Below are 45,040 nucleotides of genomic sequence, written 5' to 3' on the forward strand. Positions count from 1 at the left end.
TGCCGCGGTTGTTGATGCCCAGCACCACGTAGCCGTGGTTGGCCAGGTACTGGATGAGCGGCGAGTGCGCGCGCGTGGTCTGGCCACCCGGACCACCGTGCACCCAGACCAGCGCCGGCGCCGGTTCACCGGCGGTGGCCTGGTGCGGTTTCCACAGGATGTTGGGGATCGGCATGCCGTCGAAGCTGTCGAAGCGCACCACGCTCGAGTCCACCAGGTCGGCCGGGTCGATCGCCGGGTTCAGCGAAGTCGTCAGCTGGACCGGCTGGCCGCCGGCTGCAAGGTCGAGCACGTAGAGGTCATTGGGCTGGCGATCGCCGTTGAGGTAGAAGGCCAGCTTGTCCTCCGAGCGCGAGACGCGCAGGTTGCGCACTTCACCCGCGGGGAACTCGGGCAGCGCCACTTCTTCGCCGCTGGCGGTGTTGAACAGCTGCACGCCGGTGCTGCCGTCGACGTTGGTGGCCACGGCGAGGTAGGTGCCGTCGTGCGACAGCGTGGCGTCGACGATGTCCCAGTCGGCCGAACGCACCGGCTCGTGCTCCCAGGTCTGCAGGCTCACCCGGCGCAGCGCGGCGAATTCGCCCTGGTCGTTGGCGGTGTAGTACAGCCATTCGCCGTCCGGCGTGAAGGCCTCGGGCGTGAAGAGCGCCTGCCCCTCGTGTTCCGAGACCTTCGTGGCCTGGTCCGACGCCAGTTCGACGACGTGCAGGTCACTGTCGTTGGTGGTGTGGTTCTCGACCAGGGCCAACCAGCGGCCGTCGGGGGAGATCTCGTAAGGGTCGTATCCGGCCTCGTTCCGGTAGACCAGTTCACGTTCGTAGCCGTCGGCAAGGTAGCGATAGACGTCGAAGTAGCGTTCGTCACGCTCGTTGGTCATCACGAAGAACGACTGGCCGTCATGGCTGAACCCCATGAAGCCGGCCTTGAGGTTTTCGCCCGGGGTCAGGTCGCGCTCGCTGCCGTCGGCTTCGATCACGTACAGGTGGTCGAGTTCGTTGCCACCCTGGTCGCGGCTGACCAGCACGCGGTCGTCGCCCGGGAAAAACGCTTCGGCGTAGACGTTGTCGGTGTCGGACATCGTCACCGCCGTCCATTCCCCGCCGCCCACCGGCATCGTGTAGGCGTTCCAGACGCCCGACTTGTTGGAGGAAAACAGGATCCGCGACTCGTCGGGACTGAAGGAGCCGCCCATCACGCCCGTGGATTCGATGAATTCCTCGATGGCGTACTGGCGGGACGGGCGCTGCTCGACCGGCGCCTGGCTGGCTGCGTCGGCTGCTGCTTCCGGGGCCGGATCGGGCGAAGGCTGGCAGGCCGCCAGGGACAGGGACAGGGAGCAGGCGATCGCGAGGGTCAGGCCGGTGCGGCGAACGGAGGGCATGGAAGGCTCCTGGGACGTGAAGGCCACAATCTACGCCGCCCTTGCCCGCTCCGCGAGCCGGGGGCGGGGCTGCCTCCCCACAGGCGCAACCTGAACGGACAACCGGACAATCGATGAACCGTTCAGCTTCGACGGGTCAGCATCGTAGTCATTCAGCCGCCCCGTCGGCACCACCGGAGACCCCCGATGTCCGAGGCAAGCCGCCTGGCCGCGATCAGCGCCTTCCTGCTCAAGCACCGCAGCTCCCCCGTGTTCCGCTCGCGCCGCGAGCCAACCCCGGGCGTCGAGCCGCCGGACGCCACCGAAAGCGCGGAAACCTTCACCCGCGACCTCGAGGCGCTGGGCCCGACCTTCGTGAAGATCGGCCAGATGCTGTCCACCCGTCCCGACATGGTGCCGCCCGACTATCTGGTCGCCCTGTCGCGGCTGCAGGATGACGTCAAGCCCGCCTCCGCCGAGGAGATCACCCAGCTCATCGAAGAGGAGCTGGGCGCACCGATGGACAAGCTGTTCCGCGAATTCGAGCCGGTGCCGGTGGGCACTGCCTCTTTCGCGCAGGTGCACCGTGCGGTTCTGCCGAGCGGCCGCCAGGTGGCGGTGAAGGTGCAGCGGCCCGCCGTGGCGGCCCAGGTCGATACCGACCTTGCCGCCGTCGAGCGGCTGATCCGCTCGCTGGGACTGGTCAGCGGCGCCGACGAGCGTTATGGCTTCAGCGAATGGCTCGAGGAGTTCCGCGCCACCGTCCGGGCGGAACTCGACTACCGCCAGGAAGCCGACAACCTCGACACCTTCCACGACCGGCTTCGCGAATACGAAAACATCGGCGTGCCCACGCCAGTCTGGGACTACACGCGCCGCCGCGTACTGGTGATGGACTACGTCGACGGCATCCAGGTCACCACGATCCCCGGCGTGCTGCGCACGGAAGTCGACCTGAAGCCGCTGGCCCACGACCTGGGCAAGGCCTACCTGGACCAGGTGTTCGTGCACGGCCTGATCCACGCCGACCCGCACCCGGGCAACGTCAAGCTGACGGCGGACCATCGCCTGGTGCTGCTGGACCTGGGCATGGTCGGCTACGTGCCGCCACGCCTGCGCGACCAGCTGCTGAAGCTGGTGGTGGCCACCATCGACGGCCGCGGCGAACAGGCCGCCGAAACCTTCGTGCACATGGGCACGCGGCTCGAGGATTTCGACGAGGCCCGCTTCTCGCGCGAGACTGCGCGCCTGGTCGCGCGCTTCTCGAGCGCAACCACCTGGACCGAGTCCGAGGGCGGCTTCCTGCTCAAGCTGGTGGAGCTGGGCGGCCAGTGCGGCCTGAAGCCACCGGCCGAACTGACCCTGCTGGGCAAGACCCTGCTCAACCTCGAGTCGGTGATCCTGGCGCTGGACCCGGACGCGTCGCTGCGCGAAGTGCTGCGCCTGCACATGCACGGCATGCTGCGCGACCGGACCCTCGGCAAGCTGGACATGGGCCGGCTGGCCACCGAAGTGCTGGAAGTGCAGGAACTGGTGCGCGAAGCGCCGCAGCGCCTGTCGGTGCTGCTGCGCACGCTGGCCGACAACCGTTTCCGCGTGCACGTGGCCGGGCTGGAGGAAGCCCACCTGATAGAGAGCATGCAGAAGATCGCCAACCGCATCACCGCCGGCGTCATCGCCGCGGCGATGGTGGTGGGCGCGGCGCTGATCATGGACATCCCGACGCCGCACACCCTGCTGGGTTATCCGGCGCTGGCGCTGGTGCTGTTCCTGGGCGCGGTGGTGCTGGGTGCGGCGCTGGTGGTCAGCTCGCTGCTCGGCGACCGCCGCGCGCGCCCCAAGGCGGAGAAGGACCCGCTCTGAGGCGCGCGGCCGGGCTCAGTCGCCGGACTGGGCCGCGGCTTCCTTCTTGAAGATCTCCTGCATCTGCGCCTGCATGCGCGGCATGATCTCCTGCGCACGGCGCTGGCCGATCTGCATGGTGGCCTGCATCAGCGCGGGCTGCTTGGCCAGCAGCGACGCACCCTCGGGCGAGCGGTAGTAGGCCACCGCGGCGTCGACCTCGGCGTTGGTTAGCTCCTTTTCGAACAGCGCGGTGATCTCGGGCTTGATCGCCGTCCACGACATCGCCTCGAGCATGCCCTGCTTGGACACCGCATGCGCGGCGCGGGCGCGCTCGAGCGACTCGCCTTCCAGCGGATTCTGCTGCAGGGCCTGCTCGAAGGCCTGGTCGGCCATCTGCGAAAGCATGCCCTCCATCTGCGCGAAGTTCTGTTCGACCTGCATCACGTCCAGGTATTCGGCGACCTTGGCCTTGTCCGCGGCCAGGGCCAGGCCCGGCAGCGCCAGCAGCGTGGACAGCGCGAGCGCGGCAAAACGATGGCGATGGTTCATTCAGTACTCCGTTGCGTGGGGGGATGGAGGCAGGAATCTACCCGAAGGCCGTGTCTAACGCGAGATTCAGGCAGGGGCTTTTAGGCTGGTTCCCGCTGCAGGAAAAAAACATTCGCCGAGACAAGAGATCACCCTGCAGCGTGATCACCGGCCGCATCAAAGGAGAAATCCAATGACGACCAACAACGCCGAACTCCGCCAGGAAAAGGTGGAAACCCTCAACGAACTGATCCAGGCCACCCGCGACAGCGCCGCGTTCTACGCCGACGCCGCCAAGGCCGTGACCAATCCGCAGCTGCGCACGCTTTTCGTCGACATCGCCGAGTCCAAGCAGGGCCTGGTGGGCAGCATGGCGCGCGAAGTCCGCGCCGAGGCGGGCGAGCCCGCCACCGACGGCAGCCTGCGTGGCAGCCTGCAGCAGTTCTACTCGACGCTGCGCGCCGAGATGGCGAAGGACCACGGCGACTACGCCTACGTCCGCGAACTCGAGAAGAGCGAGGACCGCCTGATGGCGGCCTTCCACGACGTCATCAAGCGCGACGACGCGCCCAAGGCGGTCAAGGAGTCGCTGCTGAGCTACCTGCCCAAGGTGCAGCAGCACCACGACACCATGCGCGAGCGCAAGTGGGCCATGGAGGCCCGCCACTGACCGTCGCAGCAAGCAAAGGCAGGGAAGCCCGCGCGGGCCCGGTTCAGCCGGGCCCGTTTTGTTTCGAGGCCAGCCGGGCATAGGCGGCGCGCACCTCGTGCACGCCGTATTCCCGTTCGAGCCGGCGCACCACGAAATGCCCGCGCGCCACGGCCTGGAAATGGCCGATGAAGATCAGGTTGAGCGTGGCGCCGGTGGCGGCCCCGATCAGCGGCGCCGCCTGCGCCAGCGCCTTCTGCGTCACCGGGATCGAGAAGCGGCTGGCGATGCCGTTCACCAGCTGCACCAGCGCCGGCGCGCTGCCGGTGCCCATGCCGCTGGCGACGTAGCGCGTAGCGGCGGTGACCTGCTGGGCCAGCGCCGCACGCGTAGCGAAATAACCCGACTCGGCGCCGTCATCGTCGTCGCTGCGGCCGCCCAGCGCCAGCACTTCCAGGCAGGCCATGCGCGTGGCCGGGTCGTCGGGGGACTCCCCTTCGCTGCGGGCGATGTCGGTGATCGATCGCAGCATCGCGGCGGTGGTGAGGGGCAGTTCGACCAGCAGGCCGGGCAGTCCGAAAAAGCCGCCGACGGCGCCGGTGCCGGCGACCGCGAACTTGTGCAGGCGCGTGCTGGCGATCTGCCCCGGGGCTGGCTCGCGCAGGGTTCGCCGCGCCGCATCGAAGGCCGTTTCCACTGCCTTGCGCGCAGCGCGGTCGACCAGGCGCGCGGCCGGACCCGGCAGGCGCGCCATCAGGCCCTCGATCGGTGCGCCGATGACGTTGGCCAGCTGCATCGCCAGGCCGGGCGACTCGAGCAGCCGGCGCGCTTCGGCCAGTTCCACCTGGGCTTCGGGCGGCAGCGGGCGCAGCACCTGGCTCACAGCAGGACTTCGGAGCCGTCGTCCGGATGCTGCGCCGCCAGGCGTTCGAGCTCTTCCTCGTCCGGGATGTCGCCGGCATCCCAGTCCGCGACGACTGCGCGGCCGCGCTCAAGGTCTTCCCCGGGCACCCGAACCTGCAGCACGCCAATGGCAGGCAGCTCACCGGCGGCTCCCAGCAGTCCGGCACCGGAGACCTGTGCGGGGATGCCGGCGCTCCTGAGCAGGTCGCAGACCAGCTGGGCGTCGATCATGTTCTGTGCTTCGTAGACCGATTCCATGGCCCCGACTCTAGGTCAATCCGCGCGGCTTGCCCATGCCCCGGGCGGACCGGCCGCGTGAAAACGCATCGTTTCGCGCCTGCCCTCGCCCCGGCGCGGCGCATCGGCGATGCTGGCCGGACAGGAGAACCCCATGTCCGAACGCATCCGCTTCCCGGCCTTCCGTGATCGCCTCCGCACCGCTGAACAGGCCGCCGCCCTGATCCATCCGGGCGACACGGTGGCCATGAGCGGCTTCACCGGCGCTGGTTACCCCAAGGCCGTGCCCGGCGCGCTGGCCGAACGCATCGAGCGTGCGCATGCGCAGGGCCTGCCCTTCCAGATCCGCGTGCTGACCGGCGCCTCGACCGCCCCGGAGCTGGACGGCGTGCTGGCGCGTGCCAACGGCATCGAGATGCGCCTGCCCTACCAGTCCGACCCGACCGTGCGCGACCAGATCAACCGCGGCGAGATGGACTACCTCGACATCCACCTGAGCCATGTCGCCCAGCACGCCTGGTTCGGCTATTTCGGCCAGATCACCCTGGCCGTGGTCGAAGTCGCCGGCATCCTCGAGGATGGCCGGCTGGTGCCCTCCTCCTCGGTCGGCAACAACATGACCTGGCTCAACCAGGCCGACCGGGTGATCCTCGAAGTGAACCGCTGGCAGCCCGCCGCGCTCGAGGGCATGCACGACATCTACTACGGCACGGCGCTGCCGCCGGACCGTAAACCCATCCCGCTGCTGCACGTCGACGACCGCATCGGCGAACCCTACCTGCACGTGGATCCGGCCAAGGTGGTCGCCGTGGTCGAGACCGACGCGCCCGACCGCAATTCGCCGTTCGCGCCGCCGGACGAGGCCTCGAGGCGCATCGCCGGGCACCTGCTTGAATTCCTCGACCACGAAGTCAAGCGCGGCCGGCTGACGCCGTCGCTGCTGCCGCTTCAGTCGGGCGTGGGCAACATCGCCAATGCCGTGCTGGCCGGCCTGGCCGACGGCGGTTATCGCGGCCTGAGCGCCTTCACCGAGGTGATCCAGGACGGGATGCTGGACCTGCTGCGCACGGGCGTGCTGCGCGTCGCCTCGGCGACTTCGTTCTCGCTCAGCCCCGAAGGCATCGCCGAGTTCAAGCGCAACGTCGATTTCTATCGCGAGCGCATCGTGCTGCGACCCCAGGAAATGTCCAACCACCCTGAACTGATCCGGCGCCTGGGCTGCATCGCGATGAACGGCATGATCGAAGCCGACCTCTACGGCCACGTCAATTCCACCCACGTCGCCGGCAGCAGGATCATGAACGGCATCGGCGGCAGCGGCGACTTCGCGCGCAATGCCTACCTGTCGGTATTCATGTCGCCGAGCACGGCCAAGGGCGGCGCGATTTCCTCGATCGTGCCGATGGCCAGCCACGTCGACCACACCGAACACGACGTCATGGTTCTGGTGACCGAACAGGGCCTGGCCGACCTGCGCGGCCTGTCGCCGCGCCAGCGCGCACGCCTGGTCATCGAACGCTGCGCGCACCCGAACTTCAAGCCCCTGCTGCAGGACTATTTCGACCGCGCCTGCCGCGACAGCTTCGGCAAGCACACGCCCCACCTGCTCGGCGAGGCGCTGTCCTGGCACGACCGGTTCGTGCGGACGGGCAGCATGCGGCCCTGAGGGCCGTCGGGGTGCGGCTCAGGCCTCTTTGCCAGCCGCGTCGAAGAGGTTGAAGACCGGGACCCTGGCTTCGAGCTCGTGCGGGTCGTCGTCGAGGGCGACGCTGAAGCCGTCGTCGTCGTTGTCCTCGGGCACGGCCTGCCATTCGTGGACCAGCTGGCGGGCCTCCTCGGCCTCGTCATCCTCGACGACCACGCGGACCTGGCGGGTCGCGGGCACGCTGCCGTCCGGGCCGGCGACGTTCGGGCCGAAGAGGTGGGCGGCGATGCCCGCGCTGACCAGCAGGTCCTGCACCAGCTGGGCGTCGAGCTCGTTTTCGGCGACGTAGACGGGCGTCATGCCGATCCCTCCGGGAGTGGGTCCGGGGTAGCATTCAGGGGTGAAAACGCCCTCTAAACTGTGAACTGGTTCACGTTTTCCCGGGATTTCAGGCGGGTGGTCGCCTGGGCCTGACCAACGGGACGTTCAGGCCTCCGCCAGCCTGGCGGGTGCGGGTCTTCACACATCCCCGTATCCTGAGGGGCAACTGCTCCCGACCGGGGGGCGACGAGGAAACCGACCAGGATGTCGACGCTCAAGGCCATCAACGCGCAGGTCACCGGCTCTCAGGAAGGCCCGGATGCCATCCCGCTGACCCTCAAGCCCGGCGACGTGGTGCACGTGCAGCACGCCCACCCGGACCGGCCCGGTTACGTCTGGGCCGAGGACGGCCAGCTCAGCGCCGGCTGGATGCCGCTGGACCTGGTCGACATGAATTCGGGCACGCCCAGGGCCAGGGCCGAATACTGCAGCGCCGAACTGACCGTCGAACCCGGCGACACCGTGCGCCTGATCTGGGAAGACCCGGCCCACGGTGCCTGCTGGTGCGAAGACCGGCACAGCGAGCGTGGCTGGATCCGCAACGAGCACCTGAAGTTCGAGCCGGAGAGCTGAAGCGCCGGAAAAGCAGCCGGCCCCGGCAACGTCCCGTCGAAGAGGAGAAGGTCATGCTGGAAGAAACCACCCGGAAAATCGCAGGCTCGGGAATTCTGCTGTCGGCCGCCCTTGCTGGAACTTCACTTCTCGGGTTGAGTCTTGCCCAGGCCCAGGAAACGCCTTCGTCAGGCAAGACCGGCGCTGCAGCCCAGAGCGAAGCCTCCGCGAGAGGCATCGAGAAATCCGACATCCGGCGCGGAACAACCCGCGATACCGATGCTGATGGCGACGGATACGCAGACCCCAATCCGGTGGCAAGGCAAGCCGATCTGAAGAAGCTGGCCGATGAACTGGTGAATGTCCAGGGGTCGCCGGCAGACACCAACGGTACGGTTGATGCGACGGCTGCCACGAAGGTGGATGCCGGAAACGCCCTGAATGCCAAGCCGGCGAACGCACGAGCCGGTGATCCGATCCCGGATATAGACATCACGGAGAATCAATCGCCCGGCATACCGCCGAAGCGGAAGAGCGATGGTTCCGATGAAACGCAAGAAGCGGTTCCAGCCCTGGAGTCCAATCCAATCCTCTGACCAAGGGTCGGATTGAGCAGGGCTGGGCGCTTCCGCGCAGCCCTGCGTTACGACACAGCGGACAGATCCCCGCCCGGTGAACTGACCGCCGACCGCGGCCGGCTCGGAAAGGCATGCCGCAGGATCCGCCACACCACCTGCCCGAACTGCCGGGGCAGCGAACCGGTGTTGTAGTGCTGGCCGTAGCGCGCGCAGATTTCGCGCACCTCTACCGCCATCGCCGCGTAGCGGTTGGCCGGCACGTCGGGGAAGAAGTGGTGCTCGATCTGGTGGCTCAGGTTGCCCGACATCAGGTTCAGCAGCCGGCCGCCGGCGATGTTCGATGAGCCCCGCAGCTGCCGGAGGTACCAGCCGCCCCGGCCTTCGTCACGCACCGAATCGCGGGGAAAGGTTTCCGCATCGGCGGTGAAGTGGCCGCAGAAGATGATCACCCAGGTCCACAGGTTGCGCAGCACGTTGGCGATGGCGTTGCCAACGAGCACCGTCAGGAAGAACGGCCCCGCCAGCAGCGGGAAGAACACATAGTCCTTGAGCACCTGGCGCGCCATCTTGCGGCCCACCGGGCGGAACTCTTCGCGCAGTTCGCGCGTGGTCTTCTTGCCCGCGAACCAGCGGCCCAGCCGCAGGTCCTGTATCGCGATGCCCCACTCGAACAGGATCGCGAACACCACCGCCACCACCGGCTGGAAGAGGTAGAACGGGCGCCAGCGCTGCTCCGGGAAGATGCGCAGCAGGCCATAGCCGATGTCGTCGTCCAAGCCGCGCACGTTGGTGAAGGTGTGGTGGCGGAAGTTGTGGGTCTTGCGCCAGTTGTCGCTGGTGCCGGCGATGTCCCATTCGTAGGTCCGGCCGTTGAGCGCCGGGTCGTTCATCCAGTCGAACTGGCCGTGGATGACGTTGTGGCCCAGCTCCATGTTTTCCAGGATCTTCGACAGCGCCAGCGACAGCACGCCCAGGGTGCCGGCGATCCACAGCACCGGCGGGTGGAAGGCGCCGGCGATTGCGGCCAGCATCAGCAGCGCGCGGCCGGCGAAGCCGAACCAGCGCACGGCCGCGTACACAGCACGGATGTAGTCGGCATCGGCCTGGCCGATCGTGGCCACGGTGCGCGCGCGCAGGGCATCGAGTTCGGCGGCGAAGGCGTCGCGTTCTTCCGGCGAAAGCGCGCGGTTGCGGGGTTTGGCGGTCATCGGTTCACAGGTCCAGGACAAGGTCGCTGCGGGCGCTGGAAACGCACAGGCGCAGGGCGGACACGGGCTCGTGTTCGACCTCGCCGGTCAGCAGGTGGCGGGTGCTGCCGGAGGATTTCGCGCAGGCGCAGGTGTTGCACAGGCCGCGGCGGCAGCCTGATTCCGGCGACAGGCCGGCGGCTTCCAGGGCCTCGAGCAGCGACTGGCCGCGGGGAACCTGCAGGGTTCGTCCGCTGCGCATCAGCGTGAGTCCGACGCTTCCGGTGTCGGTGGCGTCGGCGACAGGCGGCGAGAAGGATTCGGCGGCGAAACTCGCGGCCTGCCCTGCGATCAGCTCGCGTGCGTTTGCGACGAAACCGTCCGGGCCGCAGGCCAGGACATGCGTCGGCACTTGGAGCCAGCTCGCCAGGTGGCTGGCGTCGAGCCGGCCTTCGGCTTCGTCATCGGCTTCGGCGCCATCGCGCGTGAGCACGAAGCGCACCTCAAGCGACGGATGCCGCGCGGCGATGGCGCGCAGTTCGTCCACGAAGCAGCGCTGGTCGCGGCTGCGGGTGAAGTACAGCAGCGTCGTCGGTGGCGGCTCAGCTTGCGCGGCAAGCCCGGCGAAGATCGCCATCATCGGCGTGATGCCGCTGCCGGCGGCGAGCAAGAGCCGGGGTGCGCCATCAGCGGGCGGCAGCGCCAGTTCGCCGAAGGCCTCGCCAAGGCTCAGCACGTCACCCACCCTGGCGTGTTCGCACAGGTGGGCGCTGACCTTGCCACCCTCGATCCTTTTCACGGTGATGCGGAAGCTGCCGTCTTCCCGCCGCAGGGCGCTGGGGCTGTAGCTGCGGACCAGCCGGCGGCCGTCGACCTCGACCCCGATGTTCAGGTGCTGCCCGGGTGCGAAGCCGCGGAAGTGGCGGTTGGGCCTGATCTGCAGGCTCACCGCGTCCGAGGCCGCCGGTTCGCGGGCCAGAATCCGGCCCAGCGGGCGGTTCCAGCTCCAGGTCGGCGAAATACGGCCCGCCCAGAAGTCGAACAGGGCCGGCGACACCAGCGGTACGCGGCGGGACCGCCCGGGGGGCGGGGAATGGGGCGGGCTGGCAGGCAGAGCGGGGCGCATGGCGGGCAGTATACAGGCCCACATACACTTGTCTATACATCTGTATATGCAGAGACGCTTATGATGGCGCCCTACCCCGACCCGGCCCACCCGTGACGCCCACCCCCCCTGACGCCGCCGCCGACGACCTGCACCCGAGCCGCCGTACGGCGATCACCCAGGCCGACCTGCTTGAAGCCGCGCTTCGCCTGATCGGCCCGCATCGCAGCGTGTCCAGCCTGGGCCTGCGGGAAGTCGCCCGCGAAGCCGGCATCGCCCCGAACAGCTTCTACCGCCAGTTCCGCGACATGGACGAACTGGCCGTGGCCCTGATCGACGTCGCCGGCCAGTCGCTGCGCAAGATCGTCGGCGCTGCCCGCCACCGCGCCGAGGCGGAGCGCGGCGTGGTGCGCGGTTCGGTCGAGGCCTTCATGGAACAGGTGCGCGCCGACGACAAACTGCTGCACGTGCTGCTGCGCGAGGGCACCGTCGGCTCGGACGCCTTCAAACGCGCCGTTGACCGCGAGCTGAGCTTCTTCGAAGACGAACTGCACGCCGACCTCGTGCGCTTCGGCGAACTGCGCAAGCAGCCGCTGGCCGAACCCGCCCTGGCCGCCAAGGCCATCACCCGCCTGGCCTTCGCCATGGGCGCCACCGCCCTGGACCTGCCGCCCGAGCGCGACGCCGAGCTTGTCGACCAGCTCACGACGATGGTGCGCATGATCCTGGTGGGCGCGCGCAGCCTGACGAAACCGGCCGGCGCATGAAAAAGGGAGCCTTTCGGCTCCCTTCCTCTCCCCGAAGGCCTCAAGCGCTCAGCCGCACTTGCTGTACCCGCAGTTCAGGCACGTCGCGCAGCCGTCCATGATGACCGTGGCCTTGGTGTTGCACTTGTTGCACATCGTCGCGCTGGGCGGGAAGGAAGTGCCCTCGCCGGTGACCTGCACCGCCTCGTCGGCGCGCGATGCGCCTTCGGTGCCGGTGCCGGCGGGGGCAGCACCCGACTTCTTCTTTGCCTTGGCTTCGTAGGCGGCGCGCTTTTCGGCGATCAGGCGCTTCTGCTCCTCGCCGAGCTCCGGGTCGAGGATCATGCCGATGGACTTGAGGTGTTCTTCGACCACGCTGCCGATTTCGGCAACGATCGACGGCATGTACACGCCGCCGGCCTTGAAGTAGCCGCCGCGCGGGTCGAACACGGCCTTCATCTCGTCCACCAGGAAGGTGACGTCGCCGCCCTTGCGGAACACGGCGCTCATGATGCGGGTCAACGCCACGATCCACTGGAAGTGGTCCATGTTCTTGGAGTTGATGAACACCTCGAACGGACGACGCAGCTCGTGTTCGGTACCCGGGTTGAGCACGATGTCGTTGATCGTCACGTACATGGCGTGTTCGACCAACGGCGACTTGATCTTGTAGGTCGAACCGATGAGCACGTCGGGGCGCTCGACCTTTTCGTGCATCTGGATGATGTTCGATTCCGGCTCCGGCACGGCCACGGGAGCGGCGACGGGGGCAACGACGGGCTTGGCCTTGTCTTCCGGCTTCTGGACCGCGTATCCCTTGATTTTCTTGCTGATCTTGATGGCCATGCTGGTTTCTTTCCGCTTATGCAGTTCTGGGGGTTACTTGCCCGGAGCCCCCCGCCGCCGGGCGGCGGGGGGACGGGGTACGACAATCGGGACAGCCGCTAGGCTTTAGCGCTTCCTGGCAACCTTTCGGGCCGTCTTCTTGCGGGCCGCCTTCTTCGCGGCGACCTTGCGCTTGGCGGTGGTCTTCTTGGCCACTGCCTTCTTCTTCACGGCGACCTTCTTCGCCGCGACCTTGCGCTTGGCCGTCGTCTTCTTCGCGGCGGCCTTCTTCTTCACGGCCACCTTCTTGCCGGCGACCTTGCGCTTGGTGGTCGTCTTCTTCGCGACGGCCTTCTTCTTCGCGGCCACCTTCTTGCCGGCGACCTTGCGCTTGGCCGTGGTCTTCTTCGCGGCGGCCTTCTTCTTCGGCGCAGCCTTCCTGGCCGCAGCCTTCTTCTTCGGGGCCGCCTTCTTTTTGGGCGCCGCCTTCTTGCCTCCAACCTTGGCCTCGACCGCCTTCACCGCGGCGTCGACCTTCTTCTTCGCGCCCTTGACGGCCTTCTTGACCGCCTTGCCGGCGTCGGACTTCTCGGCCTTCTTCACCTGCGCCTTGGCCTTCTTGATGACCGGCGCGGCCTTCTTCTTCGCCGCCTTCATCGCAGCCTCGGCCTTGTGGGCGATGGCGTCGCCGATTTCGTGCGCTTTGTCGCTGACGCTTCCAGCGGCACTGGACAGGGCCGCCGTGACACCGTTGCCATTACTCATACCGCTCTCCTCGTCTACGAAAACCACGGCGGGGCGCCGCGGGGTTTGCCTCAGAACTTGCCGTAATACCCTTCTTTGAGGGCATCGAACAAGTTGGCCGCGGTATGCAGCTCGCCGTCGTATTCGATTTCCTCGTTGCCCCTGGCCTCGACGACGGTGCCGTCCTCGAGTTCGAAGCGGTAGGTGGTGTTCTCCAGGTCGGCTTCCTTCACCAGCACGCCCTGGAAGGCGGCCGGGTTGAACCGGAAGGTGGTGCAGCCCTTCAGGCCCTGCTTGTGGGCGTAAAGGTAGATGTCCTTGAAGTCTTCGTACGGGTAGTCGGTCGGGACGTTGGCGGTCTTGGAAATGGAGGAGTCGATCCACTTCTGCGACGCCGCCTGGATGTCCACGTGCGCCTTGGGCGTGATGTCGTCGGCCGAGACGAAGTAGTCCGGCAGGCGGGTCTTTTCGTCGTCGCTGAACGGCATCGCCTCGGCATTGACCAGGGTGCGGTAGGCCAGCAGCTCGAAGCTGAAGACCTCGACCTTCTCCTTGGACTTCTTGCCTTCGCGGATCACGTTGCGGCTGTAGTGGTGGGCAAAGCTGGGCTCGATGCCGTTGGAGGCGTTGTTGGCCAGCGACAGCGAGATCGTGCCGGTCGGCGCGATCGAGCTGTGGTGGGTGAAGCGCGCGCCGGTTTCGGCGAGGTCCTTCACCAGTTCGGGCGCCACCTCGGACACGCGCTGCATGTAGCGCGAATAAAGCGCGTGCAGCTGGCGACCCTTGATGGCCTGGCCGATCTTCCAGCCGTCCTTCTTCATTTCCGGGCGCTTGCGCAGCATCTCGGCGGTGACGGTGAAGTCCTCGTCCATGATCGGCGCCGGGCCCTTTTCCTTCGCCAGCGAAAGCGCGACTTCCCAGCCGGCCAACGCCATTTCACGGCTCACTTCCTCGGTGAACTTCACCGAATCGGGCTCGCCGTACTTCATGCGCAGCATGGTGACGGTGCTGCCCAGGCCCAGGAAGCCCATGCCGTGGCGGCGCTTGCGCATGATTTCCTTGCGCTGCTGTTCCAGCGGCAGGCCGTTGACCTCGACCACGTTGTCGAGCATCCGGGTGAACACGCGCACGACTTCCCGGTACTCGTCCCAGTCGAAGCTGGCCTTGTCGGTGAACGGGTCGCGCACGAACTTGGTGAGGTTCACCGAACCCAGCAGGCAGGCGCCGTAGGGCGGCAGCGGCTGTTCGCCGCAGGGGTTGGTGGCGCGGATGGTCTCGCACCACCAGTTGTTGTTCATCTCGTTGACGCGGTCGATCAGGATGAAACCCGGCTCGGCGAAGTCATACGTGGACGCCATGATGCGGTTCCACAGCTGCTGGGCGCGGATGTGGCCGTAGATCTTGCAGGCCACCATGCCGTCTTCGCGGGTCACGTAATTCTCGGAGTGCGGCCAGTCGCGCCAGACCACCTGCTTCGGGTCGTTGACGTCGACGTCGCCGGCTTCCTTGACGTTCACCGGGAACACCAGCGGCCAGTCGGAGTCGGCCTCGACGGCCTGGATGAACTCGTCGGTGACCAGCAGCGAGAGGTTGAACTGGCGCAGGCGGCCGTCCTCGCGCTTGGCGCCGATGAATTCCTTCACGTCCGGGTGGGCCACGTCGAAGGTGCCCATCTGGGCGCCGCGGCGGCCACCGGCCGACGAGACGGTGAAACACATCTTGTCGTAGATATCCATGAACGACAGCGGGCCCGAGGTATAGGCGCCGGCGCCGGACACGTAGGCGCCGCGCGGGCGCAGCGTCGAGAACTCGTAGCCGATGCCGCAGCCGGCCTTGAGCGTCAGGCCGGCCTCGTGGACCTTGCCCAGGATGTCGTCCATCGAGTCGGTGATGGTGCCCGACACGGTGCAGTTGATCGTGCTGGTGGCCGGCTTGTGCTCGAGCGCGCCGGCATTGGACGTGATGCGGCCGGCCGGGATCGCCCCGCGGCGCAGCGCCCAGAGGAAGCGTTCGTACCAGTATTTGCGCTTTTCGGCCGTCGGCTCGGCTTCGGACAGGGCCCGGGCCACGCGCTGGTAGGTGTGGTCGATGGTGGCGTCCACCGGTTCGCCACGCTTGGTCTTGAGGCGGTACTTCTTGTCCCAGATGTCCTGGGACGCCGGCTGCATCTCGATGTCCTGCGCCGCTTTGCTCTTTACCGCCTCCAGGCGAACCGTGCTCATAAGTCCTTTCTTCCTCCCGGGGCGCCCCTCGGGGAGGGCGCCTTTTGTCTGCGTTCTTATCGGGTCCAGCCGGCCCGGAATCCCGGGGAAGACCCACCCGCCCGCGGGGACTGGCCCCGTGGCTTGCGTGATGTCCGTTCCGGTTTCCGCATGCCGTCTCGCCTTCGCGTCGTGCTTGCTCGCTGACCCCTGCCTTGAACCCAAGGCCTTGGGGCCGCCCCCCGCTGCCCACCACAAGATGTAGTGGCAACGGTAGGCAAAACTACCCCTGCTCGGAGGGGCTGTCAACCGCCCGCGCGCATCCGGAACCGGGCGGGAAATTCCTGTTCCATCAACCATTTCCACCTTGCACCTGCGGCTGTCCTGATATTTTCCCGGTCCACGTTGATGCGCCCCGCCCGGGCCGGTCGCGGGGCCCGGCCAGGGCCCGGCCGGGCTCCGCGAAAGCCCGGCGACACCCCTTGTCCAGCCGCCGTTCGGACGCATTCTGGTATCAATCGCGGGCTGCCGACCCCGCCCCGGAGACCCCCCTGATGCGTTTGCCCACCGTCGCCGCCCTGCTCATCGCCGCCCTTGCCGGGGCCGGGGCCGCCCACTGGCTGGCCCAGCCGGCCGCGCCCGACCCGGCCACCGCCCCTGCCCCGCCCAGCCGCGGCGACAAGGCCCTGGCGCGGGCCGCCGAACTGGCCCTGCCGCGCGCGGCCCACGCCGCCCTGCCGGTGGAAGTGGACGGCGTGGCCCTGCCCTCGCTGGCGCCGATGCTCGAGCAGGTGACGCCGGCGGTGGTGAACATCTACAGCCGCCAGGTCGTGCGCGTGCGCAACCCGCTGGCCGAACTGTTCGGCATGCCGGGCATGCCCCAGCAGCGCCGCCAGCAGTCGCTGGGCTCGGGCGTGATCGTCGACGCCGAACGCGGCCTGGTGCTGACCAACCACCACGTGATCGAAAACGCCGACGAAGTGTCGGTCACGCTGGCCGACGGCCGCACCTTCGAAGCCGAGTTCATCGGCTCGGACCCGGACACCGACGTCGCGGTCATCCGCATCCCCGCCGAAGAGCTGGTGGCCATCGCGCTGGCCGACTCCAGCGGCCTGCGGGTCGGCGACTTCGTGGTGGCAGTCGGCAATCCCTTCGGCCTGGGCCAGACCGTCACCAGCGGCATCGTCTCGGCGGTGGGCCGCAGCGGCCTGCAGGGCCTGGGCTACCAGAACTTCATCCAGACCGATGCCTCGATCAACCCCGGCAACTCCGGCGGCGCGCTGGTCAACCTGCGCGGCGAACTGGTCGGCATCAACACCGCCAGCTTCAACCCGCGCGGCAGCGCCGCCGGCAACATCGGCCTGGGTTTCGCCATCCCCGCCAACCTCGCCGACGAGGTCAAGCGCCAGCTGCTGGCCTATGGCGAAGTGCGCCGCGGCAGCCTCGGCCTGGACAGCGAAGACCTCAACCCGCGCCTGGCCGAACAGCTTGGCTTGCCGGCCAACCAGCGCGGCGCCGTGGTCACGCGCGTCTACCGCGGCAGCCCCGCCGAAGCCGCCGGCGTGCGCCCGGGCGACCTGGTGGTGGCCGCCAACGGCACCCGCGTCGACAGCGCTCAGGCCCTGCGCAACCTCGAAGGCCTGCTGCCGGTCGACGAGCAGGTGCGGCTGGACCTGCTGCGCGAGGACCGCCGCATGAACGTGCAGGCCGTGCTCAAGGCCCGCACCACCGAGATCGACGGCGCCGACATCGATCCGCGACTCGCCGGCGCCACCCTGGCCGAACTGCCCGAACGTTTCCGCCAGCGCGGCTGGTACGGCGTGGTCGCCAGCGAGGTCGAGGCCGGCAGCCGCGCCGCCCGCAGCGGCCTGCGCCCCGGCGACTACATCCTCGGCGTGAACCAGCGCCGCGTGGACGACCTGCAGGCCTTCCGCGACCGCATGCAGGACCCGCCGCGGGCGCTGCAGCTGGACGTGCGCCGCGGCGGCCGCACCGGCTTCCTGCGCATGGAATGAAACCGCGCCGCCACCGGCAACCGGTGTAAGGTGAACACATCGCCCAAGAGGAGTCCCCCATGAGTCCTTCGCAGCAAACCAGCGCCCGCCACATCGACCAGGCCAAGGAGAATCTTGGCGAAGCGCGCGACGCGCTCAAGTCCGGCGTGGACGAAGCCCTCGAGGCCGGCGCAGCCGCGGCCGCGGAAGCCCGCGCCGAACTCAACGAGCAGCTCGAGGGCCTGATGGAACAGGGCCGCGGCATGCTCAACCAGGCCGAAGACCTGATCCGCAGCAAGCCGCTGGCGTCCTTCGGCGTGGCCTTCGCCGCCGGTTACCTGATCGCCGCGCTGACGCGCCGCAGGTAACGCCCCGCCATGACCGACGCGGATCCGCGCGCCGGCGAAGGCGCAGGCAGGCTCGGCGACGACGCCCAGGCGGTGCTCACCGCCGCGCGCGACACGGCCGGCGCCTACTTCGGCACGCTGCATTCGCTGCAGCGTCTGTTCCTGGCGGAGTTCGGGCTGGCCCGCGACGCCCTGGTGCAGGCCATGGTGCTGCTGATGCTGGCCACGGTGATGGTGACCACCACCTGGGGGCTGCTGACGGCCCTGATCGTGGCCGCCATCCGCAACGCCGGTGCGTCGTGGAGCGTGGCGATCGCCGTGCCGCTGGTGATCAGCGTCCTGATCGGCGCGATCGCCGCTTTCCGGGCGCGCCGGCTCATCCGCCACCTCGACTTCGAAGCGACCCGCCGGCAGTTCAAGCTGGGCCTCAAGGGCCTGCCGTCGGAGCCGCCGCCGGCCCGCGACGAGGCCGCACCATGAAGCTGCGCGACCGCCTGGTCGCGGTGCACGAGGCCGAAACGCACTGCGTCGAGCGGCGCATGCAGATCAGCGACTCGCGCGAACACCTGCGCCAGGAACTGCACCGCAGCGCCACGCCCACGCGCATCCTGGTGTCCGGCGCGGCCCTGGGCTTCGCGGTCGGCCTGAAGGAGCCCAAGGGCGCGCACCAGTCGCTGGCCGGCAAGGTGCTGGGCGGTCCGGTGTTTTCGATGGTGCTCGAGGCGGTGCTGCCGGGGCTGCTGGCGGGCATCACCGCCGCCGCGGGCCTGCATGCGGCCGAGGAAGAGGACGTCGCCGAGGACCTCGACGAGGACGACGTGGCCGCCGAAGCCGCGGCGGACGCCGACGAAGAGGCCGACGCCGCGGTGGAAGCCGCCGACGCCGCCGCGCGGGAAGCCGCTGCCGCCGCCGCCGCGGCGAAAGTTGCGAGGGTGCATCGTGGCAAGGCGTAGGCGCGGCACCACCAGGGCCGCCGCGACCGACGCGCCGGTCGACGCGGCGCCCGCGCCCGTAACCGAACCGGTCCGCCGCCGCGCCCAGGCCCGGCCGCTGTGGCTGCTGGTCACCGCGGCGCTGCTCTACACCTGCTACCTGGCCAGCAGCCTGATCCTGCCGATCGTTCTGGCGGGTTTCTTCGCCCTGCTGCTGGCACCGCTGATGCGCCGGGCACCGCTGCGCTGGCTGCCGCGCGCGGTGTCGGCGGTGCTGCTGGTGGCGGCACTGCTGGGCGGCATCGGCGCCGTGGGCACCTTCCTGGCGACACCCGCCGCCGACTGGGTGCGCAAGGTGCCCTTCGTGATGCGCGACGCGGCGCCCAAGCTGCGGCAGATGGTCGAACCCTTCAACCAGGCCAGCCGCGCCCGCGAATCCCTGGGCAGCCTGACCAAGGAGCCGGGCGCGCCCAGCGAGGCCGTGGTGGTGCAGCCGCCGCAGCCCGACCTGATCGAGGCCATTCCGGGCGTGGTTGGTCCGGTGCTGGCGGTGATCCTGCTGACCTTCAGCTTCCTGGTGTTCGGCGACGACGTGCTGCGCAAGCTGCTCGCCCTGCGACCGACCCGCGCCCAGAAGAAACTCACCGCCGGCATCGTCCAGAAGATCCAGTCCGACCTCTCGCGCTACATGCTCACGATCAGCGGCACCAGCTCGGTGCTGGGCCTGGCCACCATGGCCTGGCTGTGGTGGCTGGGCGTGCCCGACCCCTTGCTCTGGGGCGTGCTGGCCGCCGGCCTGAACCTGACGCCGATCGTCGGCCCGCTGGTGATGGTCCTGCTGCTGTCGCTCGTGGGCCTGTCGCAGTTCGACACCCTGGGCGCGGCGATGCTGCCGGCCGTCGGCTTCATGGCCTTCAATGCCCTGGAAAGCCAGCTGCTGACGCCGATGGTGCTGGGCCGCACGATGCGCATCAATCCGCTGGCGATCATCCTGTGGCTGATGCTCTGGGGCTGGCTGTGGGGCGTACCCGGCCTGCTGGTGGCGGTGCCGATGCTGGTGTGCCTGAAGATCGTCGCCGACCATGTCGAGGACTGGAAGGCCTGGTCGCAGCTGCTCGAATAAGCCCCGGGTTCACGGGGCGCTGTCGCGGCCCCGCGCTATCATCACCCGGTGGAAACGCTGCCCCGGGCGCTCAGCCTCGACCTCGACGACACCCTCTGGCCGATCTGGCCCTCGATCGAACGCGCCGAACGCGCGCTCGACGACTACCTGCGCGAGCACTGCCCGCGCACGGCCAACCGCTTCCCGGTGCACCGCATGCGCCGGCTGCGCGAGGAGGTGGCTGCCGAACACCCGCACCTGGTGCACGATTTCACGCAGCAGCGGATGATTTCGCTGCAGCGGGCGCTGGAACGCTCGGGCGACGACGTGGCGCGCGCCGACGAGGCCTTCGAGGCCTTCTTCGCCAGCCGCAACCAGGTCGAGTTCTATCCCGACGCCCTGGCCGCGCTGGCCCGGCTTGCGGCGCGCTGGCCGGTGGCCGCGCTGACCAACGGCAATGCCGACCTGGCGCGCATCGGCATCGAGGCGCACTTCCATTGCTACATCAGCGCCCGCGACCAGGGCCACGCCAAACCCGACACCCCGATCTTCCTGGCCACCTGCGAACGGCTGGGCGAAGAACCGGGCCAGGTCCTGCACATCGGCGACGACCCGCTGCTGGACGTGGTGGGTGCCCGCCGGGCCGGGATGCGCAGCTGCTGGATCAACCGCAAGAAAGATTCTTGGCCCCAGGGGCTGGCCCGGCCCGACCTTGAATTCGCTACGCTAGCCGGTCTCGCCGACTGGCTTGAATCCCACCCCGACGCCCCGGAGCCACGATGAACCTGCCCGCCTGCTTCGACCGCCCCGAGACCGCCGACGGCGCCCTGTCGCTGCTGCTGGTGCGGCGCGACGGCCTGGCGGCGTGGCGCGACGCCCAGCCGGCACCGGTGCAGGCCTGGCTGAAGGCGAACGACTTCAGTGGCCAGCCCGGCGCGCCGCTGCTGGTGCCCGGCGCCGACGGCCAGCCCGCGTTCGCCCTGGCCTGCGTGGCCGATGCCGCCGATCCGCTGGCGCTGGCGCACCTGCCGCAGATGCTGCCGCCGGGCGCCTACCGGCTGGCCGACGAAGCCCCGCAGGCGATCGACCCGGCGCTGGCCGTGCTGGGCTGGGGCCTGGGCAGCTACCAGTTCGGCCGCTACCTCAAGCCCACCCGCGAACCCGCCCGCCTGGTGCTGCCCGCCGACGGCGAGGCCGTGGCCGAGGCGCTGGCCCAGGTCGAGGCCGCTGGCCTGGTGCGCGACCTGGTGAACACGCCGACCGAGCACATGGGCCCGGCCGAACTAGAAGCCGCGGCGGCCGACCTGGCCCGCGCCCACGGCGGCGAACTGCGCAGCGTCGTCGGCGACGCGCTCACCGACCAGAACTTCCCGGCCATCCACGCCGTTGGCCGCGCCAGCCACCGCGCGCCGCGCCTGGTCGAACTGACCTGGGGCGACCCGGCCCACCCGCGCTTGGCCATCGTCGGCAAGGGCGTGTGCTTCGACACCGGCGGCCTGGACATCAAGGGCGCCGACGGCATGCGCAACATGAAGAAGGACATGGGCGGCGCCGCCCACGCCCTGGGCCTGGCCAAGCTGGTGATGGCGCGCAAGCTGCCGGTGTTCCTGCAGCTGCTGGTGCCTGCGGTCGAGAACGCCATCGGCCCCAACGCCTTCCGCCCCGGCGAAGTGCTGGCCACGCGCCAGGGCCTGAGCGTGGAAGTGGACAACACCGACGCCGAAGGCCGGCTGGTGCTGTGCGACGCGCTCACCTACGCCGCCGAAGGCAAACCGGCGCTGCTGATGGATTTCGCCACGCTCACCGGCGCCGCGCGCATCGCGCTGGGCCCGGACCTGCCGGCGCTGTACGCCAACGACGACGCGATCGCCGCCGATTACCTGGCCGCCGGCGAAGCCGCGCGCGATCCGCTTTGGCGCATGCCGCTGTGGCGGCCCTACCTGCATTACCTCAAGTCCAACATCGCCGACCTGGCCAACTCCGGCGCCACGCGCATGGCCGGCAGCATCACCGCGGCGCTGTACCTCGAACGCTTCGTGCCCGAAGGCCAGGCCTGGACGCACGTCGACGTCTACGCCTGGAACGACAACAACCGCCCCGGCAAACCCGCGGGCGGTGAAGCCCAGGGCCTGCGCGCGGCGTGGGGGCTGCTGCGCCGGCGTTTCGGCGGCTGATCCGGCCGCGGATGACAAGCGTCACCCGCAAAACCTAACTTCCGGCACCTTGGTCGCCACGGGGCGGCGGGTACACTGCCCGCCAGTCTCCGGAAACGACCTGCCATGCCCGCTTCGTCCGACCTGATCAACGAACTGCGCATCGAGCGCGGCAAACCCGCGTCCCGTCCGACGCGCGGGCGCAATCCCTGGCCCTGGGTGGGCGGCGCGGTGGTGCTGGTCGGCTGCGTCGTGGCCTTCGGGCTGCTGCGCGAGGAGCCGGTGCCGGTGCGTGTTGCCATCGCCGAGGCGCAAACGACCCAGGCCGCCGCGGCCGGCGCGTCGGTGCTCGACGCCAGCGGCTACGTCACCGCCCGCCGCATCGCCACGGTGTCCTCGAAAATCACCGGCAAGGTCGACGAGGTGCTGATCGAAGAAGGCCAGGTGGTCGAAGCCGGCGAAATCATGGCGCGGCTCGAGGCCACCGACGCCCAGGCCCAGCAGGACCTGGCGCAGGCGCGCCTGGCCGCGGCCCGCAACGATGCCAGCCGCGCCGATGCGCAGCTGAAGCTGGCAAGGCAGACGCTGGCGCGCACCCGCGACCTGGCCGCGCAGAAGCTGGTCGCCGCCGCCGCGCTCGACCAGGCCCAGGGCGAACACGATGCCCTGGCCGCCCAGGTCGAGTCCGCGCGCAGCAACATCCGCGTCGCCGAGCAATCGCTGGCACTGGCACGCATCGGCGTCGACAACACCGTCGTGCGCGCGCCCTTCGCCGGCGTCGTCACCGTCAAGGCGGCGCAGCCGGGCGAAATGATCTCGCCGATCTCCGCCGGCGGCGGCTTCACCCGCACCGGCATCGGCACCGTGGTGGACATGGACTCGCTGGAAATCCAGGTGGACGTCAACGAAGCCACCATCGGCCGGGTCAAGCCCGGGCAGAAGGTCGAGGCCGTGCTCAACGCGTACCCCGACTGGCGCATCCCGGCCGAAGTGATCGCGATCGTGCCCACCGCCGATCGCAGCAAGGCCACGATCAAGGTGCGCATCGCGCTGCTCGAACGCGATCAGCGCGTGGTGCCCGACATGGGCGTGCGCGTGTCCTTCCTGGAAGACGCGCCGCCGGCGGGCGCCGATGCGCCGGTGGTGAGCGGCGTCACCGTGCCGACGGAGGCGGTGGTGCAGCGCGAGGGCCGCACGGTCGCCTTCGTCGTGCGCGAGGAGCGCGCCAGCCTGCGCGAGGTGCAGGTGGCCGACGCCCTCGACGGCCGGAGCCGCGTCAGCCGCGGGCTGGCGGTGGGTGAAACGGTCGTGCTTTCGCCGCCGGCGGAGCTGGCGGACGGTTCCAAGGTCTTGGTGCAGGAATAAGCGCCCCGAAAGCTTCGGGGCTGAAGCCCCTCCTACAGAAATCGAGAGGTCGTCATGTCTGATTCCCTGGTGCAGATCCGCCAGCTGACCAAGCACTACACCCGCGGCAAGCAGACCGTCGAGGTGCTCCATGGCATCGACCTGGACATCCCGCGCGGCGCCTTCGTGGCCCTGATGGGGCCGTCGGGTTCGGGCAAGACCACCCTGCTCAACCTGATCGGCGGCCTGGACACGCCCACAGCCGGCAGCGTCAGCGTCGACGGCAAGCGCATCGACCAGTTCAGCGGCGGCGAACTGGCCAAGTGGCGCGCCGAACACGTCGGCTTCGTTTTCCAGTTCTACAACCTGCTTCCGGTGCTGAGCGCCCAGAAAAACGTCGAACTGCCGCTTCTGCTGACGAAGATGGGCAGCGCCGAGCGCGCCAGGCGCGCGCAGGTGGCCCTGACCCTGGTCGGCCTGTCCGACCGCGCCGGCCACAAGCCCAACGAACTCTCCGGCGGCCAGGAACAGCGCGTGGCCATCGCCCGCGCGCTGGTCACCGACCCGACCCTGCTGGTCTGCGACGAACCCACGGGCGACCTCGACCGCAAGACCGCCGACGAGATCCTGGGCCTGCTGCAGGTGCTCAACCGCGAGCACGGCAAGACCATCATCATGGTCACCCACGACCCGAAGGCCGCCGAGTTCGCCGGCCACACGGTGCACCTGGACAAGGGCCTGCTGGCGGAAGACGCCGCGGCCCACTGAGGACAGCGCCATGACCAAGACCGGTTTCGTGCTCGCCAACCTGTTCCACCGCAAGACCCGCACCTGGCTGACGCTGCTGTCGGTGGTGATGGCCTTCATGCTGTTCGGCCTGCTGCAGTCGCTCAACCTGGTGTTCAGCGCCGGCGCCGATTTCGTCGGCGCAACCCGCCTGGTGACCCAGTCGCGGGTGTCGTTCACGCAGTCGCTGCCGATGCGCATGGTGCCCGAGATGGACGCCATCCCCGGCGTGCAGCGGGTGATGTACCAGCAGTGGTTCGGCGGCGTGTACCAGGACAACCCGCAGATCTTCGCCTTCGCGGTGGACCCCGAGCGCCTGCACGATGTCTACCCGGAATGGGTGATGCCCGAGGAGCACTGGAACGCCTTCCGCGACACCCGCACCGGCATGATCGCCGGCAAGCTGCTGGCCGAGCAGTACGGCTGGAAGGTCGGCGACCGCATCCCGCTCAAGTCCAACATCTTCCCGCAGAAGAACAACTCCAAGGACTGGGAGTTCGAACTGGTCGGCATCTTCGACGGCAAGGACGAGGAGTGGCGCCGGCAGACCTCGGGCAGCCTCTACATCAACCACGCCTACTTCGCCGAAGCGGCGATGTTCGGCGGCGGCATGGCCGGCATCTTCGTGCTGCGGCTCGAGGACCCGGACATGGCCGAATCGATCGCCACGCTGGTGGACCAGCGCTACGAGAACTCCTCGGACGAAACCAAGACCCAGACCGAGAAGGACTTCAACGTCGGCTTCGTCAAGCAGCTCGGCGACATCGGCATGATCGTGCGCTGGATCCTGTTCGCGGTGTTCTTCACCCTGCTGCTGGTGGTCGGCAACACCATGGCCCAGAGCGTGCGCGAACGGGTGCCGCAGTTCGCGGTGCTCAAGACCCTGGGCTTTTCCGACAACAGCGTGCTGGGCTTCGTGCTCGCCGAGACGCTGGCGCTGTGCGCGATCGGCGGACTGGTCGGGCTGGGCCTGGCGACGGCGCTGGGCGCCGTGGTCGCCCGGGCCGCGGGTCCGATGCTGCCGATCGCGGTGGACGGGCGCGTCTGGCTGGCCGGCATCGTCGCCATCGTCGTGCTTTCGCTGGTGGTGGGACTGTTGCCGGCGCTGCGTGCGCGCCGCCTGAAGATCGTCGATGCCCTGGCCGGGCGCTGAGGAGGCTTGACCATGCTTAGCCAGATCATCGCCATCACCGGCCTGAACCTGCGGTCGATCCCGCAGCGCTGGGGCCCCTCGCTGGTCATCGTCATCGGCCTGGCCGGCGTCGTCGCCGTGTTCACCGCGCTGCTGGCGATGGCCCAGGGTTTCCAGGCCACGCTCAAGGACGCCGGCCGCACCGACAACGCCATCATCCTGCGCGGCGGCTCCGGCGCCGAGCTCAACTCCGGCTTCGGCGGCGACAGCGCCGAGCTGATCAAGCTCGGCCCCGGCATCCGCAAGGGCAAGGACGGCCGGCCGCTGGCGGCCGGCGAGATCATCGTCATCACCGAGCTGTTCAAGAAGGGCGAGACGATCAACGGCTCGAACGTGACCCTGCGCGGCGTCGAGCCGGCCTCGTTCGAACTGCGGCCGCAGCTGCAGATCACCGAGGGCCGGATGTTCGAACCCGGCCTGCGCGAGATCCTGGTCGGCGCCGGCGTCGCCCGGCAGTTCGCCGGCGTGGCCGTGGGCGACGTGCTGCGCATGCGCGGTTCGGACTGGACGGTGGTCGGCATCTTCGAGGCCGGCGACGCCAACGACAGCGAGATGTGGGCGGACCTCGGCACCGCGCAGTCGTCCTTCAACCGCGGCAACAGCGTCAGCGGCGTGCGCGTCGGCCTGGAGTCCCCCGAATCGCTGGCGGTGCTGGACCAGGCCCTGTCGGCGGACAAGCGCCTGACCGTCGAAGTGCTGCAGGAACAGGCCTACTACAGCGCCCAGACCGGCCAGTTCCGCGCCATGGTCAGCGTGCTGGCCGGCGTGGTGACGCTGATCATGGGCCTGGGCGCGATCTTCGCCGCGCTCAACACCATGTACGCAGCGGTGGCCACGCGCAGCCGCGAGATCGCCACGCTGCGCGCGATCGGCTTCGGCGGTTTCCCGGTGCTGGTGTCGGTGATGATCGAGGCCGTGGTGCTGGCCTTCCTGGGCGGCCTGGCCGGCGCCTTCATCGCCTGGGCGCTGTTCGACAACCTGTCGGTGTCGACGCTGGGCCAGAGCTTCACCCAGGTGGTGTTCGCGTTCCAGGTCAGCCTGGAGCTCGTGCTGGCCGGCCTGCTGGTGGCGGTGCTGATCGGCTTCATCGGCGGCCTGCTGCCGGCCGTGCGGGCCGCCCGCCTGCCGGTGACCACGGCGCTGCGCACGCAATAGTCACCACACCGTTGCAGCCACGGACCGGCGCTTGGGCGGATAATCCCCGCCCCAGCCCGGAGCCGCCGTGACCCCCACTCCCGCCATCGACCGCAAGGGCCTGTCGGCCGCCATCGCCTCCTACGTGCTGTGGGGCGTGTTCCCGCTGTACTGGATCCTGCTCAAGCACGTGCCCTCGATGCAGATCATTGCCCACCGGATCATCTGGTGCGCGGTGTTCGTGGTCGGCTACCTGGTGCTGCGCGAGGGCCGGCGCTGGCTGGGCGAGGCGCTTGCGCGCCCGGGCGTGGGCCGGCTGCTGGTGCTGTCGAGCCTGCTGATCAGCTTCAACTGGGGCGTCTACATCTGGGCGGTGACGCACGGCCGCGTGGTCGAGGCCAGCCTGGGTTATTTCATCAACCCGCTGGTGAACGTGCTGATCGGCGTGCTGGTGCTGCGCGAACGGCTGAATCCGGCGCAGTGGACGGCCGTGTCGGTCGCCGCGGTCGGCGTGCTGTGGCTGGCCTTCCAGCACGGCGATCCGCCCTGGGTGGCGCTGGCGCTGGCCTTCAGCTTCGCCTTCTACGGCCTGATCCGCAAAGTGGCCCAGGTCGATGCGATCCCGGGCCTGGCGATCGAGAGCCTGATCCTGCTGCTGCCGGCGCTGGCCTGGCTGGGGTTTGCGCAGTGGCGGGGCACGGCCGCCTTCCTCGACGGCAACGTGGGCAGCGACGTGCTGCTGGTCATCGGCGGCGCGCTTACCGCGCTGCCGCTGATCGGCTTCGCCTACGGCGCGCGGCGCATCCCGTATTCGCTGGTGGGCATCCTGCAGTACATCGCGCCGACCCTGCAGCTGCTGGCGGGCGTGCTGCTGCTGGGCGAGGCCTTCACCGGCAACCAGGCAATCGGCTTCGGCTGCATCTGGATCGCCCTGGCCATCTACGCCGCCGACGGCTGGCGCCGCGCCCGCCGCCAGCCCGCCCGTGCCGCGCAGGAACACTGCGCCGAAGAGGTGCCGGTCGCGGATGGCGCTGCGCCACCAAAATAGTTTTTTGCACTATCTGCGTAAATCCGGGGCGAAATGAATCACCCTACCCGCGCTTTCGAGAAGGTGATCAGGATGACGCCGGCGAGGATGACGGCCATGGCGCCGATCGCGTGCACGCTGAAACGTTCGCCCAGCAGCAGCGCCCCCAGCAGCACCGCGATCGGCGGATTGACGTAGGCGTAGCTGGTCGCCAGCGCCGGCCGCACGTTGTGCAGCAGCCAGACGTAGGCGCTGAAGCCGATGATCGAACCGAACGCGGCCAGGTAGCCCACGGCCAGCGTCGCGCGCAGCGGCGGCACCCCCGTCAGGCGCTCGCCCAGCACCAGGCCCAGCAGGCCCATCGCGACGCCGCCGCAGAGCATCTGCGCGGCCGTGCTCATGAACGGCGCCGGCAAATCGCGGCCGCGGCTCCAGACCGAACCCCAGGCCCAGGCGATCGGCGCCAGGATCAGCGCCACCATGCCCGGCACGCTGCCGCGCAGCTGGCTGCCGGCGTTGAGCCAGACGACGCCCACGAAGCCGATCGCCAGCCCCAGCCATTCGCCGCGACTGGGGTGCTGCTTGCGCAGCACGCCGAACAGCGCCGCCCACAGCGGCATCGAGGCCACCGCGATCGCCGCCAGGCCCGAGGACACCGACTGTTCGGCGAAATTCACCATGCCGTTGCCCAGCAGCATCATGAAAAGACCCATCACCGCCGCATTGCGCCATTGCGCCCGGGTCGGTGCGGCGTGGCCGCGCCAGCGCAGGAAGGCGTAGAACACCAGGCTGGCGACGATGAAGCGGATGCTGCCCATCAGGAACGGCGGATACCCTTCCAGGCCGACCCGGATCGCCAGGTAGGTCGAGCCCCAGACCAGGTAGACCGAGGCGAGCGCCAGCGCGACCGCGATCGCGGACGGGGGCGCGGCAGGCGGGTGGTTCATGCCTGTCTGGATCCTGCGCAAGGGCCTGGGCCGGTTTCGGAATCGAGCAGCGCCTGCTTGCGCGGCAGGCCCCAGCGGTAGCCGCCGAGGCTGCCGTCGCCGCGGATGACGCGGTGGCAGGGCACCAGCACCGCCACCCGGTTGCCGGCGCAGGCGCGCGCCACGGCGCGGGCGCCGCGCGGCATGCCCAGCGACGCGGCCAGTTCGGCGTAGCTGCGGGTCTGGCCGGCGGGGATGCGCATCAGCGCTTCCCACACCCGCTGCTGGAAGGCGGTGCCGACCAGTTCCACCGGCACGCTGCCGTGGCCGCGGGCCAGCGCATCGGCGACGGCGCGTACGCGCGGGGCGAGGAAATCATCGCGGCCCGCATCCACGCGCTGCAGCGTGGCGCGCGGGAACTCCGCCTGGAGGTCGGCGGCCAGCGCCCGGGCATCGTCGCCCAGCAGCACGGCGCAGACGCCGCGTTCGGTCACCGCCACCAGGGCCTGGCCCAGGGCCGTGTGAACCAGCGACCAGCGGATTTCCAGGCCGTCGCCGCCGCGCCGGTAGGCCTGCGGCGCCATGCCCAGGCGGGCTGCGCCGTTTTCGTACACGCGGCTGGGCGAGCCGTAGCCGGCGTCGTAAAGCGCCCGGGTGACGTCGTGGCCGGCGCGCAGGCCCTGCTTTAGCCCGGCCAGCCGGCGCTGGGCCCGGTACTGCGCGGGGCTGAGGCCGAACTGCTGGCGGAAGCGACGCTGCAGGTAGCTGGCGCTGAGGCCGACGGTGCCGGCCAGTTCGGCCAGGCCCAGGTCGGCATCGTCGAGCAGGCGGCGGGCCTGGTCGAGGCGGGGGTCGGGGGCGGGGGCGGGCTTGTCCATGCAGGCAAGGCTAGCCGGCACCCGGGGGGCCGGCTATCCGGTTCTTGCGCCGCGCCTTATTCGGCCCAGATGGTCGGCTGGCGGGTGACCGGCAGCACCTGGGCGGTGAGCTGGCCGTCGGCCGACAGCAGGTCGAGCGCATCGGCCAAGATCGCCGCCGATTCGCGCAGCAGCGGGTCGGGGCCGTTCTTCGCGGCCTCTTCCTCGGCCGCCTGCTCGACCACGCTGCGCTCGTTGTAGGCCAGGCCGTCGTCCACCAGGGCGGCGTTCTCGTCCACCTCCAGGCCGGCGGCGACGCGCTCGGCGCGGCGCTGCTTGCGCTCGGCCTCGAGGCGGTCGCGTTCGGCGCGGCGCACGTCCTCGTTCAGCGACACCTGCTTCTTCTCGCGCTCGGTGCGGAAGCGCGCCACGTCTTCCGACCACCACAGGAACTCGCGGTCCTTGGCCACGCGGGCCTCGTGGTTGGCCAGCAGCTGCGGGGTCAGCGCCGACAGGTTGCCGAGGTTGCCGTGCGGCGCCCGCGCGATGCGCGTCGCCGGCAGGGCGTTGTCATAGGTGCTTTCGCCGTATTCGGAGGCGTCCAGGCTGACCGGGAACTGCAGGTCCGGCACCACGCCGGCGTGCTGGGTGGTGCCGCCGTCGACGCGGAAGAACTGCGCGACGGTCAGCTTCACCTGGCCGAACTTGACGTCGTCCTTGCGCGGGAAACGATCGAGGTCGATCAGGCTCTGCACCGTGCCCTTGCCGAAGGTCGGCTCGCCGATGATCAGGCCGCGGCCGTAGTCCTGGATCGCCGCGGCGAAGATTTCCGAGGCCGAAGCCGAGGCGCGGTTCACCAGCACCGCGAGCGGGCCGTCCCAGGCCACGCCGTTGTCGTCGTCGGCTTCGACGCTGACGCGACCGCCGGTTTCGCGCACCTGCACGACCGGGCCGGTGTCGATGAACAGGCCGGTCAGTTCGACCGCCTCGAGCAGCGAGCCGCCGCCGTTGTCGCGCAGGTCGATGACCACGCCGTCGACCTGCTCGGCGCGCAGCTCGCGCAGCAGGCGCGCGACGTCGGCGGTGGCCGAACGGGCGTCCTTGTCGCCGCGGCGGCGGGCGTCGAAGTCGAGATAGAAGGTGGGCAGCTCGACCACGCCGATGCGGCGGTCGTCGATCTCGATGATGCGCTTCTGCGCCGCCTGCTGTTCGAGCTTGACCTTGTCGCGCTCGATCACCACCAGCACCGGCTTGGCATCCACGCCGGCGTCGGCCGGCAGGATGTCCAGGCGCACCTTGGTGCCCTTCTTGCCGCGGATCAGCGCGACGGTGTCGTCGATGCGCCAGCCGACCACGTCGGTCATCGGACCGGTGTCGCCCTGGCCCACCGCGATCACGCGGTCGCCGACCTTCACCTTGCCCGAGTTGGCCGCCGGGCCACCCGGCACCACCGTGCGCACGACCACGAACTCGTCCTGGCGCTGCAGCACCGCGCCGATGCCCTCGAGCGAAAGGCGCATCTGCATGTTGAAGTTCTCGGCGCTGCGCGGCGACATGTAGCTGGTATGCGGGTCGATCGAACCGGCATAGGCGTTCATGAAGGTTTCGAAGGCATCGTCCGCGCGCAGTTCGCCGACGCGTTCGGCCATGCCGGCGTAGCGCTTGTCGAGGGTCTTGCGGATCTCGGCCTGGCTGCGGCCGGCCAGCTTCAGGCGCAGCGCATCGTTCTTGACGTACTTGCGCCAGGCGTCGTCGAGCTCGCTGCCGCTGGCGGCCCATTCGGCGTGCTCGCGGTCGTAGAGCCAGCTTTCGTCCTTGGAAAAATCGAAGGGCTTCTTGAGCAAGGACCGGGCATAAACCACCCGGTCCGCCACGCGACGCTGGTAGGTCGCGAAGATGTCGAACGCCGGCGCCAGCTGCTGCGACTTGATGGCGTCGTCGTGGCGCAGTCGCTGGGCTTCGAAACGCTGGATGTCGGCGCGGGTGAAGAACAGCTTCTGGGCGTCGAGCGCCTCGAGGTAGCGGCGGTGGATGTCGGCCGACAGCGCGTCGTTGAGCGGCTTGGACCGGTAGACGTAGCGGCTGTCGGACAGGATGCCGTAGACCATGCGCGCCGCCGCGGCCTGTTCGGCGGTCGGCGCCAGGGCCGGCGGGCCGGCCACGGGGGTCGCCGTGTCCGCCGCGGGACTGCCGCTGGCGGAAAGGGCCAGCGCCAGGGGCAGCGCGGCGGAAAGGGCGATCAACTTGTACTTGAGCATGATTCGGATCCAGTGCGTCAGGGGCCCACTGTGCGCTCCGGCCGGGGCCGCGGCGTGTGCCAGTAGTGCTGGGGCATCGTGCTGGCAGGGGGCACGATTCCGAGCATACCCCGCCCGGTGTTCAGGGGGCGTCGGCGACGAATCCGGCTTCAGCGGCCATTCGGTCCGCGTGGTAGGACGAGCGCACCATCGGCCCGGAGGCCACGTGCGTGAAGCCCAGCGCCTGGCCCGCGGCCTCGAGCGCCTTGAACTCCTCGGGCGTCCAGTAGCGCATCACCGGGTGGTGGTGCGGGGTCGGCTGCAGGTACTGGCCGATCGTGATCATGTCGACGTCATGGGCGCGCAGGTCGCGCAGGGTCGCCATCACCTGTTCGAAGGTCTCGCCCAGGCCCAGCATGATGCCGGACTTGGTCGGCACGTCCGGGTGCTGAGCCTTGAAGCGCTTGAGCAGCTCCAGCGACCAGGCGTAGTCGGCGCCGGGCCGCACGTTCGGATACAGGTCCGGCACCGTCTCGAGGTTGTGATTGAACACGTCGGGCGGCGACTGCGCCAGGATTTCCAGCGCCCGGTCCATGCGGCCCTTGCCGCGGAAATCGGGCGTGAGGATCTCGATCTTCAGCGACGGCGACAGCGCCCGCGCCTCGCGGATGCAGTCGACGAAATGCTGGGCGCCGCCGTCACGCAGGTCGTCGCGGTCCACGGACGTGATGACCACGTAGCGCAGGCCCATGTCGGCAATCGTGCGGGCCAGGTTGGCCGGCTCGCTGGCGTCGGGCGGCTTGGGCCGGCCGTGGGCGACGTCGCAGAAGCTGCAGCGACGGGTGCAGACCTCGCCTAGGATCATGAACGTGGCGGTGCCGTGGCTGAAACATTCGTGGATGTTCGGGCAGCTGGCTTCCTCGCAGACCGTCACCAGCCGGTTCTCGCGCAGCTTGCTCTTGAGCTTCTGCACGGCGTTGCCGGAAGGGATGCGGACGCGGATCCAGCTGGGTTTGCGCAGCACGGGCGCGGATTCGTCGAACTTCACCGGGCTTTTGCCGATCTTGTCCCCGCCCAGCTGCTTCTGGCCTTCCACCAGCGGCGAACCCAGGACCTGCAGCGGGATGGACTTGTTCGCGGACTCGGACATGACGCCTCAGGCGGGAGTGAGATCGGGGAGGCCGGCCACCGGCCGGGCCTGCAGGCCGAGCCGCCGGGACAGGGCCCCGACCAGCAGCGGCCTGACCGCGGCAAGCTCGCCGGGACCGCCCAATTCTAGCACCGAGGTCACTTCCAGCCCCTGGTAACCGCAGGGATTGATGCGCCTGAACGGCTCCAGGTCCATCGCGATATTGAAGGCCAGGCCATGGAAGCTGCAGCCCCGGCGCACGCGCAGGCCCAGGGCCATCACCTTGCGGCCGCCGACGTAGATGCCCGGCGCGCCGTCCCGGCGCTCGCCGTGCACGCCGAAGCCGGCCAGAACGTCGATCACCGCCGCTTCGATGCGGCAGACCAGCTCGCGCACGCCGATGCCCAGCCGGCGCAGGTCCACCAGCGGGTAGGCGACCAGCTGGCCGGGGCCGTGGTAGGTCACCTGGCCACCGCGGTCGACCTGCAGCACCGGGATGTCGCCGGGCGCCAGCACGTGCTCGGGTTTGCCGGCCTGGCCGAGGGTGAACACCGGCTCGTGCTCGACCAGCCACAGTTCGTCGGGCGTATCGGGACCGCGGGCATCGGTGAACTTCTGCATCGCCCGCCAGACCGGTTCGTAGGCCTGGCGGCCCAGGTCACGCACCAGCCAGGGCCGGTCGGCGGGCGTGCCGGCCGGCGCGGCGTCGCAGGCAGGGGCTACAGCGTCCACTTCACCGCCGGGTGCTCGCGCAGCGCCCCGTGGGCGGCGTCGTAGTCCTCGCGACTGTGGGCCTCGAAGACCAGGGTGACCGAGACGTAGTTGCCCTTGCTTGAGGGCTTGATGGCCATGCGGTCGCGGTAGACGGTGAGGCCCAGGGCCTCGAGCACCATCGGCATCACCAGGTGCAGGTCGGCCTCGGCCGAGCCCATGGCGCTGATCTCGAAGATGCCCGGGAACTGGAAGCCGTGTTCGGGGTTGTCGGAATGGATGGACATCCCGGCATTATGGGGGCGCCAGGCCGGTCACCCAAGGGTCAGGCGCCTTCCACCCGCACGAGGTTGCGGCCCTCGGCCTTGGCCCGGTACATGGCGTGGTCGGCCGCGCGGTAGAGCTCGTCGCCGCCTTCGCCGGCCTCCGGGTGCAGCACCGCCACGCCGATGCTGACCGTGAGCGCGAGCGGGCCTTCGCGCAGCTGCAGCGGCCGCTGCACCAGGCTGGCCCGCATCGCCTCGGCCAGCGCCGCGGCGGCCTGGGCATCGTGGCCGGGCAGCAGCACGCCGAACTCCTCGCCGCCCAGCCGCGCCAGGTGCGACCCGGGCACGCCCAGCATCTCGCGCATGCGGTCGGCGAAGCGCACCAGGCAGGCGTCGCCGGCGTCGTGGCCGAGTTCGTCGTTGACGCGCTTGAAGTGGTCCAGGTCCAGCACCAGCATCGCCAGCGGCCGGCCGCTGCGGCGGGCTTCGCCGACGTGGTGTTCCAGTGCGCCGCTGAAGGAGCGGCGGTTGGCGACGCCGGTCAGCGGGTCGATGCGGCTAAGGCGCTCGTACTGGTCGCGCTGCATGCGCAGGGCGTCGTAGAGGTCCAGCTGGTGCTGGTATTCGCGGTAGCTGCGCAGCAGCACCACCGCCAGGTAGATCGAATACACCGCCACGGTGATCCCGACCGACAGGCGTTCGTCGGTATGCGGCAGGAGCAGCGCCGCGGGCAGGTAGATCATCGCCACGCCCAGCAGGGCGCGGTTACGGCGCAGCGCGTAGTTGTGGGCGAAGGCGGTGGCGAAGGCGATCGTGCACAGCAACGCCGCGCTGCGGCCACCGGCCAGGTGCGGATCAAGCAGCACCCAGCTGAGCACCCCGCCCCACAGCGCAGCCGTCGCCAGCACCACGCCCCACTGCCGGTCCAGCCAGGCCTGCAGCCGGGCCATGCCCTCGCCGTCCGCGGGCACCGCCGGCCGGAAGCGGGCGATCGCGAGGCCGAGGAAGGCCAGGCTGATCAGGCTCCAGGCAAGCGGGTGTTCGACCAGCACCTGGCCCGGCGCCGACACCACGAACCAGCCCAGCACATAGAACAGGCCACCGGCGACCAGGCGCTGGCGGGTATCGGCGGCTTCACGGGCCAGCCGCTGGAGCGCAACCTCGTCGTCGCCGGTCCCGCGCATGCCGTCCCCCTGCCTGCCCCGCGAACCCGGGGCGCGTCACGCCTGTCTTATTCGCTTTCCCACCACAGCCAGAAATCGTCGCTCATGCGCTTGAAGAAGCCGCCCTCGGCGACCTCGGCCAGCGCCACCAGCGGCCGTTCGGCCACCACCTCGCCGTCCAGGCTCAGGCGCAGCGTGCCGATCGCCTGGCCCTTGGCCACCGGCGCGGTGAGCTGCTTCGGCACATCCATGCTGGGCTTGAGTTCAGCGTAGCGGCCGCGCGGCACCGTCACCAGCAGCGGCTCGGTGACGCCCAGGGAAACGGTGTCGGCGGCGCCGCGCCAGATCGGATGCTCGGCCACCTGCTCGCCGGCGCCGTAGACGCTGTGCGTTTCGAAGTGGCGGAAGCCCCAGTTCAGCAGCGCCAGGTTGCCCTGCTCGCGCAGGCGGAAGCCTTCGTTGCGGCTGGTGGTGTCGATGCCCAGCACCACCGACACCAGGCGCTGGTCGCCGCGCTTGGCCGAGGCGGCCAGGCAATAACCGGCGGCCGAGGTGTGGCCGGTCTTGAGGCCATCGACGCTGTCGTCCTTCCACAGCAGGCCGTTGCGGTTGTACTGCTGGATGCCGTTGTAGGTGAATTCCTTGATCTTGTAGAGCGCGTAATGGTCGGGGAAATGGCTGATCAGCGCGCGCGAGAGGATGGCGATGTCGCGCGCGGTCATCACGTGGCCGTCGGCGGTCAGGCCGTGCGCGTTCTCGAAGTGCGAAGCGCTCATGCCCAGCTTGGTCGCGTAGGCATTCATCATGTCGACGAAGGCCGCTTCGGTGCCGGCCAGGTGCTCGGCCAGCGCGATCGCGGCGTCGTTGCCCGACTGGATGACCAGGCCGTGCAGCACGTCGTCGAGCTTGACCTCGGTGTTGACCTCGAGCGCGCTGTAGCTGCCGTCGGTGCCGGCGCCGCCCTGGCGCCAGGCGTTTTCGCTGATCTTGACCATGTCGTCGAGCGACGCGCGGCCGGCGGCCACTTCGGCGGCAACGACATAGGACGTCATCACCTTGGTGATCGAAGCTGGGTTCAGCGGTTCGTCGATGTTTTCACCGGCGAGCACCTGGCCACTGGTGTGGTCCATCAGGATCCAGGCTTTCGCGCCTTCGGGCACGGGCGCCTCGGGCGTCGGGGGCGGCGCGACCTCGGGCTTGTCGGGCACCGGCGTCGGGGCGGGGGCCTGGGCGAACGCGCCGCCGGCGAGCATCGCCGCCAGCAGGAAGGACAGGAAACGGGAAACGGACATCCGGCAAGAACTCCAGTTATTCAGGGGCCTGCGCTGCACGCAGGCCGATGGCAAGGCAATGATGCTAGCCCCTATTCGATGAACACGCGCGGGCTGGGCAGGCCGAGGGCGCGCAGGCTTTCGAGGGCCTGGTTCGCCGCGCCGGCCGCCAGCGGGCCGATGCGGACCCGCCAGAGCTTGTCGCCGTTGACCTTCACCGGGACCACGTCGACGCCGCGGATGCCGGCGTCTTCGATCTGGCGGGCGATCCGCCGGGCGTTGTCGCGATCGCGGTAGGCGCCCACCTGCAGGATGCGGCGGCGGCCGTCGTCGGCCGGCATCGCGACCGCGGCGGGCACCGGCGCCATCGCCGGCAGGCGGGGCGACGCGTCGCTGGCCGCCAGGCGCGGGGCGTCGCCGGCCGGCACCAGGGCTTCGACCTCGACCCGGGCCGTGCCGCTGCGGTCCAGGCCCAGCTTCACCGCCGCCGCGTAGCTGAGGTCGATGATGCGGCCTTCGTGGAAGGGGCCGCGGTCGTTGACCCGCACGACCACGCTTTCGCCGGTGTCGAGCCGGGTGACCCGGGCGAAACTCGGCAGCGGCAGCGTCTTGTGCGCGGCGCTGAAGCTGCACATGTCGTAGATCTCACGGCTGGAGGTATGCCGGCCGTGGAACTTCTGGCCATACCAGGAGGCGATGCCGCGCTCGCGGTAACCCTCGGCCCGGTCCAGCACGCGGTAGCTCTTGCCCAGCACGGTATACGGCGACCGGTTGCCGTAGCGCGCCAGCGGTTCGTGGCCCGGCACGGGTTCGACCAGGCCGCTGATGTCCAGCGGATCGGTGGGCGCGGAATCGGAAACGCCGGGGGCGTACAGGCCGCCGGCGGTGTAGTCCTCGTCCCGGTGCTCGCGCACCTGCACGCAGGCCGCCTGCAGCGCCTGCGCGGACGCCGCGGCCGGCGTGGAAGGGGCGGCGGAACGCGGACTGCCGGCCGGTTCGGTGGCGGGCACGACGGGGCGGGTGGGCTTGCCGGCGCAGGCGGCCAGCAGCACCACCAGACAGGCCAGGGCGAGCCTCATGGCGCGGTGGCGGCCCCGGTTCCGGCGGCGATTTCACGCGAGAGCTGGTACACCGCCATCGCGTACATCGGCGAGCGGTTGTAGCGGGTGATCACGTAGAAGTTCTGGAAGCCGAACCAGTGTTCGGTGCCGTCCACGCCTTCCAGGGTGACCAGGGTCGCCTTGTGGTCATGGCCCAGCGCCTCGGCCGGGCGGTAGCCCTTCTCGCCGAGCTCGGCCAGGCTGTAGCGCGCTTCCAGGCCTTCGGGCTTGAAGGCTTCGACGCCTTCGTCGGCGCGGGCCAGGGCCACCACCGGTTCGCCGGCCTGCCAGCCGTGGGCGACGAAATAATTGGCGACCGAAGCAAAGACGTCGTCGAGCGAGCCGAACAGGTCGCGGCGCCCGTCGCCGTCGCCGTCGCGGGCGTAGGCGCGGTAGCTCGAAGGCATGAACTGGCCGTAGCCCATCGCGCCGGCGTAGCTGCCCTTGAGCGCGGCGAGGTCGAGGTTTTCTTCCCTGGCCAGCAGCATCACCTGCGCCAGTTCGTCGCGGAAGAACTGGCCGCGGGCGGTTTCGCGCTCGACCTGCGCGGGGTCGCCGCTGACCGGGTAGAAAAACCCCAGCGTGTAGAGCGCATCGAGCACCTGGTAGCTGCCGGTGTTGCCGCCGTAGCTGGTTTCGACGCCGATGATGGCGACGATCATTTCGGCCGGCACGCCGGTGTCGGCCTCGACCTTTTCCAGCGCGTCGCGGTGCCGGGCCAGGAAGGCCTGGCCGTCGCGGATGCGCTTGTCGGAAATGAAGATCGGCCGGTAGTCGCGCCAGGGCTTCACCCTTTCGGCCGGGCGAGACATCGCGTTCACGATGCTCTGGCGGTATTCCGACTTTGCCAGCCAGGCCTCGACGTCGCTGGCGGGCAGCCCGTACTTGGCTTCGGCGTGTTCCAGGAAGGCCTGGCGCAGGGCCGGGTCCGGGGTCGGATTGGCAGCGGCCGCGGCGGAGGCGGCGAGCAGGAGGGCGGACAGGCGAAGCAGGAAGGTGCGCATGGAAACCAGCCTAACGGAGTGCCGGCAATTTAACACGGCGGCCGCGCGGCTTCGGTTCAGTTAGCCATGAATTTGCGGTGCGCGTGCACCGACATCACCATGCCGAAACCCACCAGCAGCGACACCGCCGAGGTGCCGCCGAAGCTGACCAGCGGCATCGGCACGCCCACCACCGGCAGCAGGCCGGCGACCATGCCGCCGTTGACGACGACGTAGACCGAGAAGGTCATCGCCAGCGTGCCGGCCAGCAGGCGGGCGTAGCCGTCGCGGGCCTGGGTCGCGATCCACAGGCAGCGGCCGATCACGAACAGGTAGATCGCGAGCACGGTGACCACGCCGGCCCAGCCGAACTCTTCGCTGAGCACCGAGAACACGAAGTCGGTGGTGTGTTCGGGCAGGAAGTCCAGGTGCGACTGGCTGCCCTGCCCCCAGCCCTTGCCGGTGAGCCCGCCCGAGCCGATCGCGATCTTGGACTGGATGATGTTCCAGCCGGCGCCCAGCGGGTCGTTTTCCGGATTTATGAAGGTGAGGATGCGCTCGCGCTGGTGCGGCAGCAGGAAGGGCCAGGCCGCCGGCAGCGCCGCCAGGCCCAGGCCGGCGGCCAGGCCGATGCGCCACCAGGCGATGCCGGCCAGGAAGATCGCGAACACGCCCGACGCCGCCACCAGCATGCCGGTGCCCAGGTCCGGCTGCTTGACGATCATCGCGACCGGCACGCCGATGATGGCCGCGCACACGCCCAGCACGCGCCAGCGCGGCGGCAGCGGCACCGAGTGCAGGTACCAGGCCAGCATCATCGGCACGGTGAGCTTGAGCAGTTCGCCCGGCTGCAGGTAGAACACGCCCAGGTTCAGCCACAGGTTGGCGCTGCGCCCGGTGCCGAACACGAACACGGCCGCCAGCAGCACCAGGCTGCCGGCGTAGGCCAGGGGCGTCCACAGGCGGAACTTCGCCGGCGTCACCCGCGACAACAGCAGCAGCGCGACCAGGCCCACGCCGAAGCGCGCACCCTGGGAGACCACCATGCGCGTGTTCTCGCCCGAAGCGCTGGCCAGCACGACCAGGCTGACCACCATCAGCGCCATCAGCGCGAGCAGCAGCGGCAGGTCCACCTTCTCGAACAGGCGGTCGAACAGCTCCCGGCCCCAGCGCAGCACGGCGATCATGGCGCGACCTCGTCGGCGACCGGCAGCAGCCAGGCGTCCATGATGCGGCGGGCCACGGGCGCCGCGGCGGTGCTGCCCGATCCGCCGTGTTCGACCAGCACGACCACGGCGATGGCCGGCGCCTCTGCCGGTGCGAAGCCGATGAACCAGGCCTGGTGACGCAGGTGGTAAGGCAGGTCCTTGGGGTTCATGCGCTCGGTACCGCGGCGGCTGACGCGCTGGGCGGTGCCGGTCTTGCCGGCCATGCGGTAGGTGGCGCCGGCGGCGGCGGCGCGGGCCGAGCCGGTGGGTCCGTGCATCACTGCCACCATGCCTTCGTTCACCGCCGCCAGGTCCTCTGCGCTTCTGATCACCCGCCGGCCGGGCAGCTGCGGCTCGGGCTGCAGCGGCTGGTTGAAACCGGCCTGGCTGGCCTGCAGCAGGTGGGGCCGGTAGAGCACGCCGCCGTTGGCAAGCACCGCCGTGGCCCGGGCCAGCTGCAGCGGCGTGGTCACCCAGAAGCCCTGGCCGATGGCGGCGTTGACGGTGTCGCCCGGGAACCAGTTCTGGTTGTACTGCATGCGCTTCCAGTGCCGCGACGGGCGCACGCCGGGAAGTTCGCCGGCGAGGTCGATGCCGGTCGGCTGGCCGAAACCCAGGCGTTCGAAGAAGGGGTCGATGCGGTCGATGCCCAGTTCGACCGCGAGCTCGAAGTAGTAGGTGTTCACCGACTGCGCCAGCGATTCGCTGAGGTTGACCCGGCCGTGGCCGCCGGGGCGCCAGTCGCGGTAACCACGCGCCTGGCCCGGCAGGAAGAATTCACCGGTGGACAGGGTTTCGTATTCGGGCGTGCGGATGCCCGCTTCCAGCGCCGCCAGCGCCATGAAGGGTTTGATGGTCGAACCCGGCGGCGCGCCGCCGAGCACGTTGCGGTTGAACAGCGGCCGCGACGGCGCCTGCAGCGCCTGCCAGTCCGGATGGCTGATGCCGTTGATGAACAGGTTCGGGTCGTAGCTGGGCAGGCTGACCATGGCGAGGATCTCGCCGTTGCGCGGGTCGATGGCGATCGCGGCGCCGTGCTGGCCTTCGAAGGCGTCCACCATCGCCTGCTGCAGGCGGGCGTCGACCGTCAGGCGCAGGTCGGTGCCGGGCGTGGCCGGCTGCCGGCGCACCACGCCCAGGGCGCGGCCCTCGACGTTGGTTTCGACTTCCTCGTAGCCGATTTCGCCGCGCAGGCGGTCTTCGTAATAACGCTCGATGCCGGCCTTGCCGATGTGGGTGAGCGCGGCGTTGCGGCTGTCGCCCATCGCCGCGAGGTCGTCGGCGTCGACGCGGCCGACGTAGCCGATCACATGCGCGAAAAGCTCGCCATAGGGATAACGCCGGGTCAGGTAGGGCACGACCTCGACGCCGGGGAAGCGGTGCCGGTTGACGGCCAGCCGCGCGAGTTCGCCTTCGCTGAGCCGGAGTTTGAGCGGAACCGGGCGGAAGCTGCGGGTGGCGCGACGCGTCTGGCGGAAACGTTCGATGTCCTCGGGATCCAGCTCGACCAGCCCGGCCAGGCCTTCGAGCGTGGCGTCGAGGTCCTGCACCTGCTCGGCGACGATTTCGAGCCGGTAGGCGGGCACGTTGTCGGCCAGCAAGCGGCCGTTGCGGTCGTAGATCAGGCCACGCGCGGGCACGATCGGCCGGGGCTTGATGCGGTTGGCATCCGAACGCAGCTGGTACTCCTCGTGTTGCAGCACCTGTAGCCGGAAATAGCCCGCCGCCAGCCCGAGCAGTGCCAGCGCGATGCCGATGAAACCGACGATGGCGCGGCGGTCGAACTGCGCCGCCTCGGCGTGCAGGTTCTTGAGCTTGCGGCGCGGGATGCTGCGCATGGCGTCAGCTGGCGCGGTCGCGCGTGCGCAGGCGCAGCCCGTCGAGCAGCAGGAACAGCCAGGGCCAGAGCGCGAAGCCCAGCACCGGCGACAGCCAGGTGGTCCAGTGCATCCAGCCGTTGCCGGCCATTGCGTGGATGGCCTGGTCGACCAGGCGATCGTTGAGCAGCAGCGCGAACACCGCCGAGGCCTGCTGCCACAGCGGGAAGAAGCGCAGGCGGGCGCGGAAGCGCTGGACCAGGAAGGCCATCACCACCAGGCGCAGCGCCTGCTCGCCCAGCAGGGTGCCGGCGACCAGGTCGGCGGCCAGGCCGGCGATGAAAGCGGTGCCCAGGCCCACCCGGTCCGGGGTCTCGAGCAGCCAGTAACACAGCAGCATGGCCAGGATGTAGGGGCGCGCCAGGTCCATGCCTTCGGGCAGCGGCACCACCATCAGCAGCAGCGCCAGGAAAAGGCCGCCGTAGAGCAGCCAACCGGAAGGACCCCGGTTCATTCGGTCGGCTCCGGCGGGTCGGTGGCGTCGGCCTGGCCGGCGTCGCCGCCCGGCGCCGACGCGGCGGGGGCTTCTTCCGGCACCGGCGGATCCGGCAAGGCCGGGCCGGCGTCGAGGCCGTCGATGCGGTTGCTCACCAGCAGCACTTCCACGCCACGGTCCAGGCGTGCGGCGGGACGGGCCTCGGCAACGACGAACAGCTGGGTTTCATCCGGCTGCACGCTCTCGACCGTGCCGACCGGGAAACCCGCGGGGAAACGCCCGCCGATGCCCGAGGTGACCAGCCGGTCGCCGACGCGGATGTCGCCGCTCTGCGGGATGCTTGGCAGGCGCAGCATGTCGGTGCGACCGGTGCCGTAGGCAATCGCCCGCAGCCCGGTGCGCGCCACCTGCACCGGCACGGCGTGTTCGGGGTCGGTGAGCAGCAGGGCGGTCGAGTGCCGCGGGGTGACTTCGATGACCTGGCCGAGCACGCCGCCGGCGTCGATCATGGCCTGCCCCAGCTGCACGCCGTCGTTGCTGCCGGCATCGAGCACGATGCGCTGGCGGGAAGGGTCGAGGTCGACGTCGATGATGCCGGCCAGCTGGGCATCCAGGCGAAAGCCGCGGGTGCCGCCGAGCAGTTCACGCAGACGCTGGTTTTCCTCGGCGACCGCAAGCAGCCGGTGCAGGCGGCTGGCGTTGACCTGCAGTTCGCGATGCAGGCGTTCGTTTTCCTGCTGCAGGCCCGAGCGGCTGCTGAAGAACTCGCCGGTGCCGTCAGCCAGGCGGCCGGGTGCGGCCGCCAGCCACCAGACCGGTTCGGCCAGCATCGACAGGTGCACGCGCGCCTTCGCGGCGAAGCCGCCGCGCAGGTCGGCCACCATCAGCACGATGGCGACGGCGAGGTAAGCCAGCAGCGGTAGGGTGCTGCCGGCGCCGTCGGTCAGGCGCGGCGCCGGGTTTCCAGGGTAGGCCACGGCGTCATCCGGGTCAGGATTGCGCCTGCAAGCAGGCTCACTCGGCCGAGAAGAACTCGTTGCCGTGCATGTCGATCAGTTCCAGCGCCCGGCCGCCACCGCGGGCGACGCAGGTGAGCGGATCGTCCGCCACGTGCACGTGCAGGCCGGTTTCCTCGGAGATCAGCTTGTCGAGGTCGCGCAGCAGCGCACCACCGCCGCTGAGCACGATGCCGCGTTCGGCGACGTCGGCGCACAGCTCCGGCGGGGTCTGTTCCAGCGCCTGCTTGACGGCGCTGACGATGCCGCTGAGCGGTTCGTGCAGGGCTTCGAGCACCTCGTTGGAATTGATGACGATCATGCGCGGCACGCCCTCGGCGAGGTTGCGGCCCGACACTTCGAACTCCTTGACCTGGGCCTGCGGGAACGCGCAGCCGATCTCGAGCTTGATGCGTTCCGCGGTGGTCTCGCCGATCAGGGTGCCGTGGTTGCGGCGCACGTAGTTGATGATGGCTTCGTCGAAACGGTCGCCGCCGATGCGCACCGACTGCGAGTAGACGATGCCGTTGAGCGAGATGACCGCGACTTCCGAGGTGCCGCCGCCGATGTCGATGACCATCGAACCGCGGGCTTCGTCGACCGGGATGCCGGCGCCGATCGCGGCGGCCATCGGCTCTTCGATCAGGTAGACCTCGCGGGCGCCGGCCTCTTCGGCCGACTCCTTGATGGCGCGACGCTCGACCTGGGTCGAACCGCAGGGCACGCAGATCAGGACGCGGGGGCTGGGCCGCAGGAAACGCGACTTGTGCACCTTCTTGATGAACTGCTTGAGCATTTCCTCGGTGTGGGTGAAGTCGGCGATGACGCCGTCCTTCATCGGGCGATGCGTGGTGATGTTGCCGGGGGTGCGACCCAGCATCTTCTTGGCCTCGGCGCCGACCGCGGCGACCTCGCGGCCACCCGCGCCATGGCGCACGGCAACCACCGACGGCTCGTTCAGGACGATGCCCTGGCCACGGACGAAAATAAGGGTGTTGGCGGTTCCGAGGTCGATCGAAAGATCGTTCGAGAACAGCCCGCGGAGCTTCTTGAACATGCGGGAGCGCCCGTTAAATGTAGGGTTTCGGGGGGTGGGCTAGCGTAGCAACCACCCTCGCACGCGGCAAGGTAAAAACCCGTTATCCCGTGCCTTGCGGCGGGGGCCGCGCTAACATGTGCGCCTTTGCGGGCGGCTGTCCCGCCCCTGCCCCGAGAGGTCCCGAACGATGGCATCCGCCCTGATCTGCGGCTCCCTGGCCTACGACACCATCATGGTGTTCCAGGACCAGTTCAAGAACCACATCCTGCCGGACAAGGTGCACATCCTGAATGTGTCCTTCCTGGTGCCGCGGATGCGCCGCGAATTCGGCGGCTGCGCCGGCAACATCGCCTACAACCTCAAGCTGCTGGGCGGCAATCCGATCCCGATGGCGACCGTCGGCCAGGACTTCGAGCCCTACCGGGAGCACTTCGAGGCCTGCGAGATCCGGCTCGACCACGTGAAGACGCTTCCCGACCTCTACACCGCCCAGGCCTTCATCACCACCGACCTGGACGACAACCAGATCACCGCCTTCCACCCGGGCGCGATGATGCGTTCCTACGAAAACCACGTCCGCGACGTGAAGGACGTGGGCTTCGGCATCGTCGGGCCGGACGGTTACGAGGCAATGCTGCAAAACTCCAGCGAATTCGCGGAGTTGGAGATCCCGTTCATCTTCGACCCGGGCCAGGCCATGCCGCTGTTCAACGGCAAGGAACTGACCCAGATGATCGAGCAGTCCACCTACGTCACGGTGAACGACTACGAGTCGAACCTGCTGCAGGAAAAGACCGGCCTGTCGGAGAAGGACATCGCCGAGCGGGTGCAGGCCTACATCATCACCCGCGGCCCGAAGGGTTCAGAGGTGCATACGAAGGGCGGCGGTGAACTGCACATTCCGGCCGCCACGGCGATGCGCGTAGTCGATCCCACCGGCTGCGGCGACGCCTATCGCGCCGGCTTGATCTTCGGCCTGATGAACGGCATGGACATGGCCACCACTGGCCGCATTGCCTCGCTGATGGGCGCCCTGAAGATCGAACACCTGGGGCCGCAGAACCAGCGCTTCGATTACGAGGAGTTCGCCGAGCAGTTCCGGCAGCAGTTTGGTTACGCGCTGCGCTGAGCAGCCCGCCAGGGTTTACGGAAAAGCCGCCTTCGGGCGGCTTTTTTGTTGCCCGGGGTTTCCCGGCGCAAAGAAAAACCCCGCCTTTCGGGCGGGGTTTTAGGGGTAAAGCCCCTGGCGATGACCTACTCTTGCATGGCTTAGGCCACACTACCATTGGCGCAGCTGCGTTTCACTTCCGAGTTCGGGATGGGATCGGGTGGTTCCACAGCGCTA

44 protein-coding genes and 1 rRNA gene (1 of these 45 cut by a window edge) are annotated in these 45,040 nt (G+C 69.4%); 19 read left to right on the forward strand and 26 right to left on the reverse strand.

Translation table 11 applies throughout. The features are described 5' to 3' along the window. On the reverse strand, positions 1–1,381 hold the 5' portion of the coding sequence (locus tag ACE3TE_RS01060) for an alpha/beta fold hydrolase (protein ID WP_374601379.1). 602 nt of this gene lie to the left of the window's left edge; only the first 1,381 of its 1,983 coding nucleotides appear in the window; its start codon is at positions 1,379–1,381; its stop codon lies beyond the left edge, outside the window. A 186-nt stretch (positions 1,382–1,567) separates the two neighbouring features. Here ACE3TE_RS01060 and ACE3TE_RS01065 point away from each other — a divergent pair, with 186 nt between their 5' ends. Then, entirely contained in the window at positions 1,568–3,223 is a 1,656-nt protein-coding gene (locus ACE3TE_RS01065) for an ABC1 kinase family protein (protein ID WP_374601381.1), read from the forward strand. Positions 3,224–3,238: 15 nt separating this feature from the next. On the opposite strand, the gene ACE3TE_RS01070 is transcribed toward ACE3TE_RS01065, so the two are convergent. Then, positions 3,239–3,754, reverse strand: a complete 516-nt coding sequence (locus ACE3TE_RS01070; RefSeq protein ID WP_374601383.1) for a DUF2059 domain-containing protein — start codon at positions 3,752–3,754, stop codon at positions 3,239–3,241. 172 nt (positions 3,755–3,926) lie between these two features. On the opposite strand from ACE3TE_RS01070, the gene ACE3TE_RS01075 reads away from it, so the two are divergent. Continuing rightward, entirely contained in the window at positions 3,927–4,403 is a 477-nt protein-coding gene (locus ACE3TE_RS01075) for a PA2169 family four-helix-bundle protein (protein WP_374601385.1), read from the forward strand. A gap of 43 nt (positions 4,404–4,446) precedes the next feature. Here the strand turns inward: ACE3TE_RS01075 and ACE3TE_RS01080 are convergent, their stop codons facing one another. Then, positions 4,447–5,244: an EcsC family protein gene (locus ACE3TE_RS01080; protein ID WP_374601477.1), complete on the reverse strand. Its 798-nt coding sequence runs from the start codon at positions 5,242–5,244 to the stop codon at positions 4,447–4,449. Positions 5,245–5,261: 17 nt separating this feature from the next. Next, the gene (locus ACE3TE_RS01085; RefSeq protein ID WP_374601387.1) at positions 5,262–5,543 is read right to left on the reverse strand and encodes a DUF2007 domain-containing protein; all 282 of its coding nucleotides are present in this window, start codon (positions 5,541–5,543) and stop codon (positions 5,262–5,264) included. A 133-nt stretch (positions 5,544–5,676) separates the two neighbouring features. On the opposite strand from ACE3TE_RS01085, the gene ACE3TE_RS01090 reads away from it, so the two are divergent. Continuing rightward, entirely contained in the window at positions 5,677–7,188 is a 1,512-nt protein-coding gene (locus ACE3TE_RS01090) for an acetyl-CoA hydrolase/transferase family protein (protein ID WP_374601389.1), read from the forward strand. An 18-nt stretch (positions 7,189–7,206) separates the two neighbouring features. Here ACE3TE_RS01090 and ACE3TE_RS01095 read toward each other — a convergent pair whose 3' ends face one another. Next, positions 7,207–7,527 carry a DUF2007 domain-containing protein gene (locus ACE3TE_RS01095; protein WP_374601391.1) on the reverse strand — a complete coding sequence of 107 codons (321 nt, stop codon included), beginning with the start codon at positions 7,525–7,527 and terminating at the stop codon, positions 7,207–7,209. A gap of 225 nt (positions 7,528–7,752) precedes the next feature. On the opposite strand from ACE3TE_RS01095, the gene ACE3TE_RS01100 reads away from it, so the two are divergent. Then, positions 7,753–8,121: a hypothetical protein gene (locus ACE3TE_RS01100; protein WP_374601393.1), complete on the forward strand. Its 369-nt coding sequence runs from the start codon at positions 7,753–7,755 to the stop codon at positions 8,119–8,121. A 53-nt stretch (positions 8,122–8,174) separates the two neighbouring features. Next, positions 8,175–8,696 (forward strand): hypothetical protein, encoded by a 522-nt coding sequence (locus ACE3TE_RS01105; RefSeq protein ID WP_374601395.1) that lies wholly within the window; start codon positions 8,175–8,177, stop codon positions 8,694–8,696. 47 nt (positions 8,697–8,743) lie between these two features. Here ACE3TE_RS01105 and ACE3TE_RS01110 read toward each other — a convergent pair whose 3' ends face one another. Then, positions 8,744–9,886, reverse strand: a complete 1,143-nt coding sequence (locus tag ACE3TE_RS01110; RefSeq protein ID WP_374601397.1) for a fatty acid desaturase — start codon at positions 9,884–9,886, stop codon at positions 8,744–8,746. 4 nt (positions 9,887–9,890) lie between these two features. Beyond that, positions 9,891–10,991, reverse strand: coding sequence for a ferredoxin reductase (locus tag ACE3TE_RS01115; RefSeq protein ID WP_374601399.1), 1,101 nt, complete (start codon positions 10,989–10,991; stop codon positions 9,891–9,893). A gap of 92 nt (positions 10,992–11,083) precedes the next feature. On the opposite strand from ACE3TE_RS01115, the gene fabR reads away from it, so the two are divergent. Further along, entirely contained in the window at positions 11,084–11,737 is a 654-nt protein-coding gene (gene fabR, locus ACE3TE_RS01120; RefSeq protein ID WP_374601401.1) for an HTH-type transcriptional repressor FabR, read from the forward strand. A 48-nt stretch (positions 11,738–11,785) separates the two neighbouring features. Here the strand turns inward: fabR and ACE3TE_RS01125 are convergent, their stop codons facing one another. The 3 genes from ACE3TE_RS01125 to ACE3TE_RS01135 form a co-directional block, all read right to left on the reverse strand. Next, positions 11,786–12,562: an NrdJb gene (locus tag ACE3TE_RS01125; protein ID WP_374601403.1), complete on the reverse strand. Its 777-nt coding sequence runs from the start codon at positions 12,560–12,562 to the stop codon at positions 11,786–11,788. Positions 12,563–12,667: 105 nt separating this feature from the next. Next, positions 12,668–13,306, reverse strand: a complete 639-nt coding sequence (locus tag ACE3TE_RS01130) for a hypothetical protein (RefSeq protein ID WP_374601405.1) — start codon at positions 13,304–13,306, stop codon at positions 12,668–12,670. Positions 13,307–13,356: 50 nt separating this feature from the next. Then, entirely contained in the window at positions 13,357–15,507 is a 2,151-nt protein-coding gene (locus ACE3TE_RS01135) for an adenosylcobalamin-dependent ribonucleoside-diphosphate reductase (RefSeq protein WP_374601407.1), read from the reverse strand. 530 nt (positions 15,508–16,037) lie between these two features. On the opposite strand from ACE3TE_RS01135, the gene ACE3TE_RS01140 reads away from it, so the two are divergent. The 12 genes from ACE3TE_RS01140 (at position 16,038) to rarD (ending at position 27,518) form a co-directional block, all read left to right on the forward strand. Next, positions 16,038–17,501, forward strand: a complete 1,464-nt coding sequence (locus ACE3TE_RS01140; RefSeq protein WP_374601478.1) for a Do family serine endopeptidase — start codon at positions 16,038–16,040, stop codon at positions 17,499–17,501. Between the two features lie 59 nt (positions 17,502–17,560). Beyond that, positions 17,561–17,848 (forward strand): hypothetical protein, encoded by a 288-nt coding sequence (locus ACE3TE_RS01145; protein WP_374601409.1) that lies wholly within the window; start codon positions 17,561–17,563, stop codon positions 17,846–17,848. Positions 17,849–17,857: 9 nt separating this feature from the next. Continuing rightward, a complete protein-coding gene (locus ACE3TE_RS01150; RefSeq protein ID WP_374601411.1) occupies positions 17,858–18,307 on the forward strand; it encodes a hypothetical protein in 450 nt (149 codons plus the stop codon). Then, positions 18,304–18,780 (forward strand): hypothetical protein, encoded by a 477-nt coding sequence (locus tag ACE3TE_RS01155; RefSeq protein WP_374601413.1) that lies wholly within the window; start codon positions 18,304–18,306, stop codon positions 18,778–18,780. Before ACE3TE_RS01150 ends, ACE3TE_RS01155 begins: the two co-directional genes overlap by 4 nt. Continuing rightward, positions 18,767–19,882, forward strand: coding sequence for an AI-2E family transporter (locus tag ACE3TE_RS01160; RefSeq protein WP_374601415.1), 1,116 nt, complete (start codon positions 18,767–18,769; stop codon positions 19,880–19,882). The genes ACE3TE_RS01155 and ACE3TE_RS01160 overlap by 14 nt, the downstream gene beginning before the upstream one ends. Before the next feature lie 48 nt (positions 19,883–19,930). Then, positions 19,931–20,644: an HAD family hydrolase gene (locus ACE3TE_RS01165; RefSeq protein ID WP_374601417.1), complete on the forward strand. Its 714-nt coding sequence runs from the start codon at positions 19,931–19,933 to the stop codon at positions 20,642–20,644. Next, the gene (locus ACE3TE_RS01170; RefSeq protein WP_374601419.1) at positions 20,641–22,035 is read left to right on the forward strand and encodes a M17 family metallopeptidase; all 1,395 of its coding nucleotides are present in this window, start codon (positions 20,641–20,643) and stop codon (positions 22,033–22,035) included. The genes ACE3TE_RS01165 and ACE3TE_RS01170 overlap by 4 nt, the downstream gene beginning before the upstream one ends. Before the next feature lie 105 nt (positions 22,036–22,140). Continuing rightward, positions 22,141–23,379, forward strand: a complete 1,239-nt coding sequence (locus ACE3TE_RS01175) for an efflux RND transporter periplasmic adaptor subunit (RefSeq protein ID WP_374601421.1) — start codon at positions 22,141–22,143, stop codon at positions 23,377–23,379. A gap of 54 nt (positions 23,380–23,433) precedes the next feature. Beyond that, positions 23,434–24,126 (forward strand): ABC transporter ATP-binding protein, encoded by a 693-nt coding sequence (locus tag ACE3TE_RS01180; RefSeq protein ID WP_374601423.1) that lies wholly within the window; start codon positions 23,434–23,436, stop codon positions 24,124–24,126. 10 nt (positions 24,127–24,136) lie between these two features. Further along, the gene (locus ACE3TE_RS01185) at positions 24,137–25,297 is read left to right on the forward strand and encodes an ABC transporter permease (protein ID WP_374601425.1); all 1,161 of its coding nucleotides are present in this window, start codon (positions 24,137–24,139) and stop codon (positions 25,295–25,297) included. 12 nt (positions 25,298–25,309) lie between these two features. Beyond that, on the forward strand, positions 25,310–26,491 hold the full coding sequence (locus ACE3TE_RS01190; protein WP_374601426.1) for an ABC transporter permease: 1,182 nt from the start codon (positions 25,310–25,312) through the stop codon (positions 26,489–26,491). 67 nt (positions 26,492–26,558) lie between these two features. Further along, complete coding sequence (gene rarD / locus ACE3TE_RS01195; RefSeq protein ID WP_374601428.1) at positions 26,559–27,518, forward strand: EamA family transporter RarD; 960 nt, start codon at positions 26,559–26,561, stop codon at positions 27,516–27,518. A gap of 38 nt (positions 27,519–27,556) precedes the next feature. Here the strand turns inward: rarD and yedA are convergent, their stop codons facing one another. From yedA to ACE3TE_RS01270, 15 genes are all read right to left on the reverse strand, one after another. Then, entirely contained in the window at positions 27,557–28,444 is an 888-nt protein-coding gene (gene yedA / locus ACE3TE_RS01200) for a drug/metabolite exporter YedA (RefSeq protein ID WP_374601430.1), read from the reverse strand. Beyond that, complete coding sequence (locus ACE3TE_RS01205) at positions 28,441–29,301, reverse strand: methylated-DNA--[protein]-cysteine S-methyltransferase (protein ID WP_374601432.1); 861 nt, start codon at positions 29,299–29,301, stop codon at positions 28,441–28,443. The genes yedA and ACE3TE_RS01205 overlap by 4 nt, the downstream gene beginning before the upstream one ends. Before the next feature lie 56 nt (positions 29,302–29,357). Then, positions 29,358–31,538 carry a carboxy terminal-processing peptidase gene (locus ACE3TE_RS01210; RefSeq protein WP_374601434.1) on the reverse strand — a complete coding sequence of 727 codons (2,181 nt, stop codon included), beginning with the start codon at positions 31,536–31,538 and terminating at the stop codon, positions 29,358–29,360. A 121-nt stretch (positions 31,539–31,659) separates the two neighbouring features. Next, the gene (lipA, locus tag ACE3TE_RS01215; RefSeq protein ID WP_374601436.1) at positions 31,660–32,667 is read right to left on the reverse strand and encodes a lipoyl synthase; all 1,008 of its coding nucleotides are present in this window, start codon (positions 32,665–32,667) and stop codon (positions 31,660–31,662) included. Between the two features lie 6 nt (positions 32,668–32,673). Continuing rightward, a complete protein-coding gene (gene lipB, locus ACE3TE_RS01220; RefSeq protein ID WP_374601438.1) occupies positions 32,674–33,378 on the reverse strand; it encodes a lipoyl(octanoyl) transferase LipB in 705 nt (234 codons plus the stop codon). After that, a complete protein-coding gene (locus tag ACE3TE_RS01225) occupies positions 33,366–33,644 on the reverse strand; it encodes a DUF493 family protein (RefSeq protein ID WP_374601439.1) in 279 nt (92 codons plus the stop codon). Before ACE3TE_RS01225 ends, lipB begins: the two co-directional genes overlap by 13 nt. Positions 33,645–33,682: 38 nt before the next feature. After that, positions 33,683–34,807, reverse strand: coding sequence for a GGDEF domain-containing protein (locus tag ACE3TE_RS01230; protein WP_374601441.1), 1,125 nt, complete (start codon positions 34,805–34,807; stop codon positions 33,683–33,685). A gap of 47 nt (positions 34,808–34,854) precedes the next feature. After that, entirely contained in the window at positions 34,855–36,078 is a 1,224-nt protein-coding gene (locus ACE3TE_RS01235) for a D-alanyl-D-alanine carboxypeptidase family protein (RefSeq protein ID WP_374601443.1), read from the reverse strand. Positions 36,079–36,149: 71 nt separating this feature from the next. Then, a complete protein-coding gene (locus ACE3TE_RS01240; RefSeq protein ID WP_374601445.1) occupies positions 36,150–37,136 on the reverse strand; it encodes a septal ring lytic transglycosylase RlpA family protein in 987 nt (328 codons plus the stop codon). Continuing rightward, a complete protein-coding gene (mltB, locus tag ACE3TE_RS01245) occupies positions 37,133–38,161 on the reverse strand; it encodes a lytic murein transglycosylase B (RefSeq protein ID WP_374601447.1) in 1,029 nt (342 codons plus the stop codon). Before mltB ends, ACE3TE_RS01240 begins: the two co-directional genes overlap by 4 nt. Positions 38,162–38,217: 56 nt before the next feature. Next, positions 38,218–39,327 carry a rod shape-determining protein RodA gene (gene rodA, locus ACE3TE_RS01250; RefSeq protein ID WP_374601449.1) on the reverse strand — a complete coding sequence of 370 codons (1,110 nt, stop codon included), beginning with the start codon at positions 39,325–39,327 and terminating at the stop codon, positions 38,218–38,220. After that, complete coding sequence (gene mrdA, locus ACE3TE_RS01255; RefSeq protein ID WP_374601451.1) at positions 39,324–41,186, reverse strand: penicillin-binding protein 2; 1,863 nt, start codon at positions 41,184–41,186, stop codon at positions 39,324–39,326. Before mrdA ends, rodA begins: the two co-directional genes overlap by 4 nt. A gap of 4 nt (positions 41,187–41,190) precedes the next feature. Continuing rightward, positions 41,191–41,679 (reverse strand): rod shape-determining protein MreD, encoded by a 489-nt coding sequence (gene mreD, locus ACE3TE_RS01260; protein ID WP_374601453.1) that lies wholly within the window; start codon positions 41,677–41,679, stop codon positions 41,191–41,193. After that, positions 41,676–42,638 carry a rod shape-determining protein MreC gene (mreC, locus tag ACE3TE_RS01265; protein WP_374601455.1) on the reverse strand — a complete coding sequence of 321 codons (963 nt, stop codon included), beginning with the start codon at positions 42,636–42,638 and terminating at the stop codon, positions 41,676–41,678. Before mreC ends, mreD begins: the two co-directional genes overlap by 4 nt. A 37-nt stretch (positions 42,639–42,675) precedes the next feature. Then, on the reverse strand, positions 42,676–43,713 hold the full coding sequence (locus ACE3TE_RS01270; protein ID WP_374601457.1) for a rod shape-determining protein: 1,038 nt from the start codon (positions 43,711–43,713) through the stop codon (positions 42,676–42,678). 169 nt (positions 43,714–43,882) lie between these two features. Between ACE3TE_RS01270 and ACE3TE_RS01275 the strand changes: the two genes are divergently transcribed. Then, complete coding sequence (locus ACE3TE_RS01275; protein WP_374601459.1) at positions 43,883–44,824, forward strand: carbohydrate kinase family protein; 942 nt, start codon at positions 43,883–43,885, stop codon at positions 44,822–44,824. Between the two features lie 112 nt (positions 44,825–44,936). Here the strand turns inward: ACE3TE_RS01275 and rrf are convergent. Next, a 5S ribosomal RNA gene (rrf, locus tag ACE3TE_RS01280) occupies positions 44,937–45,040 on the reverse strand; the annotation flags it as partial.

The sequence above is a fragment of the Arenimonas sp. genome (assembly GCF_041919775.1).
Lineage (GTDB): Bacteria > Pseudomonadota > Gammaproteobacteria > Xanthomonadales > Xanthomonadaceae > Arenimonas.

Coding starts and splice junctions, on each gene's coding strand:
- ACE3TE_RS01065 (WP_374601381.1), top strand. CDS start 1,568: ATGTCCGAGGCAAGCCGCCTGGCCGCGATCAGCGCCTTCCTGCTCAAG.
- ACE3TE_RS01070 (WP_374601383.1), bottom strand. CDS start 3,754: ATGAACCATCGCCATCGTTTTGCCGCGCTCGCGCTGTCCACGCTGCTG.
- ACE3TE_RS01075 (WP_374601385.1), top strand. CDS start 3,927: ATGACGACCAACAACGCCGAACTCCGCCAGGAAAAGGTGGAAACCCTC.
- ACE3TE_RS01085 (WP_374601387.1), bottom strand. CDS start 5,543: ATGGAATCGGTCTACGAAGCACAGAACATGATCGACGCCCAGCTGGTC.
- ACE3TE_RS01090 (WP_374601389.1), top strand. CDS start 5,677: ATGTCCGAACGCATCCGCTTCCCGGCCTTCCGTGATCGCCTCCGCACC.
- ACE3TE_RS01095 (WP_374601391.1), bottom strand. CDS start 7,527: ATGACGCCCGTCTACGTCGCCGAAAACGAGCTCGACGCCCAGCTGGTG.
- ACE3TE_RS01100 (WP_374601393.1), top strand. CDS start 7,753: ATGTCGACGCTCAAGGCCATCAACGCGCAGGTCACCGGCTCTCAGGAA.
- ACE3TE_RS01105 (WP_374601395.1), top strand. CDS start 8,175: ATGCTGGAAGAAACCACCCGGAAAATCGCAGGCTCGGGAATTCTGCTG.
- ACE3TE_RS01110 (WP_374601397.1), bottom strand. CDS start 9,886: ATGACCGCCAAACCCCGCAACCGCGCGCTTTCGCCGGAAGAACGCGAC.
- ACE3TE_RS01115 (WP_374601399.1), bottom strand. CDS start 10,991: ATGCGCCCCGCTCTGCCTGCCAGCCCGCCCCATTCCCCGCCCCCCGGG.
- ACE3TE_RS01125 (WP_374601403.1), bottom strand. CDS start 12,562: ATGGCCATCAAGATCAGCAAGAAAATCAAGGGATACGCGGTCCAGAAG.
- ACE3TE_RS01130 (WP_374601405.1), bottom strand. CDS start 13,306: ATGAGTAATGGCAACGGTGTCACGGCGGCCCTGTCCAGTGCCGCTGGA.
- ACE3TE_RS01135 (WP_374601407.1), bottom strand. CDS start 15,507: ATGAGCACGGTTCGCCTGGAGGCGGTAAAGAGCAAAGCGGCGCAGGAC.
- ACE3TE_RS01145 (WP_374601409.1), top strand. CDS start 17,561: ATGAGTCCTTCGCAGCAAACCAGCGCCCGCCACATCGACCAGGCCAAG.
- ACE3TE_RS01150 (WP_374601411.1), top strand. CDS start 17,858: ATGACCGACGCGGATCCGCGCGCCGGCGAAGGCGCAGGCAGGCTCGGC.
- ACE3TE_RS01155 (WP_374601413.1), top strand. CDS start 18,304: ATGAAGCTGCGCGACCGCCTGGTCGCGGTGCACGAGGCCGAAACGCAC.
- ACE3TE_RS01170 (WP_374601419.1), top strand. CDS start 20,641: ATGAACCTGCCCGCCTGCTTCGACCGCCCCGAGACCGCCGACGGCGCC.
- ACE3TE_RS01175 (WP_374601421.1), top strand. CDS start 22,141: ATGCCCGCTTCGTCCGACCTGATCAACGAACTGCGCATCGAGCGCGGC.
- ACE3TE_RS01180 (WP_374601423.1), top strand. CDS start 23,434: ATGTCTGATTCCCTGGTGCAGATCCGCCAGCTGACCAAGCACTACACC.
- ACE3TE_RS01185 (WP_374601425.1), top strand. CDS start 24,137: ATGACCAAGACCGGTTTCGTGCTCGCCAACCTGTTCCACCGCAAGACC.
- ACE3TE_RS01190 (WP_374601426.1), top strand. CDS start 25,310: ATGCTTAGCCAGATCATCGCCATCACCGGCCTGAACCTGCGGTCGATC.
- yedA (WP_374601430.1), bottom strand. CDS start 28,444: ATGAACCACCCGCCTGCCGCGCCCCCGTCCGCGATCGCGGTCGCGCTG.
- ACE3TE_RS01205 (WP_374601432.1), bottom strand. CDS start 29,301: ATGGACAAGCCCGCCCCCGCCCCCGACCCCCGCCTCGACCAGGCCCGC.
- ACE3TE_RS01210 (WP_374601434.1), bottom strand. CDS start 31,538: ATGCTCAAGTACAAGTTGATCGCCCTTTCCGCCGCGCTGCCCCTGGCG.
- lipA (WP_374601436.1), bottom strand. CDS start 32,667: ATGTCCGAGTCCGCGAACAAGTCCATCCCGCTGCAGGTCCTGGGTTCG.
- ACE3TE_RS01225 (WP_374601439.1), bottom strand. CDS start 33,644: ATGTCCATCCATTCCGACAACCCCGAACACGGCTTCCAGTTCCCGGGC.
- ACE3TE_RS01230 (WP_374601441.1), bottom strand. CDS start 34,807: ATGCGCGGGACCGGCGACGACGAGGTTGCGCTCCAGCGGCTGGCCCGT.
- ACE3TE_RS01235 (WP_374601443.1), bottom strand. CDS start 36,078: ATGTCCGTTTCCCGTTTCCTGTCCTTCCTGCTGGCGGCGATGCTCGCC.
- ACE3TE_RS01240 (WP_374601445.1), bottom strand. CDS start 37,136: ATGAGGCTCGCCCTGGCCTGTCTGGTGGTGCTGCTGGCCGCCTGCGCC.
- mltB (WP_374601447.1), bottom strand. CDS start 38,161: ATGCGCACCTTCCTGCTTCGCCTGTCCGCCCTCCTGCTCGCCGCCTCC.
- rodA (WP_374601449.1), bottom strand. CDS start 39,327: ATGATCGCCGTGCTGCGCTGGGGCCGGGAGCTGTTCGACCGCCTGTTC.
- mrdA (WP_374601451.1), bottom strand. CDS start 41,186: ATGCGCAGCATCCCGCGCCGCAAGCTCAAGAACCTGCACGCCGAGGCG.
- mreD (WP_374601453.1), bottom strand. CDS start 41,679: ATGAACCGGGGTCCTTCCGGTTGGCTGCTCTACGGCGGCCTTTTCCTG.
- ACE3TE_RS01270 (WP_374601457.1), bottom strand. CDS start 43,713: ATGTTCAAGAAGCTCCGCGGGCTGTTCTCGAACGATCTTTCGATCGAC.
- ACE3TE_RS01275 (WP_374601459.1), top strand. CDS start 43,883: ATGGCATCCGCCCTGATCTGCGGCTCCCTGGCCTACGACACCATCATG.